The organism is Pantoea sp. X-Soil-YNGN-775 (assembly GCF_059730575.1).
This window is the reverse complement of record NZ_AP035947.1, coordinates 1-57336: the sequence shown is the minus strand read 5'-3', so window position 1 is coordinate 57336 and position 57336 is coordinate 1. Positions and strand designations below refer to the sequence as shown.

Annotated in this window: 51 protein-coding genes and 1 pseudogene (1 of these 52 only partly in view); 27 read left to right on the top strand and 25 right to left on the bottom strand. The window is 54.3% G+C overall.

What is annotated here, in order from left to right:
- From AC6I8I_RS23370 to AC6I8I_RS23355, 4 genes are all read right to left on the bottom strand, one after another.
- Positions 1–872, bottom strand: partial view of a GMC family oxidoreductase gene (locus AC6I8I_RS23370; protein ID WP_312056695.1) — the 5' portion only. The gene continues 721 nt to the left of window position 1, outside the view; 872 of the gene's 1593 nt are visible here — the first part of the coding sequence; the start codon lies at positions 870–872; its stop codon lies off the left edge, out of view.
- On the bottom strand, positions 859–1530 hold the full coding sequence (locus AC6I8I_RS23365; protein ID WP_312056694.1) for a sugar dehydrogenase complex small subunit: 672 nt from the start codon (positions 1528–1530) through the stop codon (positions 859–861). Before AC6I8I_RS23365 ends, AC6I8I_RS23370 begins: the two co-directional genes overlap by 14 nt.
- Before the next feature lie 39 nt (positions 1531–1569).
- Positions 1570–1980, bottom strand: a complete 411-nt coding sequence (locus AC6I8I_RS23360) for a DoxX family protein (RefSeq protein WP_312056693.1) — start codon at positions 1978–1980, stop codon at positions 1570–1572.
- Between the two features lie 117 nt (positions 1981–2097).
- Positions 2098–2985 carry a LysR family transcriptional regulator gene (locus AC6I8I_RS23355; RefSeq protein WP_312056692.1) on the bottom strand — a complete coding sequence of 296 codons (888 nt, stop codon included), beginning with the start codon at positions 2983–2985 and terminating at the stop codon, positions 2098–2100.
- Between the two features lie 94 nt (positions 2986–3079).
- Here AC6I8I_RS23355 and AC6I8I_RS23350 point away from each other — a divergent pair, with 94 nt between their 5' ends.
- The 4 genes from AC6I8I_RS23350 to AC6I8I_RS23335 all read left to right on the top strand — a co-directional run bounded on the left by AC6I8I_RS23350 (position 3080) and on the right by AC6I8I_RS23335 (position 7483).
- Positions 3080–4060: a hydroxyacid dehydrogenase gene (locus tag AC6I8I_RS23350; protein WP_312759956.1), complete on the top strand. Its 981-nt coding sequence runs from the start codon at positions 3080–3082 to the stop codon at positions 4058–4060.
- A complete protein-coding gene (locus AC6I8I_RS23345; protein WP_497828956.1) occupies positions 4057–4749 on the top strand; it encodes an RraA family protein in 693 nt (230 codons plus the stop codon). The genes AC6I8I_RS23350 and AC6I8I_RS23345 overlap by 4 nt, the downstream gene beginning before the upstream one ends.
- Positions 4746–5891, top strand: coding sequence for an L-dopachrome tautomerase-related protein (locus AC6I8I_RS23340; RefSeq protein WP_312056689.1), 1146 nt, complete (start codon positions 4746–4748; stop codon positions 5889–5891). Before AC6I8I_RS23345 ends, AC6I8I_RS23340 begins: the two co-directional genes overlap by 4 nt.
- A 299-nt stretch (positions 5892–6190) precedes the next feature.
- Complete coding sequence (locus tag AC6I8I_RS23335) at positions 6191–7483, top strand: CitMHS family transporter (protein WP_497821085.1); 1293 nt, start codon at positions 6191–6193, stop codon at positions 7481–7483.
- A gap of 2 nt (positions 7484–7485) precedes the next feature.
- On the opposite strand, the gene AC6I8I_RS23330 is transcribed toward AC6I8I_RS23335, so the two are convergent.
- Positions 7486–7674 (bottom strand): hypothetical protein, encoded by a 189-nt coding sequence (locus tag AC6I8I_RS23330; RefSeq protein WP_497828955.1) that lies wholly within the window; start codon positions 7672–7674, stop codon positions 7486–7488.
- Positions 7675–8165: 491 nt separating this feature from the next.
- Between AC6I8I_RS23330 and AC6I8I_RS23325 the strand changes: the two genes are divergently transcribed.
- Positions 8166–9188 (top strand): tyrosine-type recombinase/integrase, encoded by a 1023-nt coding sequence (locus AC6I8I_RS23325; RefSeq protein WP_497828954.1) that lies wholly within the window; start codon positions 8166–8168, stop codon positions 9186–9188.
- A 338-nt stretch (positions 9189–9526) separates the two neighbouring features.
- Here AC6I8I_RS23325 and feoB read toward each other — a convergent pair whose 3' ends face one another.
- From feoB to AC6I8I_RS23310, 3 genes are all read right to left on the bottom strand, one after another.
- Entirely contained in the window at positions 9527–11860 is a 2334-nt protein-coding gene (gene feoB / locus AC6I8I_RS23320) for a Fe(2+) transporter permease subunit FeoB (protein WP_497828953.1), read from the bottom strand.
- The gene (gene feoA / locus AC6I8I_RS23315; RefSeq protein ID WP_046289418.1) at positions 11857–12084 is read right to left on the bottom strand and encodes a ferrous iron transporter A; all 228 of its coding nucleotides are present in this window, start codon (positions 12082–12084) and stop codon (positions 11857–11859) included. Before feoA ends, feoB begins: the two co-directional genes overlap by 4 nt.
- Positions 12085–12791: 707 nt before the next feature.
- Positions 12792–12995 (bottom strand): hypothetical protein, encoded by a 204-nt coding sequence (locus AC6I8I_RS23310; protein ID WP_312056683.1) that lies wholly within the window; start codon positions 12993–12995, stop codon positions 12792–12794.
- 897 nt (positions 12996–13892) lie between these two features.
- Between AC6I8I_RS23310 and AC6I8I_RS23305 the strand changes: the two genes are divergently transcribed.
- The 3 genes from AC6I8I_RS23305 (at position 13893) to AC6I8I_RS23295 (ending at position 15131) form a co-directional block, all read left to right on the top strand.
- Positions 13893–14129 (top strand): YgdI/YgdR family lipoprotein, encoded by a 237-nt coding sequence (locus AC6I8I_RS23305; protein ID WP_312056681.1) that lies wholly within the window; start codon positions 13893–13895, stop codon positions 14127–14129.
- A 60-nt stretch (positions 14130–14189) separates the two neighbouring features.
- A complete protein-coding gene (locus tag AC6I8I_RS23300; RefSeq protein ID WP_312056680.1) occupies positions 14190–14732 on the top strand; it encodes a YfaZ family outer membrane protein in 543 nt (180 codons plus the stop codon).
- A 93-nt stretch (positions 14733–14825) separates the two neighbouring features.
- Entirely contained in the window at positions 14826–15131 is a 306-nt protein-coding gene (locus AC6I8I_RS23295) for a hypothetical protein (protein WP_409456009.1), read from the top strand.
- Between the two features lie 81 nt (positions 15132–15212).
- On the opposite strand, the gene AC6I8I_RS23290 is transcribed toward AC6I8I_RS23295, so the two are convergent.
- Positions 15213–15395, bottom strand: coding sequence for a DUF2256 domain-containing protein (locus AC6I8I_RS23290; protein ID WP_312056715.1), 183 nt, complete (start codon positions 15393–15395; stop codon positions 15213–15215).
- Between the two features lie 1239 nt (positions 15396–16634).
- Here AC6I8I_RS23290 and AC6I8I_RS23285 point away from each other — a divergent pair.
- Positions 16635–17036 (top strand): H-NS family histone-like protein, encoded by a 402-nt coding sequence (locus tag AC6I8I_RS23285; RefSeq protein ID WP_312056552.1) that lies wholly within the window; start codon positions 16635–16637, stop codon positions 17034–17036.
- A 253-nt stretch (positions 17037–17289) separates the two neighbouring features.
- Here the strand turns inward: AC6I8I_RS23285 and AC6I8I_RS23280 are convergent, their stop codons facing one another.
- Positions 17290–17739: a VOC family protein gene (locus tag AC6I8I_RS23280; protein ID WP_497821082.1), complete on the bottom strand. Its 450-nt coding sequence runs from the start codon at positions 17737–17739 to the stop codon at positions 17290–17292.
- 68 nt (positions 17740–17807) lie between these two features.
- Complete coding sequence (locus AC6I8I_RS23275; protein WP_497821081.1) at positions 17808–19370, bottom strand: GGDEF domain-containing protein; 1563 nt, start codon at positions 19368–19370, stop codon at positions 17808–17810.
- A 271-nt stretch (positions 19371–19641) separates the two neighbouring features.
- Between AC6I8I_RS23275 and AC6I8I_RS23270 the strand changes: the two genes are divergently transcribed.
- Positions 19642–20043 carry an H-NS family histone-like protein gene (locus AC6I8I_RS23270; RefSeq protein ID WP_312056556.1) on the top strand — a complete coding sequence of 134 codons (402 nt, stop codon included), beginning with the start codon at positions 19642–19644 and terminating at the stop codon, positions 20041–20043.
- 69 nt (positions 20044–20112) lie between these two features.
- On the opposite strand, the gene AC6I8I_RS23265 is transcribed toward AC6I8I_RS23270, so the two are convergent.
- Both AC6I8I_RS23265 and AC6I8I_RS23260 read right to left on the bottom strand, forming a co-directional pair.
- Complete coding sequence (locus AC6I8I_RS23265; protein WP_312056557.1) at positions 20113–21126, bottom strand: GlxA family transcriptional regulator; 1014 nt, start codon at positions 21124–21126, stop codon at positions 20113–20115.
- A gap of 66 nt (positions 21127–21192) precedes the next feature.
- Complete coding sequence (locus tag AC6I8I_RS23260) at positions 21193–21972, bottom strand: MBL fold metallo-hydrolase (RefSeq protein ID WP_312056559.1); 780 nt, start codon at positions 21970–21972, stop codon at positions 21193–21195.
- 378 nt (positions 21973–22350) lie between these two features.
- Here AC6I8I_RS23260 and AC6I8I_RS23255 point away from each other — a divergent pair, with 378 nt between their 5' ends.
- Entirely contained in the window at positions 22351–23019 is a 669-nt protein-coding gene (locus AC6I8I_RS23255) for a DUF2268 domain-containing putative Zn-dependent protease (protein WP_312056561.1), read from the top strand.
- Positions 23020–23072: 53 nt separating this feature from the next.
- On the opposite strand, the gene ahr is transcribed toward AC6I8I_RS23255, so the two are convergent.
- The 3 genes from ahr to AC6I8I_RS23240 form a co-directional block, all read right to left on the bottom strand.
- Positions 23073–24089, bottom strand: coding sequence for an NADPH-dependent aldehyde reductase Ahr (gene ahr, locus AC6I8I_RS23250; RefSeq protein ID WP_031378088.1), 1017 nt, complete (start codon positions 24087–24089; stop codon positions 23073–23075).
- Positions 24090–24193: 104 nt separating this feature from the next.
- Complete coding sequence (locus tag AC6I8I_RS23245) at positions 24194–26167, bottom strand: methyl-accepting chemotaxis protein (protein WP_497828952.1); 1974 nt, start codon at positions 26165–26167, stop codon at positions 24194–24196.
- A gap of 267 nt (positions 26168–26434) precedes the next feature.
- On the bottom strand, positions 26435–26731 hold the full coding sequence (locus AC6I8I_RS23240; RefSeq protein WP_312056565.1) for a hypothetical protein: 297 nt from the start codon (positions 26729–26731) through the stop codon (positions 26435–26437).
- A gap of 207 nt (positions 26732–26938) precedes the next feature.
- Between AC6I8I_RS23240 and AC6I8I_RS23235 the strand changes: the two genes are divergently transcribed.
- A complete protein-coding gene (locus tag AC6I8I_RS23235) occupies positions 26939–27124 on the top strand; it encodes a con-10 family general stress protein (RefSeq protein WP_072051034.1) in 186 nt (61 codons plus the stop codon).
- Positions 27125–27295: 171 nt separating this feature from the next.
- On the opposite strand, the gene AC6I8I_RS23230 is transcribed toward AC6I8I_RS23235, so the two are convergent.
- The 3 genes from AC6I8I_RS23230 to AC6I8I_RS23220 form a co-directional block, all read right to left on the bottom strand.
- Positions 27296–30400, bottom strand: coding sequence for an efflux RND transporter permease subunit (locus AC6I8I_RS23230; RefSeq protein WP_312056567.1), 3105 nt, complete (start codon positions 30398–30400; stop codon positions 27296–27298).
- A 609-nt stretch (positions 30401–31009) separates the two neighbouring features.
- Positions 31010–31834: an SGNH/GDSL hydrolase family protein gene (locus AC6I8I_RS23225; RefSeq protein WP_312056569.1), complete on the bottom strand. Its 825-nt coding sequence runs from the start codon at positions 31832–31834 to the stop codon at positions 31010–31012.
- Between the two features lie 37 nt (positions 31835–31871).
- On the bottom strand, positions 31872–32183 hold the full coding sequence (locus AC6I8I_RS23220; protein WP_312056571.1) for a hypothetical protein: 312 nt from the start codon (positions 32181–32183) through the stop codon (positions 31872–31874).
- Between the two features lie 195 nt (positions 32184–32378).
- Here AC6I8I_RS23220 and AC6I8I_RS23215 point away from each other — a divergent pair, with 195 nt between their 5' ends.
- From AC6I8I_RS23215 to AC6I8I_RS23200, 4 genes are all read left to right on the top strand, one after another.
- Positions 32379–33497 (top strand): acyltransferase family protein, encoded by a 1119-nt coding sequence (locus tag AC6I8I_RS23215; protein ID WP_312056573.1) that lies wholly within the window; start codon positions 32379–32381, stop codon positions 33495–33497.
- A gap of 258 nt (positions 33498–33755) precedes the next feature.
- Positions 33756–36083 (top strand): FdhF/YdeP family oxidoreductase, encoded by a 2328-nt coding sequence (locus tag AC6I8I_RS23210; RefSeq protein WP_497821074.1) that lies wholly within the window; start codon positions 33756–33758, stop codon positions 36081–36083.
- A 450-nt stretch (positions 36084–36533) separates the two neighbouring features.
- Positions 36534–37757, top strand: coding sequence for a cupin domain-containing protein (locus AC6I8I_RS23205; protein ID WP_312056577.1), 1224 nt, complete (start codon positions 36534–36536; stop codon positions 37755–37757).
- A 290-nt stretch (positions 37758–38047) separates the two neighbouring features.
- Complete coding sequence (locus tag AC6I8I_RS23200) at positions 38048–39163, top strand: metallophosphoesterase (protein WP_312056579.1); 1116 nt, start codon at positions 38048–38050, stop codon at positions 39161–39163.
- A gap of 55 nt (positions 39164–39218) precedes the next feature.
- Here AC6I8I_RS23200 and AC6I8I_RS23195 read toward each other — a convergent pair whose 3' ends face one another.
- A complete protein-coding gene (locus AC6I8I_RS23195; RefSeq protein ID WP_312056580.1) occupies positions 39219–39674 on the bottom strand; it encodes a winged helix-turn-helix transcriptional regulator in 456 nt (151 codons plus the stop codon).
- 131 nt (positions 39675–39805) lie between these two features.
- Here AC6I8I_RS23195 and AC6I8I_RS23190 point away from each other — a divergent pair, with 131 nt between their 5' ends.
- From AC6I8I_RS23190 to AC6I8I_RS23180, 3 genes are read left to right on the top strand one after another with little or no spacing between them, the layout of a single operon-like run.
- On the top strand, positions 39806–41068 hold the full coding sequence (locus AC6I8I_RS23190; RefSeq protein ID WP_312056581.1) for an MFS transporter: 1263 nt from the start codon (positions 39806–39808) through the stop codon (positions 41066–41068).
- Positions 41065–41952 carry an EamA family transporter gene (locus tag AC6I8I_RS23185; RefSeq protein WP_312056582.1) on the top strand — a complete coding sequence of 296 codons (888 nt, stop codon included), beginning with the start codon at positions 41065–41067 and terminating at the stop codon, positions 41950–41952. The genes AC6I8I_RS23190 and AC6I8I_RS23185 overlap by 4 nt, the downstream gene beginning before the upstream one ends.
- Positions 41953–41989: 37 nt before the next feature.
- The gene (locus tag AC6I8I_RS23180) at positions 41990–42793 is read left to right on the top strand and encodes an MBL fold metallo-hydrolase (RefSeq protein ID WP_312056583.1); all 804 of its coding nucleotides are present in this window, start codon (positions 41990–41992) and stop codon (positions 42791–42793) included.
- Positions 42794–42845: 52 nt separating this feature from the next.
- Here AC6I8I_RS23180 and AC6I8I_RS23175 read toward each other — a convergent pair.
- Positions 42846–43251: pseudogene (locus AC6I8I_RS23175) on the bottom strand (methyl-accepting chemotaxis protein); the annotation flags it as partial.
- Positions 43252–44218: 967 nt separating this feature from the next.
- Between AC6I8I_RS23175 and AC6I8I_RS23170 the strand changes: the two are divergent.
- The gene (locus AC6I8I_RS23170) at positions 44219–44539 is read left to right on the top strand and encodes a hypothetical protein (protein ID WP_312056584.1); all 321 of its coding nucleotides are present in this window, start codon (positions 44219–44221) and stop codon (positions 44537–44539) included.
- A 31-nt stretch (positions 44540–44570) separates the two neighbouring features.
- On the opposite strand, the gene AC6I8I_RS23165 is transcribed toward AC6I8I_RS23170, so the two are convergent.
- Positions 44571–44855: a DNA polymerase V subunit gene (locus AC6I8I_RS23165; protein WP_312056586.1), complete on the bottom strand. Its 285-nt coding sequence runs from the start codon at positions 44853–44855 to the stop codon at positions 44571–44573.
- A gap of 1050 nt (positions 44856–45905) precedes the next feature.
- Here AC6I8I_RS23165 and AC6I8I_RS23160 point away from each other — a divergent pair.
- The 3 genes from AC6I8I_RS23160 to AC6I8I_RS23150 all read left to right on the top strand — a co-directional run bounded on the left by AC6I8I_RS23160 (position 45906) and on the right by AC6I8I_RS23150 (position 48465).
- On the top strand, positions 45906–47126 hold the full coding sequence (locus AC6I8I_RS23160) for a diguanylate phosphodiesterase (RefSeq protein WP_312056588.1): 1221 nt from the start codon (positions 45906–45908) through the stop codon (positions 47124–47126).
- 148 nt (positions 47127–47274) lie between these two features.
- Positions 47275–47484, top strand: a complete 210-nt coding sequence (locus AC6I8I_RS23155; protein ID WP_312056589.1) for a CsbD family protein — start codon at positions 47275–47277, stop codon at positions 47482–47484.
- A gap of 210 nt (positions 47485–47694) precedes the next feature.
- A complete protein-coding gene (locus tag AC6I8I_RS23150) occupies positions 47695–48465 on the top strand; it encodes a MerR family transcriptional regulator (RefSeq protein ID WP_312056591.1) in 771 nt (256 codons plus the stop codon).
- Between the two features lie 109 nt (positions 48466–48574).
- Here AC6I8I_RS23150 and AC6I8I_RS23145 read toward each other — a convergent pair whose 3' ends face one another.
- A complete protein-coding gene (locus tag AC6I8I_RS23145; protein WP_312056592.1) occupies positions 48575–49069 on the bottom strand; it encodes an Hsp20 family protein in 495 nt (164 codons plus the stop codon).
- A gap of 168 nt (positions 49070–49237) precedes the next feature.
- A complete protein-coding gene (locus AC6I8I_RS23140) occupies positions 49238–49477 on the bottom strand; it encodes a transcriptional regulator (protein ID WP_312056594.1) in 240 nt (79 codons plus the stop codon).
- Positions 49478–49856: 379 nt separating this feature from the next.
- On the opposite strand from AC6I8I_RS23140, the gene AC6I8I_RS23135 reads away from it, so the two are divergent.
- From AC6I8I_RS23135 to AC6I8I_RS23120, 4 genes are all read left to right on the top strand, one after another.
- The gene (locus AC6I8I_RS23135) at positions 49857–50081 is read left to right on the top strand and encodes a DUF3606 domain-containing protein (RefSeq protein WP_312056595.1); all 225 of its coding nucleotides are present in this window, start codon (positions 49857–49859) and stop codon (positions 50079–50081) included.
- A 513-nt stretch (positions 50082–50594) separates the two neighbouring features.
- Positions 50595–52379 (top strand): EAL domain-containing protein, encoded by a 1785-nt coding sequence (locus tag AC6I8I_RS23130; RefSeq protein ID WP_312056596.1) that lies wholly within the window; start codon positions 50595–50597, stop codon positions 52377–52379.
- A 225-nt stretch (positions 52380–52604) separates the two neighbouring features.
- Positions 52605–52814 (top strand): DUF1471 domain-containing protein, encoded by a 210-nt coding sequence (locus AC6I8I_RS23125; RefSeq protein WP_312056597.1) that lies wholly within the window; start codon positions 52605–52607, stop codon positions 52812–52814.
- 305 nt (positions 52815–53119) lie between these two features.
- Positions 53120–54313 carry a diguanylate phosphodiesterase gene (locus AC6I8I_RS23120; RefSeq protein ID WP_312056598.1) on the top strand — a complete coding sequence of 398 codons (1194 nt, stop codon included), beginning with the start codon at positions 53120–53122 and terminating at the stop codon, positions 54311–54313.
- 1749 nt (positions 54314–56062) lie between these two features.
- Here AC6I8I_RS23120 and AC6I8I_RS23115 read toward each other — a convergent pair.
- On the bottom strand, positions 56063–57136 hold the full coding sequence (locus AC6I8I_RS23115; RefSeq protein ID WP_312056599.1) for a RepB family plasmid replication initiator protein: 1074 nt from the start codon (positions 57134–57136) through the stop codon (positions 56063–56065).
- Between the last annotated feature and the right edge of the window lie 200 nt (positions 57137–57336).

Here is a 57336-nt window from a genome sequence, read left to right as displayed (position 1 = left end):
GCTGTTTCCAGGCCATGGGCAGCCACGATGAATTTTTTCGCGCTGAGTCGCACATTACGTCCGTCAGGTTTGCGATAGTGCACCGCAACGATCTGATTATCTGCACCCTTTTCCAGCTGCCACGCCACCGATTCAGTGCGCAGATCAACGCCCAGCGCCACCGCTTTATCCACATGCATATCGCCGGAATACATGGCGCCAATAGGACAAACCGGTTCGCAGTTATTGTTGCCGGCACAGGCTGGACGACCATCGTAAGGCTGTGAAATCCGCGCATGGGGTTCATGGATCACCTGATAACCGAGCGGGCCCAGCTTTGCCTGCATCCGCTGCACCATGTAGGGTTTGGCTTCCGGCGGCAGAGGATAAGGCGCGGAACGCGGCGGCCATGCCGCCCGGCTCTGACCGCTTTGATCCTCATCAGCGCTGCCCACTACGCCAATCTCACGCTCGGCGAGCAGATACCAGGGTTCGAGATCGTCATAATCTATCGGCCAGTCGCGGCCAACGCCATAAACGCTTTTTAGTTTGAAATCATTCGGCAACAGCCGCCAGCAGGCCGATGCCCAGTGGCGGGTACTGCCGCCAGCCACTTTCAGAAAGCTGGTGACATACTGAAAATCTGCATCGCCGTGCGCCTCAATGTAGCCATCGGTATAACTGTTGGGCGCCCAGGGTAAATTCGGATAAGGCGCGCACCAGTTACGCTTGCTGGCGCTGTTGCGGTAATTTTCAACCACTTTCCAGCGTGGAATATAAGGCCCCGCCTCCAGCATGATCACCGACTTGCCGGCTTTGGCCAGTTGACAGGCTGCGTTGGCGCCCAGTGCGCCAGAGCCAATAATCACTACGTCGGCATCATACTGCGTCATGATTTAGATCCTCTGCGCGATTCAGCAGACGCCTCGCCTCAGCATGGGTTCTGGCTCGCCCTTCCACCATTGCCAGCCATTCAGGCTGCGGCTCGGTGATAACGCCAGCTGCACGCGGAGAATCGCTGCCCCAGGCGGTGATATTTTCCGGCATCGGGGGTGCAGTTACGCCCTCTGGCACTGCCTGCCAGTAATCAGGTCCGCGCTGTGAATAGGAGGGGCGAGGCGTAACACCGGCCGTCGGCTCATACATCAATGCCGAGAGGAACGAAACAAACTGTGCATCGTCAGTAGCGCGGGTCGTGGCAGGGTCTCCGGTATAGCCCAGATACCACGGCGTGATGATGGCCAGCGCGGTTGTGACCTCCGCTTCGGTAAGCTGCGCGAGACGCTCTTCCGCTGGCAGGTGGATATAGCGGCGTAAGCGTTCAGCCAGCCGCGGAAGCTGCTGGTCGAAATCGCGCGCCTGGCCGGATAACAACCGATAAAGACGCTGACTGATGGCCGGATCAAGCCCCTGTCGACCGGTTAAGGTCTGGCTGACAAAGAGTAATGTCTCTTCACTGCCGGACCCAGCCAGCGCAGCAGGCATAATGGCGGGCACACTGATAATCACGCTTGATGAAATCATCATGCGCAGGAATGTACGCCTGTTCATTTTTCCTCCAGGTGTAGGTTGGGTAACAAAGAAAGCGGATTAAACGGCGTATTTTTTATTTTGAATCCGCTGGTTCAGCCATGTATCGAGGCTCCAGGGTCCGGCACCGTGAATTATTAGCATCAGGAATCCGGCACAGCAGGATATATTTTTCAACCACACCATCAGATGGGCGTGCGAATAACCGGGGTAAAAAAGGAATGCGGAAAGCAGTGAAAACGAAACCATAAAGATACATACAAAACGGGTTAAAAATCCGATTGTTATGGCGATGCTGCCTGCGACTTCCAGCAAAATCACCCACGGAAGAAAATAATCAGATACGCCGTTTTGATGCATTAACATTACGTTCTCATCGTAATGAATTATTTTATCGATGCCAGAGGTGAAAAAGAGTGCGACAGCGAGCAGGCGCGATAACGCCCAGATAAACATTTTATAATTTTTCATTTTTTATTAGCTTGAGGTAAGCGTTGTTATTTTAAAATAGGCCTCAAACAATAAAATATTTTTGACTTTTTGTGCGGTGATTCATTTCACCGCATCGGCATTGCGTTTAAGTCTGCTTCACCACTGCCAGCGTTTTTCAGCCAGCTCAACCAGCAATCGCGCGGCCGGAGTCAGTTCGCTCAGTGACCGGTATTGCCAGCCAAAAGTCCGCGGCATAATCACCAGCGGCAGGGTAATTTCAACCAGCGACGGCTGGGACATCTCCTCCTGCAACAGACGGCGAGAAACAAAACTCAGCAGCTGAGTCTGCGCCAGTACCTGGCGAAGCGGCGACAGGGTATTACTCTCCATCTGCACCCTTGGCGCGGCATATCCGCCGCTCAGCAGACGTTGTTCAAGCCACTGCCGGGTCGCAACCTGCGGCGCGGGTAATAACCACTGAAAGCGGTCCAGCTGTTCAGGGGTCGGGTGCAGACCCGCCAGCGGATGAAAGCAGCTGGCAGCCACCACCACAGGATCTTCCATCAACGGGCGGGTGATGAATTCATCGCTCTTATCCGGTAAAAATCCCAGAATTAAATCCAGTTTGTTTTCCCGCAGCCGTGACTGCAGCAGATCGTTCAGTCCAACCTGCACTTCAAGCACCACGGTAGGCGCCTGCTGCAGTAATTCGCGGGTTAAATGCGGCAGCATAAACTCGGCTGCGGTAGCCGCAACGCCGAGGCGGATCACGCCGGCGGTTCCCGCGCCGAGGGCATTTAAATCCTGCTGCGTCACCTGCATCAGGTGCAGCACTTTTTGAGCGCGTTCACAAAGTAGCAACCCAGCTTCCGTCAATTGTATCCCGCGCCCCACCTTCAGAATCAGCCGCGTTGAGCACGATTTTTCCATCCGCTGAATGCACTTTGTCAGCGCCGGCTGGGTGATACCAAGGGCTTGCGCCGCTTTGCCAAGATGGGCCGTTTCACGCACTACCGCCAGGTAACGCAGATCTTTGAGCTCCATTCATTCCTCGCAGGAATCGAATCATAAAGAACAGAGAATATTATTTATCAATTCAACCTGCCAGGCTAAATGAAAATTAACACTGGAGTAACACATGAGCTGGAGAATCCTGATGACCGCCCCGACCTTAGGGGCTGGAGGACAACACGCACTGGCCGAGGCAGGATGCGAAGTACATTACCTGCGTGACAGCCAGGAGGCTGCCGAGGTTGAAAAAATCATGGCGCGCATCCCGTTTGATGCGGTTATTTCCCGCACCGTTGCCCTTTCCCGGCGTGCCATCACCGCCTGCCCGACCCTGAAAGTGATTTGTAAACATGGCGTTGGCGTCACCAACATTGATATTGACGCGGCTACCGAACACAACATCCCGGTGTTGACCACGCCCGGTACCAATGCGCAGTCGGTCGCGGAGCTGACTGTCGGCTTAATGCTGAACGCGGCACGCCGCATAAGCTGGTATCAACAGGAAATTGAGGCGGGCCGCTGGACCCGCAACGGCGGCGGGATTGAACTCAGCGGTAAGACGCTGGGTCTGGTGGGCTTCGGTGAAATTGGCCAGCGGGTCGCACGTATTGCAGGCGCAATCGGGATGCGCGTCTGCTTTTACGATCCGGCGGTTGAAGAACCTCAGACCATGCTGCCTGGCGAACAGGTCAGCTCACTGGACAGCCTGCTGACCCAAAGCCACGTCATCAGCCTGCACTGCCCGGTCAATGCGGCAACACGTCAGATGCTGAACAGCCGCACCCTGGCGCTGTTACCGGCTGGCGCATTGATCATCAACACCGCGCGCGGTGAGCTGGTCGATGAAGCCGCGCTGGATGCGGCCCTGCGTGACGGTCAGCTGTTCGCCGCCGGGCTGGATACCGTCGCCTCGGAGCCTCTCCCCGCCGATCACCCTTTTCGCTCGCTGAATAATCTGCTGCTGACGCCGCACATTGGCGGCTCGACGCCTGAAGCGCTGGACGCTGTAGCGCGGATGGCAGCGCGTCAGTGTCTCGATTTTCTGGAAGGTCATGCGGTAAATCCAGTGACCTGTGTTAACCGAACTGTCCTTAAGGAACGCTCATGACAACCGATAACCGCTGGCCTGCTGGCTATTTTATTGGACAACGTGGATCCCTGCCCGATGCTGAAACCATCGATGCCTTTCGCCGTTTACCGGTGCCGAATATTGGTGACTGCATGGGACGCAGCTGCGGCGCATCCGGATTACAGGCTTATCATAATGACCCGCAGCAGGTACTCTGCGGCCCGGCGCTGACGGTCAAGGTCCGTCCCGGCGATAACCTGATGATCCACAAAGCGATAGAGATGGCCCAGCCGGGGGATGTTCTGGTGATAGATGGATCGGGCGATCTCACCCAGGCATTGATTGGTGGCCTGATGCGCACCTCCGCGCTGGCGAAAGGTATCGCGGGTTTTGTCATTGATGGCGCGATTCGGGATATCAACGAATGGGCAGAAGGCGGCGTCGCTCTCTGGGCGCGGGGAAATACGCTGCGCGGGCCTTCGAAGGAAGGCCCTGGCGAAATCAACGTCACCATACAGTGCGCGGGGCTGGTGGTGGCACCAGGCGATTTAATTGTTGCCGATGCGGATGGCGTAATTGCGATTCCGCAGCAGCAGCTCGCGTCTTTACTGCCGCGGGTACGTGAGCATGAGCAACGCGAAGTGCGCATTCGCGAAAATAACCGCCAGGGCACCGCCGATCCGGAACGTTTTAACGCCATTTTACGTGCTAAGGGGTGCCCGCTGTGATCAATAAAAAACATACCCGCTCATTCAGCATGCTTACCCTGCTGACGACAATGATAACAGCTCCCTACGTCGCGGCTCAGGATCAGCTGCCGGTTCAGCTGCCGGTTCAGCAGGACAGTCGTTTACAGCAGGTTGAAACCTCACCGCGCGTCTGGAATGGTGTCACGGTCAGCGCGGATGGGCGCATTTTTGCTTCACTGACCCAGTCAGAAGGCACCGGTTTGCAACTGGCTGAAGTCAAAAACGGGCAACTGGAAGCCTGGCCAGACCAGGCGTGGAATCAATGGGACAGCAAGGATCCGTCGCATCACTTTTTACATGTTAATGCACTGCGATTTGGCCCTGATGGCGATCTTTGGGTCATGGATGCCGGCAATACAGGGATCGGGACCGGCGACAAAGCGGTGGAAGGCGGTGCTAAACTGGTGCGTATCAATATTCAGACGCGCAAAGTTGTGGCGACCTATATCTTTAAGGCACCCACACTCAAGCCCGCCAGCTATCTGGATGATGTCCGTTTCAATGGTGATTTCGCCTATATTACCGATCCCGGCGCGGTCGGGCTGGTAGTGCTTAACCTGAAAAATGGCCAAAGCTGGCGCGTGCTGGATAATCACCCGCTCTCTATCGATCATCAGCCAATCTATGCCGATGGGAAAAAACTATTCTTACGCGACGGGCGGGAAAAGCGGGTAGGCCTGGATCAGCTTGAAGTCTCTCCCGACGGCAAATGGCTCTATTATCAGGCTATCCCCGGCCCGATGGCGCGAATAGAAACCCGCTATCTTAATGATGCGACGTTAACGGCTGACGAGGTTGCCCGGCATACGCAGAAGTTTGTTGAAACCTGGAGCACCGGTGGCACCGCTATTGATGCTGACGGCAATCTCTATGCATCGGATATCAACACGCGCGCCGTGAAACGTATCACTCCGCAGGGGGAGGTGAGCACCGTGATTCAGGATCCCCGGCTGGTCTGGATCGATGCGATGTGGATATCTGAGGGACAGCTCTGGATGCCATCGGCACAGATTAACCGGACGCCGGCAACCACCGGCGGTAAGCCTTCTGTGGTTGAGTACCCGGTTAAGCTCTATCGTCTGAGTCTGCCTGTCGCGCCATCGCCGCGCGATCATCAATAATTCAACGGCCCGTTTATTCGGGCCAAATAAACGGGCATTAGCCAGAAAATCATTAACAGTTCGCAGGCGTAAGTATCGCCTTTTATCACCATCACCCTGCGTGATTTTAAATTTTCAAAAAATATGAGTCAGCGCACATGAATAATATTTTTATTGATTGTTAATGGCTGTCTTTTTTTCTGATAATGGCTGGCTCATTAATAATAACGTTAGTGCATATCGCATTGAATGAATTAACATCCGATACGTTTTCTGTTTGTCGCTGACGGACGGGCGGTCTCCCTGCAACAGGATAAAATATGTTACTGATTATCAGTCTGCTCATGATAACCGTGTTTATTGCTCTGTTAATGACCAAAAAACTCTCTGCCCTGACGGCATTAATAATGGTGCCCACCCTGTTTGCATTATTAGCAGGGAACGGCTTAGAGACGGGCGATATGGTAATTAAAGGATTGCGCACCGTTGCGCCAACCGGCGTCATGCTGATTTTCGCTATGCTCTATTTTATGAGCGTAACGGACGCCGGCATGTTTGATCCGATCATTAAGAAAATTGTTTCAGCAGTAGACGGCGACCCGGTAAAAATATTTTTCGGGACGGTGCTGCTGGGTTTTATCGTCGCGCTGGACGGTGATGGCGCAACTGTATATATGATTGTGCTTTCCGCGTTTCTGCCAATCTATGAACGCGTTGGGTTATCAAAATTAAAAGCAGCGTGTTTGCTATTACAGTGTACCGGCCTGGGCAATATGTTTCCCTGGGGAGGCCCAACGGCACGGGCTGCAACGGCGGTACATGCAGAGATCAGCACGCTGTTTGTTCCCTTAATGCTGCCCCTGCTGGCGTGCGTCATCTGGACTTTTGTCATGGCGCTTATACTGGGACGGCATGAACGTAAACGCATAGCCTGGAACGGCGATTCCACAGAAAAACCCCCGCTGGTGTTCGAAGCGAAAGCCTGTGCAAGCTGGCGCTTCTGGACAAACTGGGTATTAACCATTGCACTGATTACACTGCTGGTGCTGGATTGGGTGCCAATGGCCTATCTGTTTATGCTGGCCACCGCAATAATGTTTCTGGTTAATTTTCCACGTCTCGATCAGCAACAGGAGCAGCTTGGCCGGCATGCACCGGCGATTCTGTCTGTCGCCAGCTTAATTTTTGCCGCGGCAGTATTTACCGGAATTTTTTCAGAAACAGGGATGGCAGATGCGCTGGCGCAGGCGATTGTAAATGTTATTCCAGCCGCAGCAGGTCCTTATTTAGCGGTGATTACCGCATTAATCAGCGTTCCGGTGACCTGGCTGGTTTCAAATGATGTTTTTTATTTTGGTATGTTGCCGGTTCTGGTCCAGGCTGCCAGTCATTATGGCATTGCGCCGGTAGAGATGGCTCGTGCTGCGCTGGTAGGGCAGCCGGTACATATATTAAGCCCGCTGGTGGCGTCGACCTATCTGCTGGTGGGCATGCTGAAACTGGATTACGCGCAAACACAGCGATTCACCTTGCGCTGGTCATTTATTACCAGTGTCGTATTCTTTTTAACCTGCCTGCTGCTGGGTGCCTTTCCTTTGTACCAGAGTGTTTAATATTAAAAAATAACAGGGTGATCGTTGTAAATATTACCTTCACGGTCTGGCTGATAAGCCTCAATGACTTCAGAGATAATTATTTCAGGAATGAAGATAATATCGTTCATGAGATAGTCTGGCCGAATTGCCTTGTTGATCGGCTTAATACGCTGCTGAAGCTGCGCGTTCCAGGTTGTGGTGTAATACACAACTTCAATATGCAGATTTCCAGGGCTGTTAAAGTCATTTTAATCTGACCGGATGCGCCACTTTTTTAGAAAAAATCATGTGTTGATAATTAACGCGTCGGTTACGGATGAAAAAATAAAACGGCTGGCCAACGCCTGAAAGATTATCGGTATCATCGTCTGAAATTAATGGGCCTCCAGTGGCAAAGTAAACTCAGGTAAGACGTCACCATAAAATCACCTGAACGGGCTACCAGCGGGCATCAGCAGCCCTCACCTTTTTGGTTCTCGCCGCATGAATGAATGATTGCTGTTCATTTTTATACTGACTTCGTATAATTGTACTTATACGAAGCCAGATCTGAGAAGTGATGGCAGAACAGGCCAGCGCGGCGCAAATCACGGCCGAAAAATGACAACGCTACGCGAATTCTGGCCGGTTATCCCCCTGCCTGAATCTCAGAATTGGCGTAGCGCGTTCACCGGAAAAAACGGTCAATAAAAGAGCTACGATGACAAAGTTAAGCCAGCTGGCGAATCTGACTATTCCACAGCATGCGGATATCACGGAACAGCTTAAACAGTTCGTTCAGGATAAAGAGGCCTTTTCGCCTAATACCTGGCGACAGTTGCTAAGCGTAATGCGCATCTGTAGCCGGTGGGCAGAGGATAATCAACGCAGTTTTCTGCCTATGACCGCCGAAGATCTGCGGGATTACCTGTCGTTTTTATCAGAAAGCGGAAGGGCATCTTCGACCGTGACGTCGCACGCCGCGCTGATCTCGATGTTACACCGTAACGCCGGACTGCCTGCCCCTAACCATTCTCCGCTGGTTTTTCGTGCCATGAAGAAGATAAATCGGGTTGCGGTGATGAAAGGCGAGCGAGCCGGACAAGCCGTGCCGTTCAGACTGAGCGATCTGCTGGCGCTGGACAAACAATGGTGCAGTTCGGACCATTTGCAGGCGCTGCGTGATTTAGCCTTTTTACACGTGGCATATTCAACCTTACTGCGCATCAGTGAGCTGGCACGGCTACGGGTGCGGGATGTCACGCACGCCGCGGACGGCAGAGTGATCCTCGACGTCGGCTGGACCAAAACCGTTGTTCAGACCGGTGGTCTGGTTAAGGCGCTGAGTTCCCGCTCAACACAACGGCTTGAGGCATGGATTGATGCGGCGGGACTGGCCAGCCAGCCTGATGCTTATCTGTTTAGCGCGCTGCACCGCTCGGGTCGGGTGATCACCAGCGGGACGCCGATGAGTACCCGAGCGCTGGAACAGATTTTCTCCCGCGCCTGGTCCGCCGCCGCAAATAACGGTCCCGTAAACGCCAATAAAAAACGCTACACCGGCTGGAGTGGACACAGTGCCCGTGTCGGCGCTGCGCAGGATATGGCAGCCAAAGGTTACTCTATCGCCCAGATTATGCAGGAAGGCACCTGGAAAAAACCGGAAACCCTGATGCGCTATATCCGTCATGTTGATGCCCATAAAGGCGCGATGGTCGATTTTATGGAACAGCACACTGACTGATCGCCGCTAACGGATGAGCCGTTCTCATTTTGCCGTGAGAAGTTATCCACAGAAAAAGTGGACAGCCTGTGTGTAAGCCGGTACTCACTGGCCGGATGTGCCTGACAGATCAGCAAGATAGCCTGTTTACAGGCAACTGCCGCGGGTGCCAGCGGATGAGCAGGAATAACCGCCTGTCACGGCAGGCTAATGGCCTGTCAGGCGTTGAAAATCAGTTCGGATGAGATCTGCATCAGGTCTGCCGCGCGCGCATTGTTAATAAGCCGGCGGAAGGCTCGGAAGGCTGAATCCACATCCACCAGCGGCCTTTACAGCGCCGCCGGCGGGAGGAGCCAGCGTTACTGTGCGAAGCTATCCTGTTTACCACAACTGCTTTTGCAGCCACCGCAGCCCGAGCCGCTGGTGACCACCGGCAGCGTAAGCGGATGCTGTTTTATCCGGTTGCCCGATTTGCGCATGGCCAGCAGGATCAGCGCATTCACCGCGATCACGCCGATCAGGCAGCTGGCGCTGAAGGTGGGATGTTCGGCAAACGTCACGCTCTGATAAAACAGCGTGGCGGTGGTATAGGCGATATTGAGTCCCCAGAAGAAGGAAAACAGCATCCAGTTACGGCCCGCTTCGCGTGAGATCGCGCCCATCACCGAGACGCAGGGAACGTACAGCAGGACAAAAATCAGGTAGCTGTAGGCGGCAATGCCGTTGCCAAATTTGGCCGACATCACGCTCATCTGGCCGGCCGCCATTTCGCCATCCCCTTTGCTGGCATCGATAGGGTGAGCCAGCGCATCGATACTGAACGCGGCTGTCAGGCCAGCCCAGGTCTCGGTCAGCGAATCCTTCAGTTCATCAATCAGACTGAACGCCTGCGGGTCAAACGTGCCACTCTGTACGGCTTCGCTGGTATAAAGGCTGTTTAGCGTACCCACCACCACTTCTTTCGCCATGATGCCGCTCACTAATCCGACCGTTGCCTGCCAGTTATCCGGCATCACGCCGATAGGCAGCAAAACCGGTGTGATCTGCTTACTGGTGGTGGCCAGCGCAGAGTGATTGATGTCGTCGACCGGCTGTCCGTTAAACGAAAAGCTGGTCAGCACGCCGATTAACATACTGACCAGGATAATCACCCGACCGGCCCGCACCACAAACATTTTCAGACGCTGCCAGGTCTGGATCAGCAGGCTTTTGAGATGCGGTCGGTGATAAACCGGCAGCTCCATGATAAACGGTGAGGCTTCGCCACCCAGTAAGGTGTGCTTGAGTATTAAGCCGGTTACGATCGCCACCACAATACCCAGCAGATAGAGTGAAAAGACCAGGCTGGAGCCATGGGAACTGAAGAACGTAGCAGCAAACACCGCGAAGATGGCCAGCCGAGCCCCACAGGACATAAAGGGTGCAATCAGTACCGTCAGCAGGCGTTCACGCGGCGTATCCAGCGTGCGGGCGCCCATCACTGAAGGCACATTGCAGCCAAATCCGACGATTAACGGCACAAAGGATTTACCGGGTAAACCCAGCGATTGCATCAGGCGATCCATGACAAAAGCGGCTCGCGCCATGTAACCGGAATCCTCCAGAAACGCGAGGAAAAGGAACATCAGCCCAATCTGGGGGATAATCGGCAGCACGGTATTGATGCCCGACCCTATCCCCTGCGCCAGGAAGACGGTCAGCCAGGCCGGAAAATGACAGACGTAGCCCAGCCATTGTGCACCATGGATGAATATCGCCACCGAACTGCTGTCAAACAGCGGCTGTAACGCGGCACCGATATTAATCGACAATACAAACATCACGTACATCACCGCCAGAAATATCGGAATACCCAGCCAGCGGTTCAGCACGATGTTATCGATCCGGCTGGTCAGACTGCCAGGCGCAGCGTGGTGAATATTACTGACGGCGGCGCACAGTGCGTGGATAGCACGATAGCGGTAATCGGCAATCAGCACCCCGGTATCACCACCGGCCTGTTGAACGATCTCCGGCAGTTGAGGTACCAGCGTTGGGCAGAGCTGCTGGCTGTTGATATCGCCTTCCAGTAACTGTAATGCCAGCCAGTAGCGTTTTTGCGGCGTTATAGACGCGGGCATCAGCGTGCAGAGCTGAGTAATCGCGGCTTCCACATTTTCCGGATAGCGCACCCGCTCTGGCGCGGTATAACGGTGCGGCTGGTCAATCAGTGTCTTGAGTTGTGCAATGCCTTCGCCGCGGGTTGAGGTCAGAGAGACGACCGGACAGCCCAGGCGTGCTGACAGAGCTTCAACATCAATAGCGATATTCTGGCTGGCAGCAATATCCTGCATGTTGAGGGCTACAATGCAGGGCACTCCGAGTTCGAGTAGCTGAAACGTCAGGAACAAATTGCTTTCAAGGTTCGACGCATCGACCACGTTAATCACTAAATCGGCGTGATCGTTATACAGATACTGACAGGCGATACTCTCATCGATTGAGCTTTCCGCTGAGAGCGTGGTAAGAGAACGGGTGCCAGGCAAATCGATTAACCGCACATCGGACTGAGCGGTAAAAAATTGTCCTTCTTTGCGCTCGACGGTTACGCCAGCCCAGTTTCCTACCCGCTGGCGGGCACCCGTCAGCTGATTAAATAAGGTGGTTTTACCGGTATTAGGATTACCGATCAGCCCAATGGTTATGTTTTTCATGAGACCATTTCCTCAAGAACAATGGCGTCAAGGTCACGCTGACGTACCGCCAGACTGACCCGGCGGGTACGGATTTGCACCGGATCGCCCATTGGCGCGACGCGGATGATCTCAATCACCGCACCCGGCAGCATTCCCATGGTGAGCAATTTCTGACGCCATGCGGGGTTCACCGCGGGCTGATAGCCGAGGATTCGATAGGTACTGTGCATGTTCATCGACATATAACCATCTGGTTGTGGTAAGAAGCAGTGATTATATAAATGATAAGCATTCCGGAATTTGATCTAAGATCAGGCGAAGCGGATTAATGTCAGGAAACGTCAACGCTGGTTCAGAAAACGGCAGATTCACCTCGCAATCTCAGCATTTTACTGGCAGGCAGTGAAACGGAGGCCGGCGACGGGTGCTGGCTGACAGGCAAAACTATCTCCTGCCAGACATAACGGACTGACCGCTACACTCTACGTACCCTAAGCCCGACGCCCCGGTGAGCTGATTTTATGGCGCGTGCGACATGAAATCGGTGATTTCCGGGGGCTTGCGGTTGGCTGCCGGTCAGGCAGATAACCGTTAGCGGCTTAGTTACATCATTCAATACAGCGAATAAGCATATCGGGCCTGCGGCCCGGCGGGGCGCCTCGTCAGGAGGTTATTCCGCGCGCATGTTTGAAGTTTGCACTCTACAACGATCAGAACGACGTCATACTCTCACATCGCAGCGGACTCTGTATGGAGGGGCTCCGCGATAAAATCGGGCTGTGCCAATAAACAGGCGATTACAGGATGATGTAACTAATTGCAGTAAAAGCTTCATCTGTCACTGGTCTCTTTTGGCAAAATACCCGGCAAACGCACCCTCGCTCTTCAGCAGGCCCCTCACCGCCAGGCCTGCTTCTGCTATGCCGCATAACTTATTAAATTCAGCGGCTTATTTCTGCGTCAGCCAGAAACCATCTTCCTCTCTTTCAATCGACATCTCGCTGCCCTGCTTAACCAGATTAACCAGGCGAAAAAACTCATCGCCTGAAATATTCCAGCTAAGCCGGATGCGCGCCCGACTGCCCTGCTCCAGCAACGTTGCGGCTTGCGTAAATGAAGTGGCGCTGATGACTGCCTGATCCGAACTGTTCATACCTGTCCTTAACCGTTAGCAGCAGATAAACGCTGTCCCGGGTGCTAAAGGGCGATTTCCCGATGCTGACCGGCCCGATGAACACTCTCAGTCGGGCCCCTGACGCTATACCGCAGCTGACGAGTTACCTCTGCCAGCCAGCATAGTCGGCTACATCGCCGGTTAAATTTATCGCCGAGCGATTTCGGGGATTAACCGAAGCGTTAGACCCGCGCTATTTTATGCAGCCGGACCTCGGATTGATGCTGGCAGAAATCTTAAAACCCGGTTTTTAATGTAACCGGTTCGGTTATTTAGCGTGATGGCCCCGATAGCCGATCCGCACAAAGCTAAGCTGTGATGGCGTAATAGTCTGAACCTTCGAAAAGAAAATGCCTGCTCTGCTGAACTGCTCCAGAAAAAAATGGCCGTAATATATTTATCTGCCGGACGGATTTAACCGCACCCGCGCAGCCACACTTACACCGCCATTACCGGCTGGACGAATCGTTCACGCTGCGCTATTTCGCTGTGGCGCTGTTTAAAACCTGGCCTGTTTATGCTGATGCGCTTGCCCGCGCCGGGATTATTCCGATGACGCTTTATCCCGGATTAACGCTTTCCCGAACCGCAGCGAATAGCCTGCGCTATTCACGGTTGCTCTGACAACGTCAGCCGTCAACACGCCTTTTTCCGGCAGCTTATTTACCAACGGATGCGCCAGCATAAATATGAGGGTGAACGTGGATTTTTGCCGGCAAGTAAAGGGCGACATCGATCAACCATGATCTGAATCATGACAGATTATTTAAAACTCACTCAGGTCATGGTGTTAACCATCGGTTTAATAAACGAGGGTGAAAATGCAGCGTCCCGACAATACCGCGTGTCATTAACAGACTGTATCAGGAAGTAAAAATGAAACTCTCAGCAACAGCTAAAAAAACGTTATTTCCCCTTGCCCTGCTCACTACGGTGATGCTGGTTGCAGGATGTTCAGGCAATTACGTCATCTCGACCCGCGACGGGCATATGATTTCCACCCACGGCAAGCCTGCCAAAGATAAAGAAACCGGCCTGATCTCATACAAAGATACCGACGGTAATACGCATCAACTGCAGCAGCAGGATGTAAAAGAGATTGTTGAAAAATAGAGATTTATTGACTTAAAACGAGACTGCGAAGCAGCCATTGTTACACCAGGGATTACTGAAATGAAAACAACTGTGATTGGCATCAGCCTGCTGCTGTGTGCTTCGTCATCGGCTATGGCCATCGGCCTGAGCGCAGAGCAGGGTAAAAACTTTACTGCCCTCGACGCAGAAATCGGGCGTTCTTCAGGCGGACTTTATCTGGATAGCCAGTGGGTTAAAAACACCGACGACGGCGTGCAGATTGGGCAAGCGGGCACCGGCTATAGCCTGGAAGCAGGCCCGGTGATGCTGTCAGCGGGCGTCAAAGCCACCTATATCGGCGGTAAAAAAGGCGATAACGGCGTCGCCTTCCCGGTCGGTGCCGGTGTAAGGCTGAATCTGCCGGCTAATTTTGCCCTCTACGGTGAGGGATATTCGGCTCCCGAATCCTTCGCTAACAGCGTTAAAAATTTCGTTGAGGCCGATGGCGGAATCAGCTGGACACCGATGATGCCACTGACGCTGAAAGCGGGTTATCGCTATGCGGGTGTGGATGGCAAAGATGGACGTCCCGGTCATACGCTGATTGACGGTCCCTTCATTGGGGGTGGCCTGACCTTCTGATCGGTAAATGTTGTTCCCTCTATCCCTTGTCTGCTGGCCGGTAAGCTGAGCGTGCTGCCGGCCTGATTGCAGATCGAATTCGCTGAGAAAACGATGATGAAACCGTTATTACTGCTGATTTTTACGTTCTCTTTGAGCGGGTGCGTAGAGTATAAATGGGTCAAACCCGAGGCTTCAGAACAGCAGGAAATCAGGGCGGAGACCGCCTGTCAGGCTCAGGCATTACGCGATTTACCGCCTGATAATGTGGTCAGCGGTAAATACACCTCTAAAGACAGCAAGTACAAAACCACCGACACCGATTACTCAACCAGCGACGCAAATGAAGCGCAGCGGGAGATCCTGGTGAAGGACTGTATGTTCAAAAAAGGCTGGCAGCAGATTAAAGTTCAGCAGTAAAAAACCGGCGCGGTTTGATTCAGATAGTCAAACCGCGCCTGATGATGTTCTTCTCCCACCCTCGCTTTGAAACTGAATAATTTAGCGGTCATCACTGTCTGGACGTCCGACGGCGTGCTGACGCCGCGCTCGCCGGCAGCGTTCGGAGCAATATTTCACCTCATCCCAGCACTTTTCCCATTTCTTACGCCACGTCATCGGCTTATTGCAGGTTTCGCAATAACGGACCGGCAGTGATTTCTTATTGCCTTTGAATGTCATCAGGGGTGCCTCATCAGAGAGTGCTGAAGAAAAGCCTGTATCAGAGTATCCGCCTGTGCAGATGCGGGCAGGACAGATCAGGCTCTGCTGCTCCGCCGGCGCATTCTGCTTCCGTACTAACGCGGCCTTTTCGCTGGTGACACGCGCAGTGTTGCGCTTTATAACATGCTCTGCGCGAAGCCGATCCTTAAAAGCCGCATCTTCGCCTGACAGGCCCCTGAGCGGCGGGGCTAATTTTTTCGGCTTGAGATTTTAATAACCTGTGACAACACCCTGTCGCGCCATAATGGCAAGGCCACTTTGCACCACGAAAAGCATTATGCTGCCTGTTTTTATCCCTCTCAGCTTGTTTATCACCTCCCGGGCCGGGTTAACTTCGGATAAAGTCCGGCGAATTAGCCGCATTGCTGGCGGCTTATCAGCTTTAACGGCTGACAGGTCAAACCGGTTTAGTGCCTGTAACGCAATAATGTTAGCGCAGACTGTCAATAATCACCTTATAGCGGCTTATCACACCTATATAAAGCATGCTTAAAAACCGACCCGGGAGTTATTATTACACTGATTAACCAGTTTCAGGTGCGCCGCAACCTGCCTGTGTTTTTCTTAAGCCGGAATAACCGATTTTCATCGCCACGCTGCTTCTCCGCCATCTATCAGGCTAACAGCACCCGTAACAGAGTATGGCAGTAGCACCGGTTGTTTTTATCCGATGCACATCCTTAAAAAAATAGTTGAATCATAAAGATAAGTTAATTTTTATCCCTGAGAAGTCAGGTTAAGATAAATTTAACCGTTACCCGATGCGATACTTCAGCACGTCATAATCACACTTAACAACGCCGCGTAACGTGTTTTCACCTGACTTAATATGCCGCTGATTTTAACTGCCTGCAGAGAGATATCCGGCACGGCGCCAGTGGATAAAATGCTAAAAAATGGTGCCCTGAGCAGGAATAATCGCCGAGGCGGCTGATTTATCTCATGGATAGAACAGGCGATGTTTTTGTCATTTTGAGCGACCTTAACGCCAGGTTTAAGTTCTTTTACCTTTGCGGTGTTATTGCACGTTAATTACAGTTTCAACTGCCTTAAAAAACGATTAATATGTCAGAGTTGAACTATTGGTTCAGTATTGAGATTCTTCGAAGGCAAGCATTTTTAAAAAAGCAGGTCTGACGAAAAGCATCAGCGTGAACCCGCTCTGTATTTTATTATCTGAACATGACTATGGTGACTTTGATGAGTGACACTCTCAGCAGCTTGAATAATATCCGTACGCTTCGCGCAAACGCTCGCGAACTTGATCTTGCTGCCCTGGAAGAAATGCTGGAAAAACTTTCTGTTGTTGTTAGTGAGCGTCGTGAAGAAGCGCAGGCTTCTGAAGCCGCTAATCGTGAGAAAGCGGAGAAACTGGCTAAATATCGCGAATTACTGCTGCAGGAAGGTATCGATCCTAACGAACTGTTAAATGGTATGCAGTCAGCGCCGGTTGAGAAGAAAAAGCGTGCGCCTCGCCCTGCCAAATATCAGTACACTGACGAAAACGGTGAAGTTAAGCAGTGGACCGGTCAGGGACGTACACCTTCAGCAATTAAATCTGCGATTGAAAATGGTAAATCACTGGATGATTTTCTGATCTGATTGCAGTGCATCACTTGCAGTAAATCCGCCCGATATCTGCCGGGCGGATTTATCGTCACTCGCCAGTGACGCGGTAACATCCAGCAGCCATTATTCTGCCGGGCGTAAGACCAGGATGGTAGCTCCACACAAGTCTGATTACGCTGTAAGGCAAACCGTCATCCCTCGCCGAATTCACACCCTCTTTCCCGACTACGCCTTGCCTTTCACTGTCAGCCAACAGGCCACAGCGGCGAGCGAACGTGCACGCCGGTTAATCGACCCGTTGCAAGGAAGCGTTACGCGCCATGATAATTTCAAGGCCGATTTGCTGACCATACGATAGTTCAAGCGTATTGCCGTCTGGATCGGCGAAGAAAGCCCAGTAACCCACCGGCTCGCCAGACTGCTGCGCGGGCCGACGTAGTACGCCTTCGCGCTGCGCCAGCGCAACTTTGGCATCAATTTCCTCGCGACAGGCACAGGCGACGCCAATATGACCAAAAGGCCCCAGCGGCGTATCCTCGGGATGCGCGGACTGAACCAATACCAGCGCAAATGGCCGGGTTAAATCAGACAGCCATGCTACTTTTTGCGCTTCTGCAATGCCCGGCTCGCGATGATGAATAACCTGCATTCCGGCATAACGCTGGTAAAAATCCACGCTTTTTTCCAGATCGCGGACCTGCAGAGCGAGATGGCTGAATCCCGTATCGTTTGACATAGTCACTCCCTGAAGTGGTTGAGAAACTACCCTGCCACAGCGGGGGGAGCGCAAGTGATCAACAGTGCTTAACCGCCCGGATTTTCACCTTCTGCACGATTGCGCCCTTCCCGCTTGGCCCGGTACAGGGCTTCATCTGCCCGTTCAATCAGATCTGACACTCCCTGCTGCCCGCCGTTGCCGTGCTGAATTGCGCAGCCAGCGCTGAGCGTAACCCGTTTTGCCGCAAGTCCGCTGGTGAGATGCGGAATATTCAGCCGGTAAACTGCCTCAACAATCTCGCTGGCAAGTTTTAATGTCTCTTCTGGGGTGTAGCGCGGCAGAATAAGCGCAAACTCTTCGCCGCCATAACGGGCCGGCAGATCATTTTTACGCAGCGCAACGTTTTTCAGGATCGACGCCACCGCTTTCAGGCATTCATCACCCGCCACGTGGCCATAGGTATCGTTGTAATGTTTGAAATAGTCGATATCGATCAGAATCAGAGAGACCGGCCAGCCCTGTACTCTGGCCTGTTGCAGATTTTCATACAGCCTGCGATCAAAGTAGCGGCGGTTGGCTACCCCGGTTAAGCCATCGCTATTTGCCAGACTCTGCAGAGAGAGGTTCGCCGCCGTCAGCTCATCACGCAGTCGGGTCAGTTCCCGCTGATAGCGCAGCGTATGTCGCGCCTGGCGCAGCAGAAAAACGCTGAGCGAAAGAATCACCGCAAGCAGTGCGAGGCTCAGCATGACATCCTGCACCCGGCCTTTAATCCAGCGGGTAAACAGCGCGGATTTGTCGTAACCGGCGGCCACTATCAGCGGATAGCGTTCCGAGCGCGCAAAGCCGAAGATCCGTGTTTCACCATCAAGCGCCGCCTTCCACTGCCCGCTGCCCCGATCGGCATCGGCCAGCATTTTGCGGAACAGATGGCTTGAGGAGAGGTTTTTGCCAATATACCGCTCCGGCAGCGGCCGGGCATAAAGCACCGTGCTGTCTGCCAGCATCAGGACCAGCACATCGCGCGCGCCCAGCTCATAATAGCTGTAGAAGCGGCGAAAGTAGTCCACCTTAATGGTGGCGAGCAGGACGCCATTAAAACCGTTGGCCCCATCATTGACGCGCAGTGACACCGGTATCACTAACTCCCCGGTGGTGCGGCTGCGGACCACCGGGCCGACATGCACGCTGTTACGCAGGCTGGCGCGGTGATAACTGAAGTACTCCCGATCGGAATTGTTGATTCCGATCGGCGTCCTGCTCATCGAGGTAGCGATCCAGCGACCCTGAGCGTCGTAATAGAACAATCCGTGCAGCTGCGGCAGGCGATTCTGCAACATCCGCATAGTCTGACTCAGCGCCTCCCCGTCAACACGATCGGTCGCTATCTGCGTTTGCAGTTCGCGCTGTACCTCGCGCAGCGACAGTTCCGTCTGCAGAAAGGTGTCTTCTGCCTGACGCGCCTGCGACAATGACAGATTGACCGCCATCTCTTCAGCCTGGTTAACGGCTTCGCGCCAGTCCTCACGCAGGGTCCACAGATTGATACCGATGACCGCCACGGTGAGTAGCAAGCCTGACAACGTGATGCTTTTAAGTAGCGGCGATATCTTTGGTGCGGCTGCCGCATTTTTCCTGCGAAACGTCATGCCCATCCCTATTCAAACTCTTTCACTGAGTTAAGCACAGTTAACGGAGGGCAAAAGTACAAATATCGCTGTTGCGTTGTTTTTCATCCTTCATTGTTACGCGCGCATTCTGAACCGTTGTGTATTAAGTCGCCTGCCCTTGTTCCGCCCGCCCTGAATTCAGACCCGAATCGGCTACAACCCTTCAAAAATCAGCGGGATGAATGTTATCCTTACCGCTTACAGTGAATGTGCGCTGTAAATTAATGTGAGTACTGAAGGACCTTTTTTTATGAGTGAAAACCTGAGCAGCCTGAATAATATCCGCACCCTGCGCGCCCAGGCGCGCAATGTCACGTTAGACGTGCTGGACGAGATGGTGCAGAAATTAGAGACCGTGGTCAGAGAGTGCCGTGAAGCAGAGGAAGCCCGTGCGGCTGAAGCGCGCGAGAAAGCGGAGAAACTGGCGATGTACCGTGAACTGCTAAAGGAAGACGGTATCGACCCGACTGAACTGTTAGCGGGTCTCTCCCCGGCCACCCGCAGCGGTAAAAAGCGCACAAAGCGCCCGGCAAAATATCAGTATCGTGATGAAAATGGCGAGCTGAAATACTGGACCGGTCAGGGTCGCACGCCAACACCGATTAAAACTGCCCTCGAAAACGGCCAGTCAATGGATGATTTTTTGCTTTAATCCTGGCTGATTCCGTTCCGGAAAATTTAGCCGCACCGGCACGCTGAATTTTCCGGCACGCGTTGATTATCAGCCGCTGATTTTGTGGCGCGCATCTGGCAATGACTGCTGGCTCTCTGCGGGGGTTACCGACACCGGCCCACGGAAAGTTCGTCGCCATTCGCTGGGGGCGACGCCAAATCGATGTTTGAACCGCTGACGAAAAGAGATCGGCGAGCTGAACCCCACTTTTTCGGCCACGCTCTCAATACTGATGTCGGTGGTTTCCAGCAGCTCCTGACTGCGTTGCAGTCGCTCCGCCGTCAGCCAGTCCCCCAGCGTCATCCCGGTCGCCTTAAAAAAATGGCGCGTCAGCGTTCGCCGGCTCATGCCCGCTGAACGCGCCAGTGAATCCAGATCGTGTGGCTGATGCAGGTTGCGCCGCAGCGACTCCAGCAGCATATTAATTTTGCCATCCCGGGTATTTTCCGGCACCGGCCGCTCAATAAACTGCGCCTGTCCCCCTTCACGGTACGGCGGCACCACCATTCTTCTGGCCACCCGATTGGCCACGGCGCTACCGTAGTGCTGACGGATGATATCCAGGCAACAGTCGATGCCCGCAGCGGTTCCGGCCGAGGTAATCAGGCGATCGTCGCGGGTATAGAGCGCATTACTGTCGAGATGAACCTGCGGAAAGCGCTGGCTGAAGTCACGTTCGAATTCCCAGTGAGTCGCGGCGCGGTGCTGATCGAGCAGGCCAGCATAGGCCAGCACGTAGGTACCCAGACAAAGGCCGACCACTTCCGCGCCGCGCTGCCAGGCAGCGGCCAGCTTATCCAGCAGCCGCTGATCGGGCTTTTCAGCCGGATTATGCCAGTACGGCAGAATGATAATATCCGCCGTATCCAGCTGTTCGAGTCCCTGTTCCACATTAATCGACAGGCCGATCTCCGACAGAACCGTACCGGGCTTTTCAGCGCAGATCGTGACGCAGAAAAGATCCGGCTGCGGCATCGCTGATCCAAACAGGATGCAGGGAACCGAAAAGTGGAACGGACTGAATCCGGTCGTCGCTATCACTGCAACATTCAACGCAGCCATCTCGCCCCCTTAGTCATCAGCCCCCTGCTGGCGAGCAGGGGTCAGTGCTCTGTCCCGGCGTACCGGTCAGAACGTTATGGTTTCACCGTCCTGCGGGATAAGCACTTTATCGGTTATCCCCTGCTGATCGGTGTAAGCCCGCAGTTCGGCACGGGTCAGCAGGCAATGGTTGATCGCTTCCATGTGCGACGCAACCAGCGTTGCTTCAGGCACGATCTCCAGCGTGTGTAGTGTATCCTCTTTACCCATAATTATCGGGCCATAGAGATCGTTGGTTGCATTACCCATATTCAGCACCACCACGTCCGGCTGAAAACGTTGCAGACTCCTCACATAGGGTTTAACCCAGACGGTATCGCCGGCAACGTAGAGCGTTTTTTCCGACGGATGGGTAAACACCAGCCCACAGGCATCGCCCAGCAGATCGGCCATCACTTTGTCAGCATACAGCGCATTGCTGCCATGCTGGCCGTCAGTTTTATAGATCGTCAGGCCTTCGACAAACGCATTTGCTTCCTGCAGCACCTGAACATTAAGGAAACCCTGAGAGCGGATCAGGTCAGCATCGCTGTGATTCTGGGTATAAATCATCATCGTTTTGGGCACCTGCTGCTGTGCGGCCTCATCCCAGTGATCGGTATGGGTGTGGGTAAGAATCACCGCATCGACATCCAGCAGCTGCGAAACCGGCATCGGCAGTTCCACCATCGGATTTCTCAGGTGCGGACGGGCGTTGCCGACAAAGCCCGGCCAGGCTTCTTTTTCAGCCAGCATCGGGTCAATCAGGAATTTCTTGCCGGCATAGTGCAGCACCAGCGTGGCGTTACGGACTTGGGTCAGTTGCATAATCAGGCTCCGGTCAGTTTTCAGTCGGATGCAGCCAGCGTCGGCGACGTCGTTGCTGCGATAGTGTGACTTTACCCGGTTGCGAACGCTGGCGTGACAGGATCAATGGACAGTGATCGATGAAATCAGGCCAACCTGTCAGCTCAGGCAAATCCCCTGTCGCGTTCGGCAACATTCGCGCGCGTTGGGGGATGACAATCTCGTCCTGTCGCGGCTAAGCTGGATGGCGCGAAGATAAACTGATCGGCTGAGGCATTGTGATTCTCCGTGCCGGTCAGAGTGTTGACATGCGTGCTGATGAGAGTGCCGGCGAGCTGAAGCCGGACAGCAAAACCTGACCGCTTTAGCGGCTCAATCTGATCCTTGCAGGAGCAGGCGATGGCTGAACGATGGAAACTGCACTGGCTTGAAGCGTCAGGCGACTTACAGGATTATCAAACGGAAATTACCCGCCAGACAGATGCTGCCTGGCGGATCCTGTCAGCGGTTATGCCGCCACCGCGCCTTGATATTCTGGTTCAGTGCGCGCCGGCGGCGGTGATCCCGGAAACCGGCACCGGCGGCTACGCCTATAGTGCAACGCTCTTTGGTCTGACACTCGATCCGACTCATCCCGATCTGGCGCAGACACTCAGCAGCGGTTCGCTGATGCGCACCATCCTGCACGAAGTGCATCACTGTTTGCGCATGGCTGGCCCGGGATATGGCTGGACACCAGGGGACGCGCTGGTGAGTGAAGGGCTGGCAGGACAGTTTGTCTGCTGGCTGCTGGATTCGCCGCCCGAACGGTGGGAGCGGGCAGTTGAACGTCAGTGGCTGCTGGATAATCCGGTCAGGCTGGCGGCGCTGAATAGCCGTCCTTACGATCACACTGCCTGGTTCTTTGGCAGCGGAACCTGTCCCCGCTGGTACGGTTACACCCTGGGTTATCAACTGGTCGCCGCGTGGCGCGATCTGCTTCCGGCCTTAACGCCGGAAAAATGGCTTAACGTGACGGCGGAAGAAGTGATCGCCGCCGGGCTGAGCTGCGGGCTGATCACCCGCTGAAAGCAAAAAAAATGCCGCAGAAATCTGCGGCATCGGTTTTCATCACACGATCATCAGAAATCGGCTTTCAGCACCACGCGGTAATTGGCTTTACCGGCGCGCACGTGTTCCAGCGCTTTATTGATGTCTGACATCGGGAAGAACTCAACCTGCGGCGCAATATCAGCACGCGAAGCCAGCTTCAGTAACGAACGCAGCTGACCTGGCGATCCGGTCGAAGAGCCGGTTACCGCTTTGTCACCCATAATCAGGTCAAACGCACCGACCTGGAACGGTTTCATCACGGCACCGACGGTATGGAATTTGCCTTTAGGCGCCAGCGCCGCGAAATACGGTTTCCAGTCCAGATCGACCGCTACGGTGCTGAGGATCAGATCGAAACGACCCGCCTGCTGTTTCAGCGCTTCAGCGTCACGGCTGTTAACCACTTCATCGGCGCCCATATCCAGAATCGATTGCTTCTTATCTGGCGTTGAGCTGAAGGCCACCACTTCCGCACCCATTGCATGCAGAATTTTAATAGCGATGTGGCCGAGGCCTCCGATACCGATCACGCCAACCCGGCTGGTGGCGGTGATGTTGCTCATCAGCAGCGGTTTGAAGACGGTGATGCCGCCACACAGCAGCGGACCGGCGGTAGTAACATCCAGTTTCTCCGGCAGCGGGATTACCCATTGCCAGTCGGCACGCAGTTTCTCAGCAAAACCCCCCTTGTTCATGATGGTCGGGATGCTGCCCTGCTGGCAGTTAACCTGCTCACCATTAATACAGGCGTCACAGTGCTGACAGCTTTTCGCGGTCCAGCCAATGCCTACCCGCTGACCAATCGACAGGCCTTTGTTTTTAGCCGCGTCGCCCAGCGCAGAAACCCGTCCAATGACTTCATGTCCGGCAATAACGGGAAACTGTGAAATGCCCCACTCGTTGTCGATCATCGACAGGTCAGAGTGGCAGACGCCACAATACTCAACCTCTACTTCAACCTCTTCTGCTGCAAGTTCAGCAACATCATATTCATAAAGTTCAAGCGCCTGACCAGCCTGCATGGCTGCATAACTTTTAATTTTCATTGGTACCTCTGCGTGGTTAATCATCGTCAAGTGTAACAACTGCAGGCGCGGCTTGCCTGGCCGATGCGCCTGCACCGCACTTTGTTGTCTTTTATGCTGAAAAATCAGCCGTTAACCTGCCCGCCAGACAGAATCTGTAACACTTTTAGCTGCGCCACCGCCTCCTGCATCGCATCCATACCCTGGGTTAATTCACGCAGACTGCCAAGGTGTTTAGCGATATCGGCACGCTCATGGCGGGTCTGCTGATTCATGGTCGCCAGAGTGTCAGCGGCACTGATGCTGCGTGCGGCCATCTGTGTCGCAGTCTGCGCGCTGTCACTGGCCACCAGTCGGATGCGAGCGATGGTGCTTACCGCCTCGCTGATGTTACTGGCGGTAGCCTCAGCCTGCTCTTTGGAGGAGTGGGCCAGTCGCCGCACTTCGCCGGCCACCACCGCAAAACCCCGGCCTGCTTCACCGGCACGGGCGGCCTCCACTGCCGCGTTCAGTGCCAGAATATTGGTCTGGAAAGCGATGTTACTGATGCCGTGGGTGATCTCGTTAATCCCGTGCGAGATTTTCTCCAAATCGTCCAACCCGTCATCCAGCCGACCCTGCGCCTGCTGGCTCTGGGTGGCGATGTCGCTGATGGCACGAATACTGTTTTCTGCCAGGCTCAGGGTTTCGCCCTGACTTTGGGTGGCGCTCTCTAATACCGGCAGCGCCTCCATCAGCGGCGTCAGTGCCTGCTGATAGCCGATCACCCGATTCAGCACGCCCGTCTGCACGCTGTTCAGCGCTTCCCAGCGACGTAATGCCCGCTGCGCATAGTGTGCCGCGTAGCCGGCGTACTCCACCGGAAACTGACTCATCGCTTTCACATCATGATTAAAGAACACCAGCGCTGATAGCGTCTGGTTAATCGGCACGCCAAGGATCTCGCCAAAGCTGGAGAAGCCCGCCGCCGGAATGCCTTTGAAAAAGTGGGCGTTGTGTAACTGACCGGCATTTCCGACGCGACGCAGGATACAGTCGTTCATCAGTATTGCCGCCGGTTTGCCGTGCTGACGGGCAAACGCCTGCCACTCCTGCTGCGTCGCCTGTTTGAAGTCCTTTTCCTGCATCAGGAACAGCCGGTCGCCAAATTCCAGATCGCAGAAAAACTGCACGTTATCAGCCTCAATTTTGGCCACCGAACGAATAAAGTATTCTTCTCCGACTTTGACGCCAAAGGTCAGCCCCTGCAGCCGTTCAGTCAGCCGGGTCGGTTCGCAATTCAGGTGGGTGCAGAGCGCGGAGACCAGCGATTGCTGCTGGCCCTGACGGTTAAATACCGTACTGACGGTGCGCGCGATCGGATCGGCCTCGGCGATCAGCCAGCTGCTGTCCAGCGGGGTAAAGTTCTGGCTTTTGAACGGGGCAAACGATTTTCCCGCCGCCATCTGGCAAAAAATAATCACCGCTTTGCCCTGGAGTATCTGGCCGCCAATCCCAATCCAGGTGCCGTCAAAGCTGATTTTACCGCCGGCCGATCCGCCGATCGCCAGGCAGGGGAAACGTCCGCTGTTATACCAGGCCTGCATCAGGAAACCTTCCGAGGCAGAAAGACCGTCGCAGTAGATCATCGCGAAAGTCCGATCGGCAGAGAGCGGCATCCGCAGCTGCAACCGCTCCAGCTCCTGCTGTATCGCGGTGATCCGCTGGCTGGCGCTGTGGGTATCCTGCACGTGCAGGTCAATAACGTGCGTTTCATGCCGCGCAATCAGGCTGTCCGGTAACCAGAGCCAGCTCCCTTCCTGACCGGCCCCGTCGCAATAGGTGCTCTGCCGGCCGCTGCTGCTCAGCGCGCCATGAGAGGAGAGCGTCAGCACCGTCAGGTCAGCGGAGGTAAAGCGCTGCCAGGCCTGACTGGCCCGTTGAAAATCCGCCTCGGGCGGCACAAAGGTCATCAGCAGGCCGCCGGCGCGCTGGCTTAACCCGGCGGCACTGAGTGACGCTGGCAGCGCACGACAATCAAAAGTGCCATGCGCAGGCTGGCTGCTACGCCCAAAGCGGGCAGCAGGCAGGCGTTGTATCATCGCCTTAATAATCGACATATTATTGTTTTCGCTTTAATTAGAATGATTTTGCGCTAAAAAAGCGCTTTCTGGTGTGTCAAAAAGGAGGGCTAAAAGCAGGTCCGTACGCGTTCAGAACTCACGCCTGAGGGCCGGAATCATCATTGATCGGCACGCTCAGCGCCTGTTCGTTATCGCCAATAGCGGGAAAAGCTTTAACGATTAATGTAACTGGTGAAAACGATGAAAACAGCGCACTTAAGCAGCATAAAATAAGCCGGGAAGCGATCCCGGCAACGTTACTGATTACTCATCGCGGCTCTGCTGCCAGTGCTGCTCACAGCGCTCGCGGGCTTCAGCCGGTAAGTCACGCAGGTCCGGCAGACTATCGCCGGCGCCATATCCCATTGAGCCGGTCACCTCTTCCTGCTCATCCTGGGCAGCAAAGCTCAGCTTATCGTCCAGCGGCTGCCATTCGCCGTCGTGCTGACGATAAATCACCGCATAAGTCGGCGTCTGCGCATCATCACCATAGATCTCATATTTTTGCTTTTGTGGGTCAGAACCAAACTCAAGCGTATCGATTAAGGTTGCATCAGTCATCGCGTTCTCCTTTTTCGTTGAGCCTTTAAGGGTAGCCTGGCGAACACAGGCTCGCTGCCGTTTCCGGTCGGTCACCTGCGGATAATCAGCCTGATACCAACATTTTCTCAGGGGGGGGTATTTGCATAAACGAAGCGGTCATCTATGCTTCGTGGTGTGACTAGCTAGTCCTTTTTATCTAATGGAACATTGATAGGAGGTCTCTCTATGACACAACAGAAATACCGAGGTGGTGCTGGCAATTTTGCCAACGATCCGGGCCGTGCGAGCGAAGCTGGCAGTGCAGGAGGCAAGGTCAGTGGGGGCAATTTCAAAAACGATCATGAAAAAGCCAGGGAAGCCGGTCGGAAAGGCGGCAGGATCAGTCGGCGTCCTGCAAGTAATTCTGAATAAGGCGCCTTAGGACGTTTTACGCCATGGAATGGCATCTCACCTTTAAGCAGCAAACTGCCTGCTGCCACACTCCTTCCCCATTTTTGTGAAAATCCCCATGACAGCCGTTGAAGCTGCCGCTGCGGGCAGAAATCAGCACGTCTGCAGGCAAGCCGGCAGACGTGCCAGGGGTTATTTCGCTGCGCGATGTCGGGTGAGGTAGTGTTTCACCAGCACGAAGAACAGCGGTACAAAGAACAGCGCCAGTACCGTACCCGCCAGCGTCCCGCCAATAATGCCGGTGCCAATCGCGATACGGCTGTTGGCGCCCGCGCCAGTCGCCACCGCCAGCGGGATCACCCCGGCGATAAACGCCAGTGAGGTCATCATGATCGGCCGTAAACGGGTACGCGCCGCCTGCAGTGCCGCTGCGCTCAGCGAACTGCCCTGACGCACCGCGTCCTCTGCGAACTCAATAATCAGGATGGCGTTTTTCGAGGTCAGGCCAACGGTGGTAAGCAGCGCGACCTGGAAATAGATGTCGTTGCTCAATCCGCGTAACGCCACCGCTATCACCGTGCCCAGCACGCCGAGCGGCACCGCCAGCAGCACCGAAAACGGCACCGACCAGCTTTCGTACAGCGCTGCCAGACAGAGAAACACCACCAGAATGGAGATCGCATACAGCGTGGTGGACTGCCCACCCGCCTGCTTCTCCTGCAGTGAAAGTCCGCTCCATGCGCCGGTCGTCCCAGCCGGAAGCTGATCGGCCAGCCGTTCAATGGTGTTCATCGCATCGCCGGAGCTGTAACCTTCCGCGTTCTGTCCCTGGATTTCGTAAGCAGCGGAACCGTTGTAGCGGTTAAGGCTTTCCGGTCCCATCGTCCAGCGGGTTGAGGCGAAGGCAGAGAACGGCGTCATGCTGCCTTCACTGTTGCGAATGAACCATTTATCCAGATCGGACGGTGCCGACCGGTACTGACCATCACCCTGCACATAGACCCGTTTGACGCGGCCGCGATCGATAAAGTCATTGATATAGGCTCCGCCCCAGGCGCTGGTCAGGGTATCGGTAACGTCATCCAGCTGCAGCCCGAGCGCAACCGCCTTATTGGTATCAATGTCGACCTGCAACTGCGGCGTCTGCGGCAGGATGTTGGCCCGCACCCCGATCAGTTCCGGGCTCTGCGCCGCGCGTTGCAACAGCCGATCGCGCAGTTTGCCCAGCTCATCGCGGGTGGTGCCACCACTGGCCAGCAGTTCATAGGTAAAACCATTATTCTGCCCGAGGCCCGGCACCGACGGCGGCGTCAGGGCAAATATCTGGGCATCACGAATAGCGGAGAGCGCATAGGTCGCCCGTCCGGCAATCGCCTCGGCCGAGTTTTCCTTACCGGGCCGCTGATCCCAGTTTTTCAGCTTGATAAACGCCATGCCGGCATTCTGGGCTGCACCACTGAAGTTAAAGCCGTTGATAGTAAACACCACATCGATGTTCTCTTTCTCTTCAGTAAGAAACCAGTCGACGATCTGCTTATTGACCGCTTCCGTCCGGCTGGCAGTGGCGCCCGCTGGCAGCGTCGCCTGCAGCATAATGCTGCCCTGATCCTCGGTTGGCAGAAAGCTGCCCGGCAAGCGGGTAAACATCACAAACAGCGCCACGCCCATCGCGGCATACAGTGACACCATAATCAGCGGACGACGCAGGGTGCTGACCACCTTGTGACGATACTGGCGCTCGGTGGCGGCGTAGAAGCGATTAAATCCGCCAAAGAATCCTTTGCGATGCGGCGTGCCGGGGCGGAGTAACATGCCGCACAGCGCCGGGGTCAGGGTCAGCGCCACCAGCACTGAGAACGTCATCGCCGCGATGATGGTGACCGAGAATTGCCGGTAGATCACCCCGGTCGAGCCGGCGAAAAAGGCCATCGGCAGAAACACCGCCGACAACACCAGCGCAATGGCGATCAGCGCACCGGAAATCTCTTTCATCGATTTTTCCGTGGCCTCGCGGGCCGGCAAGCCTTCGTCATGCATGATGCGTTCGACGTTTTCGACCACCACAATCGCGTCATCCACCAGCAGCCCGATCGCCAGCACCATGGCAAACAGAGTCAGGGTATTGATGGTATAACCGCAAAGCGCCAGTACGCCAAAGGTCCCAAGCAGCACCACCGGCACCGCCAGCGCCGGGATCAACGTGGCGCGCAGATTTTGCAGGAACAGGTACATCACCACCACCACCAGCGCTATCGCTTCGATCAGGGTGATCACCACATCTTCCACCGAAATTTTGATAAAGTCGGTGCTGTCCAGCGCGTACGCCACCTCGTAGCCTTGCGGCATTGAGTGTCGATACTCTGCCACTTTGTTCTTCACCAGAATGGCGGTATCCAGCGCGTTGGCGCCCGGGGCGAGCATCACCCCGATACCGGCCGCCGGATGACCATTAAGCCGGGTGGTCATGTCATAAGATTCACCGCCCAGCTCGACCCGCGCCACATCCCCGACCCGAACAATGGCACCGCGGGTATCGCTTTTGACGATGATGTTGCGAAACTGTTCAGGCGTTTGCAGTCGCGACTGCGCCCTGACCGTGGCGGTGAGCTGCTGATTATCTGGCGAGGGCAGCCCGCCAATTTTACCGGCGGAGACCTGAATGTTCTGCGAGCGAATCGCTGCCGTTACGTCGGAAGGCTGCAGTGCGTAGGCGTTGAGCTTAAACGGGTCGAGCCAGATACGCATCGCGTATTGCCCGCCGAACACCTGGATATCCCCTACGCCTTCGATCCTGGCCAGCGGCTCCTGCATGTTACTCACCAGCCAGTCACCGATGTCGGTGCTGTTGCTCTTGCCGGTAGTGTCATACAGCCCCATCACCAGCAAAAAGTTGGACTGCGACTTGGTGACGGTGACCCCGAGCTGCTGTACCTCACTCGGCAGGCGGGTCAGCGCCTGCTGCACCTTATTCTGCACCTGCACCTGGGCCGTGTCGGGATCGGTTCCCTGACTGAAGGTCACCGTGACCGTCACATTGCCCTGCGAACTGCTGCTGGAGGTGAAGTAGAGCAGATGGTCCAGCCCGGTCAGCTGCTGCTCAATCACCTGGGTGACGCTGTTTTCCAGCGTCTCAGCGGACGCGCCGGTATAGGTGGCACTGATATTCACCGACGGCGGTGCCACATCAGGATATTGCTCAACCGGCAGTAGGGTGATGGAGAGCGCGCCAAGCAGCATGATTAAAATGGCAACGACCCATGCGAAGACGGGGCGATAAATAAAAAAACGAGAAAACATCAGCGGGGTCTCTTCCTTTTAGGGCGGGCGCAAAGCCTGCATTCCTGCAGGTTGTGTAACAACGTTGCAGCGCTGATTATAGTTTGTAACCTTCCCGCTAAACATCCCGACGGTATCATTTGTTAATCCCGCGCAGATCCGGTGACGGCTACAGCCTGACGCAATCCTCACAGAACCGCTTAAGTCTGAATACCTGAGCAACGCGTTAAGCAAAATAGCGAGGCCTGGCTATGCTGAAAATAAAGGAAATTAAACAGGAGAGAATGATGAAATTTTTCTACTTCGTTTCGCTTATTGCTTCAGCGCTCTATTTATTAGCGTTCCTGCCTAAACTCCGAACCAAACGCGAACCTATTGCCTACTGGGGATGTTGGGCTTACCTCGGGGCGAATGCCATATTCTGGGCGATTTATGGCGTCCGGCATTACATCTGACGCAACGAGCGAAGCAAAGCGGCAAACAGGCGAATCAGGTAGCCTATCTGATTGATCAGGCTGGAAAAGGAATCCGGCTTTTTTCAATTTCCAGCGGCTGACCGTTTCAGGTTTTTTCCGGTCTGCCGCTCCAGGCTATTCCGCTAACCTGTCTCGCTAAAATTTCCTCGCTACACTATCCCGCCTGATTGCCGGTCCGGTTGAGGGAGGCTGCCTGCGAACGTGGCGGAACAGCGGCAGGCGAGCCATTAATCGCGGCCTTAATCTGCCGGTCATAATGACTCTCTAATACTCTGAAGGTCTCCTGCGCTTTAATCTGGTAAAGCGCGTCGGAGGGATGAATGCAATCCGGTGACATCAGCGTCTGCCAGTTTTTAATTTTCTGAATGCGCTGATACTGCGCGACCAGCGGCACATTCTCGTCCCGCGTCAGGCTGTCGATCTGCGCAACATAGGGCGCAACGTTCCATTTTTCCGCCCGGCCGCATAACGGATGAGGCTCCTGAACAATCACCGCTTTGCCATACTGCTGCGCCACACGAATCAGTTCAGACATGATCGCCCGATATTGCAGCGGGCTGACGATGTAGTCAGGCTCTATGTCTTTGAAGTGATAGTGGCGGGCGTCATTGGTGGCGAAGTTGAGCAGGATAAGATCTGCCGGCGAGGCGGCCATCTCTTCACGCCAGGTTTTGTTATTGCGGTAAAAATTGCGACCCTGCAGCAGATCCTTCGACTGCGCCGACAGCGCGCCTTTATTGATGATCTCTACCTCAGCGCCATATCTGGCCTTCAGCATCTGGTTTAACTGTGCAATTTCATTATTGGGAGTGAGGGTCGCCCGCAATTTACCGTCTTTTCTGACTGCCATCGCGCCTTTGGTGCTGGAACCGCCATAGGCTTCAATAATAAATTTATCATCCTGCTGACTGGCAAGCGCAACGCCCGAAGATAAACAGAACGCGATAAAAACAAGCAGATGACAAAACAGGTTTTTCATTGGGCATAACTCTGGCAAGGCGAAGAGGAAAAGCTTATCAGCCAGAATTGATTTGCTGCAAAATTATTTTGCCGCGCCGCCGCGCTGTCAGGCCGCTGAAACCGGTACTACGCGGAAAAAATCGCCAATAAGCGAAGCCCGTGGCGATGATTGATAATCTCTTTCTCGATCCGGCAGCGAAAAAAAAGCCGCGTCGGCGGCGAATAAACATCAATAAAATGCTTACGCACCGCTCAATTTTTAATCTTCTGTTAAGCGAAGCTTCACCCGGTTTGCGGTTTATCAGGTGACCGATTGCCCGCCCCACAAGGTTTCCGCCAGAAAGGGCGATGACAATCAGCAGCAGCACACTTTTTTCTGATAAAAAAGTGGCGCTAAAAAATGGCCAGGCCGGTTTACCATAATTTATCGATTACCTGAAAGGACATGCTGGCGGAATTCTGAAAAGCGTGGCGCAATATGTTAATTAAACTTCAGAGTGATATTCTGCCGCTGTTACGTCACTTCGCACACTACAACTTCGTCATTTATTAAGGTAATAAAAATGACCACACCCGCTTTTTTATCGAGCCGAAACATCGGTCTCGATTTTCTGCGCGCCATCCTTATCCTTGAAGGTGTTTTATATCATGCCGCCCGTAGCCTGCCAGGCGGTAATAGCTGGTATTACGTTGCTGATAAAAATCCGTCGCTGATTTTTAGTTCACTGATTGAATTCATCCATACCTTCCGGATGGAGGCTTTTTTCTTTCTCTCCGGCATGTTCTCCGCCATGGTTTTTTTACGCAAAGGTCAGGCTTTTTTCTTTGAGAATCGCCGCAAACGCGTGCTGGTTCCGCTGATTGCCGCCTTTGCCTTTATCCCCGGCATCATGTACTGGCTGAGCACGACGATAAAAGGGGTCGATACCTCAACCAGTGGGTTACTGGCGGCCTACACCCAGCTGCACCACCTGTGGTTCCTGGTCTCGCTGTCGGCTATCTCCTTTTTTGTGCCTGCCCGCCTTTACCAGACGCTGGCGATATTTGCCCGCCGCCTGCCCTTTACCCTGTGGCTGGCAGCCCTGATAATCGCTGCTAACAGTCTGTTTGTGGTGAAATTCGCGGTTAAAGACCTGGGTGAGCTGATTACCTTAATTCCGGTGACGGCGCGTTTCTGCGTTTATTATGCAGCTGGCTATGCACTTTATCTTAATCGTGATGCGATTCCGCAATTAGCGAAACATCCGCTGCTGAATACGGCTGTTGTGACGCTGCTGGCGATAATCTGTTATATCGCTTTCTTCCTGACGATGAAATTTAACCTGCAGGGCGTAGCGAAATACATTCCGGTTCTGCTTAGCAGCGTCTTCTCGGTGATCTTTTCCTATTGGGTAATCTTCTTTTTTGAGAAGCTGCGCATGAAAGAGAGCCGCATCGTGAACACGGTAGTCGATTCCGCGCTGGTGGTTTACATCCTTCACTACCCTATCGCGATTGGCTTTGCCTGGCTGCTGGATGATTACCTGCCGGACAATTATCCCGTCAGCTATGTTCTGATAGTAACGGCTATTGCTTCAGGACTAAGCGCCCTCTGCTATATGGTCATTAAGCGTAATAGTTTCCTGTCGACACTTTTTGGCCTGAAAGCGAAGCCGGCAAAAGCGCTGGCGTCGGTCAGCTAACAGACTGCTGTTGCTGCGTGCCGATATAGCGCAGCGATAATACCGTTAATATGCAGTACGTCCTCGCTCCGTTTATTCCTCTGCTGGCGCAATCCTGCGCCAGCATTATGCCTGCCAATAAAAAACACCTGCCAATGACGTCGCTTTCCGGAAACATTTTGAGAAAAATTTTCAGTAAATAATGCGTTGAATCCACCCTGATAAGGTTATTTGTGTACCAGACTTACAAAAATAACAATACAGAACCTGTGGAGCATTATGAAAGAGCAAAATCGCACAACCGGGATCGCCCCTTACGGCGGCGCAGCAGGCGGCTGGGGCGCACTGAAAGCGGTTGCCGATGCCATACGCGGTCAGATGTCAGTCAAGCAGGATGTGATCGCCCTGTTCAAAGTTAACCAGCCGCAGGGCTTTGATTGTCCGGGATGCGCCTGGCCCGATCCTCAGCATGCCTCTTCGTTTGAATTTTGTGAAAATGGTGCGAAAGCGGTGTCGTGGGAAGCGACCAGCAAGCGTACTACGCCGGAATTCTTTGCCGCGCATACGGTCACAGAATTGTGGCAGCGCAGCGCCTTGCACCTTGAAGGCGAAGGGCGACTCACGCACCCGATGAAGTACGATGCGGCCAGCGACACCTATCAGCCAATCGAGTGGGAGACCGCGTTTAAAGAGATCGGCGAACATCTTCGCGGTTATGACCACCCTGACAGCGTGGAGTTTTACACCTCGGGTCGCGCCTCCAACGAAGCGGCTTTCCTGTGGCAGCTGTTTGCCCGCGAATATGGCACCAATAATTTTCCTGACTGTTCCAACATGTGCCACGAACCGACCAGTGTCGGATTACCGGAATCGATTGGCGTCGGCAAAGGTACGGTTGAACTGGAGGATTTTGACCATTGCGATCTGGTGTTATGCATTGGTCATAACCCTGGCACCAACCATCCCCGCATGCTCGGCACCTTACGTGAAGTCTCTAAACGCGGCGCGACCATCGTAGCGATCAACCCGCTGCGGGAGCGTGGGCTTGAGCGCTTTACCTCGCCCCAGAGCCCGATTGAAATGCTCTCCCTCAGCTCGACCGAACTGGCATCGACCTATTACAAAGTGCGGGTCGGCGGCGATGCAGCGATGCTGAAAGGCGTGATGAAGATCCTGCTGTCAATGCATCAGGAGGCGCTGAGCAACGGCGAGCCCGGCGTGATTGATGAAGCCTTTATTAATGAACACACCGAAGGATTCGAGGCGCTGAAGGCCGATCTGGAGAGCACCGACTGGCAGCACATCCTGAAGGTGTCGGGCATGGCGCGTGAAGAGATCCAGCACATCGCCCGGCTCTATGCCAGCGCTGAGCGCACCATCATCTGTTATGGCATGGGCATTACCCAGCATCAGTATGGCACCCAGAATGTGCAGCAGATTGCCAACCTGCTGCTGTTACGCGGCAACATCGGTAAACCCGGTGCCGGCATCTGTCCGCTGCGGGGTCACTCCAATGTGCAGGGCGACCGCACCGTGGGTATCACCGAAATACCGCCACAGTCGCTGCTGGACAGTCTGGAACGCGTTTTTGGCTTCCGCCCGCCGCAGAAACACGGCCACGGCGCTATTCAGGCGATACAGGCGATGCGTGACGGTAAAGCTAAAGCGCTGCTTTGTCTGGGCGGTAACCTGGCGGAGGCCATTTCCGATCCTCAGGTGACCTTCCCGGCGATGCGTAAGCTGGATCTGGTGGTGCATATGGCCACCAAGCTCAACCGCTCACACCTGCTGCTGGGCAAACATAACTACCTGCTGCCGGTTCTTGGCCGCACCGAAACCGATGTGCAGGCTAGCGGCGCGCAAAGCGTGACGGTAGAAGATTCCATGTCGATGGTGCACGCCTCGCGTGGCTCGCTGGAACCGGCTTCACCGCACCTGAAATCTGAACCGGCGCTGGTGGCCGCGCTGGCTCAGGCCACGCTGCCAGACAGCGTGGTGGACTGGAGTGCTATGGCGGCCGATTACAACCGCATCCGTGATGCGATTGAAGCCGTGTTCCCGGCATTTGAAAACTTCAATCAGCGGGTGAAAAAACCGGGCGGCTTCCGGCTCTATAATGCCGCGTCGGAACGGGTGTGGAATACGCCATCCGGCCGGGCGCAATTTAAGGTGATGCAGGGGATTAATGAAGATCCGCGTTCGCTGAAGTGCCATGATTTGGTGCTGACCACGCTGCGCAGCCACGACCAGTACAACACCACGTTATACGGCCTCAACGACCGCTATCGTGGCGTGACCGGCCGCCGTGACGTGCTGTTTATCAATGCCGAAGAGGCGGAGAAACGTCAGCTGCGCGTCGGCGATCGGGTCGATTTAATGGCGCTCGATCCGGACGGTAATCCGACCTCACGTCAGATGAAAAACCTGACGATTGTGATCATCGACATGGCTCCCGGTTCGGTCGGCGCTTACTATCCTGAGGCTAACGTGATGGTGCCGCTCGACAGCCATGATACGCACAGCGGTATTCCTGCCTATAAAAGTATCCCGGTGACGATGACCAGGGTGACCGACGAGACAACGACTACGTCGGGCGTACTGCGCTAAATCTTCGATGACGTCGCGTAGTCACCACAGAGGTTGCCTGAGAGCTAGGCAACCTTTTTTATGCGCGCTGCTTCGCCGTGAGCCTGCCGGTTGAAAACACCGTCGTTAAAAACAATAGCCAGCAGGCTAAGATATAAATTTTATTTACCTTATACGTAACTTTTTATTTCGTCAGCAATGCTGACCACTTCTTCAACCGCCGTTAAACACACGCCGACTTTTTAGCCATTGCGTGCTTTTCTTAAGCCCATTTACCGGCTGAAATTATACCTTCGCTCAACCTGCATCATTCTTCCAGACCTCCAGCAACGTATCATCAGGGCTTATCTGTTTATTGCCACCGCTATAACGTTACAAGTTTGTTAAACGCCAGCTTTCTTCTCTGTTTATAACGGATATGCAGCACTTATAACCCTCTCTACTTATTTTACAGCTGAAGGAAGATTGCCAATGACAACGTTAAGCAGACGACGCTTTATGGCCTTTGCCGCCGGTGGCACGGTGGCGCTGGCCGCGGGTCAGGTTCATGCCCATGATAATCAGGTCAGGACCTATCCGGCCGGTGCCAAACCCGGCGGGCGCGATCCCGGCCCACATGACCCGATGCGCGAAGCAGAAAATCCCGACCTGGTTGATCCGCCCGCAACCGACAGCGGTACCTTGCCTAATCTGCGTTACAGTTTCAGCGATGCGCACGTGCGCAAAGGCAGCGGCGGCTGGACGCGACAGGTGACACAACGCGAGCTGGGCATCTCCACCACCATTGCCGGGGTCGACATGCGCCTCAACACCGGCGGGATCCGCGAGCTGCACTGGCACAAACAAGCGGAATGGGCCTACATGACCTACGGAACGGCGCGGGTGACCGCCTTTGATACTCACGGCGGCTGGTTTGTTGATGATATTGGCGTCGGCGATTTGTGGTACTTCCCGCCCGGCGTACCGCACTCCATTCAGGGACTGGGACCGGATGGCTGTGAATTTCTGCTGGCCTTTGACGACGGTGGTTTTGATGAGGACAGCACCTTTCTGCTCTCTGACTGGTTTAAGCACATTCCGCCCGAGATCCTCGCCAAAAACTTTCAGGTCCCGGTTTCTGTCTTCTCTCAGCTGCCGTCGCCGTCAGATGAATATATTTTCGCCGCTACGCCGCCTGACCGCGCCGCCTCCGACAGCGTTCAGGGCGGCACCCGATCCTCGCTGCGTTTTACCCACCGGATGCTGGCTCAGGATCCGTTAAAGGCGCCTGGCGGAACGGTGCGGATTACGGACACCTCAAACTTTCCGATAGCCAGACAGGTGGCTGCGGCACTGGTCGAAATTGAACCCGGCGGACTGCGCGAACTGCACTGGCATCCGAATAATGACGAATGGCAATACTATCTGGAAGGCGAAGGCCGGATGGGCGTTTTCGCCTCGTCGGGTCAGGCCCGCACCTTTGATTATCGCGCCGGTGACGTCGGCTACGTGCCGTTCGCCATGGGTCATTACATCGAAAATACCGGCAAGGGTCCATTACGCTTTCTCGAACTGTTTAAGAGCGACTATTACGCCGATATTTCGCTCAACCAGTGGCTGGCCAGCACGCCGCCGGAGCTGGTTAAGCAGCATCTGCATCTGGACGATACCTTTATGGCGGCGCTGTCGCAGAGTAAACGCCCGGTCGTCGGGTAACCGCAGTGGCCGGATTGCCGGCCACTTTCACCGCATCTGCACGGCCGTTGGCTGTTGCATCCCGCACCCGCGTCTCTTTTCACTGGTCTCTTCCCTCCCGCCGCTGCCTGCGGTTATCACGGTATAAAGCATTTGTCGCCAGGTCAACACCGCGGCAGCGTCGTCTACACTACATGCCTGACTTCACGCCTGACTGTACGCCTGCACATCCCGTGAAAGTTCGCGGTTTATCACGCACGCTCTGGTTTTATTTCTTGCGCTGACCTTCAGCGCTCAAAGGGAAGATTGCTATGTTTCACCTGATTTTCAGCTTACCCAGCTGGTACGTTATTGCGCGCGTCATTGTTCCCTTATCCCTGCCGCTGGTGGTCAAAATTCTGTTATCCCTGCTGGTGCTGCTGGCCTCACAGTATCTGCTGGTCAGCCGCTTTACCTCGGGCGGCATTTTCTCGGCTGAGATGCCGCGGATGATTATCATTCTGTTTAACTGGGCTTTCAGCACCGTGCTGTTTCTGGCGCTGACCCAGATGCTGATTGACGCGGTGACGCTGGTGGCCCTGCTGCTGCGCCATCCGCTGGAACTGGTGCCCGGCGTGCGCTATCTGGCGGTGCTGTTCGCCATGGGACTGGCCACCGTCGGCGTTCACCAGGCCATACGGGTGCCGCCAGTTAAAGACCTGACGCTGGTGATCCCTGATCTGCCGGCGGAATTCGACGGCTATCAGCTGTTACAGCTGACAGATTTACATATCACCCGCCTGTTTAATGCGGCGTGGAGTGCAGCCACGGTGGCGAAAGCGATGACGCTGGGGGTTGACCTTATCGTGGTGACCGGGGATGTGATTGATGGCAGTCTTGAACACCGGCGCGACGACGTCGCCCCGCTGCGTGGCCTGCAGGCGCCTGATGGGGTATGGGCAATCACCGGTAATCATGAGTACTTCTTTCATCAGGCGATCTGGACTGAACATCTGGCTTCACTGGGGCTTCAGCCGCTGCTCAACAGCCATACGGTGATCCAGCGCGGCGCGGCGAAGCTGGTGGTGGCCGGTTTACCCGACGCATCCGCCCCGGCCAGACAGGCGCAGGGACCCGATCTGGCCAAAGCGCTGGCGCATGCGCCAGCCAATGCGCCGGTGATCCTGCTGGATCACCAGCCACGTAATGCCCGCCTTAATGCCGCGATGGGCGTGGCCCTGCAGCTGTCGGGGCATACCCACGGCGGCCTGATCGCCGGGCTGGACCGGTTGTTTGCTAAACCCAACGGCGGCTTTGTTTCCGGGCTCTATCAGGTGGACGGAATGCAGCTCTATGTCAATAACGGCACCGCGCTCTGGCCGGGCATGGCGGTTCGGCTGGGCCGCCCGTCAGAGCTGACCCGCATCACGCTCAGACGGCAACCCTGATTCACCCGGCCGGGCCTGCTGCGGGACACAGCCGCAGCAGGCCCGGCAAGAGTGATTAGCCGCCCTTCACCACCCGCACACGGTGGCAGTCTTCCGGCCCCAGCGGCTCTCCGCTGGCGGATACCACGGCCAGCGGCTGCAACGGCTGTTGGTCCCTGTTATCTCTCAGTACCGAATGGGTCTCGCCTGGGGTGAACATATTCTGCTCGCCCCACTGACGCATCGCCACGATAATCGGGAACAGCGCGCGGCCGCGTTCTGTCAGTACATATTCGCTGTAGGCGCTGCCGTCAGAGGCGGGCCGCAGATCAAACACCTCCAGCTCCACCAGCAATTTCAGGCGTGCAGCCAGGATATTTTTCGCCAGCCCGAGGTTTTTCTGAAACTCACTGAAGCGGCGGACGTCGTCGAAAGCTTCGCGAACGATCAGCAAACACCAGCGCTCACCCACGGCTTCCAGGGTGCGGGCTACCGGGCATTCACTGTTTAACAATGCGGTTTGCTTCGCCATCTTCTCTCCTGCTCTGTTCTGCTTTCGCCTGAGTATATCTTAGTGTCGTAATCTGGTTGCTAAAAAAAACCAAAGCCGTTAATAATGGCCAACCTGGTTTTAATTTGAAACCAAATCCGCAGGAGGTAAAAATGGCTCAGCCCGACAGCACACCCCGTTCGCTGGTATCAGACGGTGACCGTCTGGTCTCATCAACCCGCAGCAAACCGGTGCCGCTGAAACTGGTGATGCTGCTGGGCGTAACCTGCGCGCTGGCGGTGGGCAACGTCTATTTTGCGCAACCGCTGCTGACCGCCATGGCGCAAACCTTTGCCGTCTCCGCCGGTTCGACAGGCGTGGTGGTAACCGCCACCCAGGTCGGCTATGGGCTGGGGCTGCTGTTTGTCGTGCCGCTGGGCGACCTTTTTAATGGCAGGCTGCTGATTGTCTGCCAGCTGCTGATGCTTGCGCTGGCCGTACTGCTGGTCAGCCTTGCCCCGGACTTTTATGCTTTGCTGATCGCCATGAGCCTGGTCGGCCTGATGGCGGTGGTGGTTCAGGTGGTGGTGGCTTACGCCGCCTCACTCTCTTCTGCGGCGCAACGCGGTCAGGTGGTCGGTATGGTTACCGGCGGAGTGGTGCTGGGAATACTTTTAGCCCGACTGACCGCTGGCGCAATCGCCGATCTCGTTGGCTGGCGGGCGGTTTATCTCTCCTCTGCCGCGCTGCTGGTACTGCTGGCCGCGGTCCTCTGGCGAACCGCGCCCGGCCAGAGCGTGCCGATGAAAAGGCCCGCCTGGCGAGCGCTGATGCGTGCCTTCTTCCGGCTATTTTTGGATGAGCCGCTATTACGGGTGCGCGGCATCCTCGCCTTGCTGATTTTTGCGGCTTTCAGCGTATTCTGGACCGCCATGGTGCTGCCGTTAAGCCAGCTTAACTTTAGCCATACCGAAACCGGATTGTTTGGCCTCGCCGGTATCGCAGGGGCGCTGGCCGCCATCCGGGCCGGACGCTGGGCGGATCAGGGATATGGCCAACGTACCACCGGCATCGGCCTGCTGCTGCTGACGCTCTCATGGCTGCCGCTTGCGTGGCTACATCACTCAATCTGGCTGTTTATCGCCGGGGTGATCCTGCTCGATTTTGCGGTGCAGGCGGTACACGTCAGCAGTCAGAGCCTGCTGCTTCATGGCCGGCCCGACGCAAATCACCGGCTGATCGCTGCCTATATGTGTTTCTACTCTGTCGGTAGCGCCCTCGGGGCCAGCGCCGCCACCCGGGTCTATGCCGGCTGGCAGTGGCCGGGAGTCTGTCTGCTCGGCAGCGCCATCAGCCTGGCGGCACTGCTGTTCTGGTGGGCCACTTCAGGTCCCACCTCCACTGACGCTCACTCTGCTGCAGGATCGATAAAATGAAAACCCACCATTTGCTGCTGGCGCTACTGATCACCGCTATCTGGGGAATTAACTTTTCAGTGATTAAACTGGGGCTGAAAGAGGTTGACCCGTTTGTCCTTGCCGGCATCCGCTTTCTGCTGTGCGCCCTGCCCGCGCTGTTTTTTATCGCTAAGCCCGCGGTGAAATGGCGCTGGCTGATCGGCTATGGGCTGGTATTCGGCGTCGGCTTATGGGGCATGGTCAATCTGGGCATCCGGCTCGGATTGTCTGCCGGCGTCGCCTCGCTGGTGCTGCAATTCAGCGCGCTGTTTACCCTGTTACTGGGAAGTTGGGCGTTTCGCGAACCGCTGTCGCGCTTTCAGTCGGCAGGTATCGCCATTGCGCTCACCGGTTTGTCGTGCATCATTTTTCTGACCGATGGCTCTGTTTCAGTGCTCGGGCTGGGTTGCGTGTTGTTCGGCGCTATCGCCTGGAGCGTGGCCAATATCCTGTATAAGAAAGCGAATAGTCATCAGGTATTCGCTTTTTTAATCTGGTCGAGCCTGTTCGCCCCGATCCCGTTATTCATTCTGTCTTATGCTGTTAATGGGCTGAGTGGCTTTCACGGTTTACTGACTCACGCCCATGGGATAACGCTGCTGTCGATCCTTTTCCAGGTCTATCCCAACACCCTGTTCGGCTATTGGGTATGGAATGTCTTACTAAAACGCTATCCGGTTTCGACCGTCGCGCCGCTTTCGTTGCTGGTGCCGGTGTTTGGTTTACTGGGATCGTTCTGGATTTTCGACGAGCAGCTCCCCGCACTGAAACTGGCTGCGCTGCTGATCGTTGTCAGCGGACTGACCATCGGCCTGTATGGCGCACGACTGATGCAGGCGTGGCGCGACAGGCTGGCATCATAATTCACCCCATTCCCTGCCGGGAGAGAAGGAGGACAGTATGATCAGGTTATGTACCGCCTGTGGCACCGCGTATCAGCCCCCTTACAGCCTGTCAGATCGCTGTAAAATCTGCGATGACCCGCGTCAATATGTGCCTGCAGGCGGCCAGAGCTGGATCGATTTCGAGCAGCTGACCGCCCGCCACGCCAACAAATGGACGGCACACGGCGATGCGCTGCTAAGCATCAAAACCGTGCCGAAATTTGCTATCGATCAACGGGCCTTTCTGCTGCGCACGCCGCACGGTAACGTATTGTGGGACTGCATTGCCAATCTTGATCAGGCAACCCTGACGCTGGTGAACGCGCTGGGTGGGCTGCAGGCCATCGCTATTTCCCATCCGCATTACTACACCACGATGCAGGAGTGGGCCGCCGCGTTTAACGCACCGATTTATCTGCACGCCCGCGATCGCGAATGGATTGTGCGAGACAGCCCGCATCTTAAACTGTGGCAGGGTGACGCATTCTCGCTGCTGCCTTCACTGACGCTGTTGCGGCTGGGCGGCCATTTTCCCGGCGGCTGTGTGCTGCACTGGGCTGAAGGTGACGGCGTGATCCTCGCGGGCGACATTTTGCAGGTCACGCCCGGCGCGCATGGTGTTTCATTTATGTGGAGTTACCCGAATATGCTGCCGCTCCCGGCTGCCGCGGTGCAGCGTATAATGCAACGGCTGTCGGGCGTGACGTTCGGCCAGGTTTACGGCGCATTCGAAGGTCAGGATATTCGCCAGCAGGCGAAAGAGGAGGTGATGCGATCGGGGCAAATCTATCTGCACTGTCTGCAGGACCGCGACGAGTAACCGCAGAACCGGGATAAACAGCGGCCCGCAGGCCGCCGTCCGGGAATGATAATCAGGCAGTCTGGAACCGCGCGACCCTATTCCGCAGCTTTCCGGCACGATCGGCCAGCTCATCCGCCGAGGAAGCGGACTGTTCAACCCGAACCGCATTTTACTGGGTGACCTGATCCATCTGGTTAGCCGCAATGTTGATTTGCGCAATGCCACTGCTCTGCTGAAGATGCAGAGATATCACGCATCAGCTGAGAGGTCTGTTCAATGGCGCTGACGCTTTGTTTTACCTTGTCGACGGCATTTTGCGCCATGGAGATCCCTTCCTGCGCGTGACCCACTGACTGCTCAATCAGCTCTTTGATCTCTTTCGCCGCGCTGGCCAATCGCTGCGCCAGTGCCCGGACTTCCGATGCCACCACCGCAAATCCTTTACCCTGCTCCCCGGCGCGGGCGGCTTTGGCTGCCTGCCTGAAAGCTACCAGCGCCGACAGGGTTTCGGCCTGCTCTTCAGTGCGGGAAGAGAGATCGTCGATGCTGACAGCAATCCGGGTCGAACCGGTGCTCGGCGGCCGGCTGTTTAGCGTTATCCATCAAGCTTTGATGACCATATAACGCAATACCGAGCTGATTGGAGCACTGATCGATTTGTTTAAATCACCAATGCTGGGAATCGCGTTCACCTGCACATATTTAAAACGAGACTGGAAGCCCGATATCACTGTGCAATCACGGACATTGCAAGCAGTGAAAATACCAATAACAGTCGCCGTGTAATGGTTATAGGTGCTCTGTGTAATAGATTAAAAAAAGAACAAGGTGATTAGCTGAATCGATCTTATCGGCGCTGTTTAACCTGACTTTAATTAATTACCGCTACTGTATTTTTTATTCTGGCTTGCACGCTGCGTATTCTGAACTAAGGGCCATTCTTGATGACGTCGCTATTAAGACCGGATGAGAAACATTATTTTTCATCGCGGTTTATTGATTTTTTGCTTAACGCCACAATTAACCTGCCGGGCGGCTGGAGCTCTCCGGCGGTCACTTTTTGATCCCTGATGATTAGTCCGCTTATTGTGCAAATTTAATTTTGATTAACGGCAGCGGGAATTATTCCAGGCGGGGCGTCGTCGGCTAAAAGAGTGGACCGCAGCCCCGACTCTTAAGGTTTATTCGCGGGTCAGGCGCTGTGGAGCCGGTCACCGCGCAGACAACAGGGTTGCCACATATCATCAGAATATCTGATCAAAAAGTGGGACATTCTTTTAGCCTGCCTGAACAACTGTGACCAGAATCTGACTGAATCTGTCAGGACCAATTTAAAACTGTGATCGGACTGGCAGAAACAGAATAGTGGTCTATGCTCACTGGCCCGACCAGGCTTCGGCCAGGTCCACAGCAATAGCGCTTACAATAAAAAAAGGAGTGATTATGGATTTAGCAACTTTTGAAGCCAGAACCGGCCTTTGGCCACATATGCACTTTACCGATGTAGAATATGAAGTCTGCGGCGACCGTGTCGAGATTTATGCCATTGATGTCAGCCGTCAGACCAAGAGTAAGCTGTTCATCTGCCGCGTAGTGAATGAACAGCAGGCAAAATCGCTGACCGTCCAGTTCAAAGAGTGGTTGCCTAAACTGCGGCTTAAAAAACGCAAAGTGGCGGTTAACCTTGCACGTCTCAGCTGCGAAAAGAATTTCCCAGCCAGCCTGAATCGCCCCACCGGGCATTCAGCCAGTCGCCTGCTCTGATAGCCGCGACGGCTCTTCTTCAGCCTGATCGTTACCGATCAGGCTGGTCAGATAGCTGAATCGCGGTGGTGGCTAATGCGGGTATTAACGCGCTGTCCGGCAGTTCAAATAACCGATAGTCACCCGCCTCAATCGAGATGTCACGAAACAGCGTAATGTGGATCTCGATCCACTGATTAGCAGCCCGCAGGCTATGTGGCCAGTTGCGCCGTTTCAGTTCAGCAACAAAATCACGGGTACTTACCGTCCATCCGCCCTTACCGCTCCGGCGCATGACCTGACAAAACGCACTATAAATCTCATCCGGCTGTGGCATTCATCTTTTCTCACACAGACTGTATAGATAAACAGTATTACCGATTAACAGGATGATCAAGCGGCTTCTGTTTTCTGCTGCGTCATTGCTGGATGCGCAAGGCTTGCCTGTGGGTTGTGTCGGCCAGCTTCTGGTGGACTGGCAGCTGCCATCCTGACGATCTCGTTCTGTTCACCTTTCAGCTGCGATGACTTTAAGCCAAATCTTAGAAAACGTTTTCATATAAGCGTAACGCGTTGATAAGCAAGAACATAACTCACCCTTCGCTTATTAATCATTTGATATCTAATTAAAAAATCAGAAAAGCGTAACGGCAAAGCTGACGGTTTTGCCCTATCTTTAAATGGCTCTGTAACGAAATCCACTCCAGTTACAGAGTGATCTAACTCCTACCCTTGCCCCCTTTTACAGGGGGCTCTTTTTTTGGTCCCGGTTATTTCCTGCGGAGCGGATGTTTATTCAACATACAGTCTTTATCTCCCGCTTCGCTATCCGCTGAAAGTGGCTGAATCGTCGCGTGATAACGCGGATCAGCACGTGTCAGAATTCAGAAAAATTGCGCATTTATCGATCGAAACAGTTAAGAACGGTTATTTATTTGTAACGTGATAATTCAACATTCTGGGTTATTACCAAAATCACTGTTGTTATTCCGTTGAAAGTAATCATTTTTTCTCTTTATACTGCTCTGGCGCTTTTTTTACGGCTAATAATTAGCCAGCTGAGATATGGCAACTGTCGAAAAAAACGCGTAATAATCAATCAGCCCTTATTATCCGGCGCCTCACCAGGGAAGCCGTTAGCCTATAAAAATATGTTCTGCCCGTTTTTTGCCCCTGCCTGTCTGGCGGGGCTTTTATTTTGTGCCGCTTCCCATTGACTTTATGGCGCTAAAAGAGTCGTCGCCAGCGAGCAAAACGGGTGACCTGCCCGATGGCTGAAGCGAGCCATGCGCCCAGTAGCAGCATTAAAACGCCGCTGTTATGCCGCTAACCGCGTATCGCGCTGTGCTATGGTTGCAAAGCAACCACCAGCCATGCGAGTCCGCCTATGCTTTCCACCATCATTTACCGCAGCCAGCTTACGTCCTGCGTCTCGTCTGAGAGACTGCAGGTGCTGGTCGATCATGCCGGTTCGAAAAATGCGGCGATTCAGGTTACCGGGATCCTGCTATTTGATGGCCAGCATTTTTTTCAGGTGCTGGAAGGCACTATGGAGGCGGTTCTCACTGTCTACCAGCGTATCAGTCAGGACGATCGGCATTTCAATCTGATTGAATTAATGCGTGATTACGCGCCCGCCCGTCGCTTTGGTCACGCCGGTATGGAATTGTTTGATCTGCGCGATTACCGGGACAGCAACGTGGTTGATGCACTGCTTAATCGTGTCACGCTCAATGCCGAGCGGGTGAAAGGCGACCGGGTAGTGAAATTTTTACGCTCGTTTGTTGAAGGGCGTGACAAAGAGACGTTTATTGCGATTGACCCTGCAGAAGAGTGGCAACTGATTACCCCGCCGTTAGCGGATGCACCGTTAGCCTATCGCCCTGCCCCCGGCCAGCAATGTGAATTTGCATTACAGCCGATTGTCGATGTCGCCAACCGCAGGATTGTCTCCTGTGAAGCACTGATCCGCGGCCCGCAGGGCAGGTCGCCAGCGGACTATTTTGCCGCGCTGCCTGAAGAGCAAATCTACCAGGCCGATCTCGCTTCAAAGGACTATGCGTTTCTGCTGGCCCGTCATGTGGGTATGCAACATCAGACCCTGTCGGTCAATCTGCTGCCGATGTCGCTGGTGGTGATTGAACACGCGGTTGACCGGCTTATCCGGCAGATCACCCGCCAGGGGTTACGTCCGGAGCAGGTGGTGGTCGAAGTCACTGAAGATGAAGTTATTTCGCGCTTCGATGAGTTTCAGTTTGCCGTTCGGCAACTGAAAGCCGCCGGGATCAGTCTGGCGCTCGACGATTTTGGCGCGGGCTTTGCCGGCCTGTCGCTGTTAGCGGACTTTCAGCCGGATAAAGTTAAAATCGATCGAAAACTGATTATGGATATCCACCGCAGTGGTCCCCGTCAGGCCATCGTGCAGGCGATTCTTAAGTGCTGCAGCGCGCTGGAAATCACCGTCATTGCGGAAGGCGTAGAGAAGATTGAAGAATGGCTGTGGCTGGAAAGCGCCGGCGTCCGCTATTATCAGGGCTTCCTGTTTGCCCGGCCAGCGCTTAATGCCATTCCGCCGGTAAGCTGGCCTGCGCGGCGTCTTCTGCGTTGATCGACTCTTTTAGCTGAATTTTGACCTTGCTCACACCGCTTCGCTGCAAACAGCAAAAGCTGTGCCAGGCTTAATCCATCCGCAGGCATAACGCCTGACCGGTAATGATTGAGTCCCCTGGATAACAGCCTTAAAGTGGAGGTTCACCATGAATGAAGATCGCATTGGCGGTAACTGGAAGCAGTTTAAAGGTAAAGTTAAGGAAAAATGGGGCGATCTGACGGACGACGATATGACCGTTGTTGAAGGGAAGCGCGATCAGCTGGTCGGTAAAATTCAGGAACGCTACGGTTACGAGAAAGATCGGGCCGAAAAAGAAGTGAAAGAGTGGGAAGATACTAATAAATACCGCTGGTAATACGCTGTTCACGCCGGGCCTCGTCGCGCCCGGCTCGTTATCTGCTCCCGCCTGCGGAGCGCTTTTTTCTCTCTGTCCCGACTTTCTACCTTCATCACATCTCCTGACCGCAATTATTATGGAAATGATTGTTTCTTTATCATGGCGTGGCGCGCATACTGCCGGCATTGTCCCTGTCAACGGGATCTGAATCGCCTGCGGAAATCTTACATGCCCCAACACTCTACCGACACGGTCTGTGGCCTCGTCGGTGTTCTGCCTGAGACGCTGCGCCGCTGGCGACGTGCCGGACTCATGACGTCTCCGGGCCCGGCCGGTTATTCCGACAGCCAGCTAACGCGTGCGCTGTGTGTGCGCGACCTGACTTCGGGTGGGCATACTCTTTTTGATATTCATGCTTCGCTTCGCTGGCCTGCGCTTACGCTGCAGGGCGGCTGGATCTGTCGGGAAGAAGAGTTGTTGCAGCTATTGCGGCATGACGATGATGACGATATCGCGCGTGAATTACGCATAATGGGCGCGAACTACAGTGGCGATGATTATGTTAATCGTTATCTGCGACCGCTGAATCTCTGGTTACGTAGCGACCCCAGTGAAGGAGCAACAGGGCGCCAGCAGCGCTTTCATTCTGCTATTGTCAACCAGTGGGAACGACTGGCGCTGGCTGCCCAGCGTCGCAGTACCGTGCCGCTTTTTCTGGAAGCGGTGAGCGTCACTGATGAAACAGAAATCTGGATGGAGGCCATTCGACTGAATGGACAGGGATTCCGGGTTGAGGTGGCTGCAGTTGCGTCTGGTGAACCCGCCGTGGCGCATCGCCGGTTTGAGCACCATCTGATGTGGTGCGGTGATGGGATCACTCCGCTGATGAAAGCGGCGTATCAATCGATGCTGGAGGCGGGCAAACCGGTAATGCTGACCGGAACCGACACCCGGCTCAAAGCTGAAACTGAAACCAGCCTGCTGGCTGCCAGCGCCTGATGCTGGCCTGCCGCAGCATCACGAGCGGATAAAACCCGGCCGAATCTGACGATAAAAAAGGCGGAAGGCCACCTGAGTCACCTTCCGCCATTGTGTTTACCCCAACAGCTTATTTCTGATGTTCCAGCGTCCGGGGTGCCCCGCCAACCTCAATCGGAATACGGCGAGGTTTCTCGCTTTCCGGGATCTCCTGCAGTAAGCCTACGTTCAGCAGGCCATCCGCCAGGCTGGCACCGGTAACTTTCATGTGCTCAGGGATCGAGAAGCTCAGCCGGAAATCGTGACGCGCGATGCCGCGGTAGATCCAGCCGCTTTTCTCCTCTTTCGCTTCCTCAGACGCGTCGGATGCCGTGGTTTCTTTCTTACCGGCGACCGAAAGGCGTCCGCCGCTCAGTTCAATTTCGAGCTCGTGCTCTTTCCAGCCGGGCACGCTCACCGTCAGTGCATAGCGGACATCGTCAACCCGCTGTAGATCGTAAGCCGGTACCGAGGCGATCTGACTGTCGCCGGTTAGCTGGCTGAACAGTTTATCGATACGGCTAAAGCGGTCTGACAAAACGGAATCGGCCAGCGATGGGAAGACAGAAAACTGATGTAAAGACATGGTGACAACCTCCTGAATAATGTTCATCCAAAAGCTCATCTGACCGGTTTTCAATCGCCGGTCACTACTCCAGATAAGGTCTTTTACTGCGCTTTCAAGCCCGGCAAATAAATTTTTTATTCCAGTAAAACCAAAGTTTTATAAAGATAATATCGTGCCTGTAATCCGCTATTTTTTTGCATGGGGAGCGAGGCAAAAATGCGGGTGTTGGCCGGCCAGTAGCAGCAGTAATTCATATTCACCCTGACTTAGCGGTGTCGGATTTACTGCGGCTTCTTTGGTTTGCCAGACACGCAGGCTGAGGTCGAAGCGCTCGGCGGCACTTTGCTGAGAGAGTCCAGCAGCAAGACGAAGTTCACGCACATTATTCTGAACCACTACAGGCTGCCGGGGAGGACGATTAACCAAAAAAAACTCCTTTGAATGAGGGGGCCCGCGCAAAAATATTTCACGCCACTTTTTATCGAAAGCGAAGCGTGAAGAACGCGGTCCGGACGTTTTGACATGAGAATAATTGACCATTTTAATTAAATGTCAAATGTCGGGCTTATCTTTTAAGTACAGTCAGTGAATAAGCGAAGCGGCTAAATCTGTCGGTAAATCGTCATTTTTCAGATTTTTAGAATGCCTTATTTCCAACACCAGGAATTTTCCTGATATTTTCTCGCGCGTTAATTCAGGGATTATTCCGCTACCCTGCCTCTCCATCCTTCACCAGGATAGTCGGTTTAGCCTGGGAAAATTTTTTCAGGACAGATAACCGAAAAAAACAGAGGAGAATAAATAGATGAAAAACCCTATTCAGCGCCGTATGCCTGAAGACCTGTCGCGGGTGGAGATACGAGAGCAGTGGCAGATCACTTACTGGACTCAGGAGCTTAAAACTACCCAGGATCGACTGACACGCGCCATCCGTGAGACCGGGCCGCAGGCAGACCACGTGCGCGACTGGCTGGAAAAAAACCCGCCGCCACGGCATCCAGAGCAGTCCAAAACAGAACACAAGCGTTAAACGGACTGCCGCTGGAGCATCAGCGCCAGCGTTGCTCCTCCTGTTGACTGCGGTGAGGGTAACTCAGATCGCGGATCTATCCCGGTCTGGGTGCCCTGCTGAATTTTCATCATATAATTTAGAAAGTTACCCACACCTGTCGTCCAACACAGTGACGGTTTTATCGCTGACTTCAATTTTAACAATTAAAATAATCCCAACTTAATTCTCTGCAGAATGAATGATAATTGATTACCAATCGGGTAATAAACGATTAGCCGCTTTGGAGAGTATTGCGGCCTGACGGTGAAAATAAAAACGACTGTCGATAAAATTATCGAATCGTAAACAGGCATCAAATGCGTTAAAGAAAATAATAAGAGACACCCGCCGTCGAGTCACATATCATCGCAGTGAAAACTATAATTACGCATTATTTCCTTTCGCCCGACCCGCACATCGTTCCGGTCAGTTACCGTACAATTTCTCTTTTTATTTCGTGCCGTCACCAGACAGTACGAAGGACACACACAGATGCTAAAAAATTTAAACGGCGACGACGAACGCCGTACCCGTGCTTTGCAGGCGCTCAGCCGCCCTGACGAAAGCCGCGACGATGTCCTCAGGAAATTTGTCAGGTTAGCCAGCCAGGCACTGAGTATTCCGGGCAGCTTTATTTCCGTGCTGGATGATGAATATCAGACGGTACGCGCAGCACACAACTTTGCTCTTGAGCGTTCATCGCGCCAGGACTCCTTATGCCGTCATGTAGTCGACAGTGATAGCGCCGTTATCGTGCCTGATACCTATCTCGATGCGCGCTTTGTTACCCATCCGTTAATTACCGGCGCGCCCTTTATTCGCTTTTATGCCGGCGTGCCGTTAAAAAACCGCGAAGGTATTATTCTGGGTACCCTGTGTGTTACCGATACGCAGCCCCACCCTTTTAGTGCCGATCAGGTCACGACGCTGAAATTACTTTCTACGCTGGTGATGTCGTTTCTGGAGGCGTGGCATTCCGCTGGCTTTGCCGATCCGGTCACGGGCCTGCCAAATCGTCAGCGGCTGATCCGCGATCTGCAATATCTGGCCGTGGCGGGCGATACCACGCCGCGCCGTCTGGTGCTGATTGATTGCATCGATATGTCACGCGCTTACGAGCTGGCTCGCACCATGGGTATGGGACCGGTTGAAAGTCTGCTCAAAGATATGGCGACCCTGTTGCCGCTGCGTCTGCGTCCGGCGGTCGGTGAAATGCTCTATACGGTTGCAACCGGTCGGTTCGCTATTCTGACCCGCGCAGACAGCCGTCTGAGTGCAGCGTGGGTCGCAGGACGTCTGGAAGGGATTAGCGCCGATATGGATGAAGGGCTGTCGGTGGCGCTCACCACGCATACCGGCGAAGCCGACTTTACTGCGGGCAGCGTGCCGGCACCTGAAGTGCTCCGTCGCGCGGTCAGTGCGCTCAACGAAGCCGTGGGCCGGGGAGTGCCATCGCAACGCTTTGACGCCGCCACCGAAATGCAGCGCACCGAAGATTTCGTTCTGATGACCGATCTCAAAATGGCGCTGCGTGACAATATCGGGCTCTATCTGGTCTATCAGCCCAAAATTTGTCTGCACAGCGGTAAGCCGGTCGGTCTGGAAGCGCTGGTCCGCTGGCATCACCCTACGCGCGGTGAACTCTCTCCGGCCAGCTTTATCCCGCTGGCAGAGCAAACCGATCTGCTGTCGACCCTGACGGCCTGGGTGATCGATCAGGCGGTGGATCGTCTGCGGCGACTGCGAAATAACTGTATCCAGCTGCCTTTAACCGTCAACGTCAGCGTGCGTGACTTCTCACGCGAGGGATTTGCCGCCGCGCTAGAGAATAAAATGCTGAAGGCAAAATTGCCAACGTCGCTGCTGGGTATCGAATGTCTGGAGACGGAGCGCATCATTGAAAGTCCGATGGCATTACGCGGTCTGGAAATGCTCAAACAGCGTGGTTTTGGCATTTCGCTTGATGATTTCGGATCGGGCTACAGTAATATCAGCTATCTGCGAAGGCTGCCGCTTGATGTGATTAAGCTGGATCGTTCACTGATCAGTGAGCTTTCCTCAGATACCGCTTCCCGTATCATCGCCCGCAGCATTATCGCCATGCTGAAAGAACTGGATTATGTGGTGCTGGCGGAAGGCGTCGATTGCCCGGATGCCGTGACCTCGCTGACCGAATATGGCTGCGATCAGGCACAGGGTTACTTTTACTCAAAACCGTTAACTGAAGAAGCCCTTAACCACTGGCTGCACTGGAAGCTACGCGGCGAATGCCGTTGAGGCTGCCGCTGGCCTGGCTGAAAATAGCTAAAGCGTTGTCTGTGACAGACAGCGCTTTTTTATTGTCAGCGATCGGGCAGCCCGATCAGGCACCATTCAGTCATTCAAAATAATTGACCTTTAATAGCAAAATAAGGCTATTTTTCTTCTTCCTCATTGCGCCTACTATTCATTCCATCGAGGCAGAACGCCTCTTCCGAATTAAAATGAACTGAGGAAATGACCATGAAAAACATCAAAACTTTCGTTGCTGCTACTGCACTCTCCCTGATTTCTTTCGCTGGTTTTGCCCAGAGCATCACGGCGACCGCCTCTACTCTGGACGCGGCTGAAGCAAAAGTCGCTGCACAGGCGAAAGATGCTGGCGCGTCCTATAAAATCACTGGCGCCCGCGTCGACAACCGCGCCTATGTGTCGGCTGAGCTAATTAAATAAGTGCATTTGTTCTGTATAAAGGCTGCCTGTAAGGCGGCTTTTTTTTTGCCTGCTGCTTTAACGACGCTCCGCCAGCGTCCCTGTTCGCACTCCGCATTATACGTCATTAGTGCCTCCGGTTCAGGCGGACCGGATCGGGTCAGCATTTAGCCGCTACGGTTAAAAACAGGTTAACGGCAAAATTGCCGTTTCGCTTACTCCCACCTGTGATGGTGCAGTGTGTGCGACAGCAAATAAGGTTAGATGCAACATTATTTGAACAATGTTAGCGTGTGCCCGACAATCACATAAAATCGGAGCTGCACATGCTGACCACAATAATATATCGCAGCCATATTTCGGATGACTTTCCGCTTAAAACGGTGCCCGAAATGGTCGAAAACGCCAGCAAAATTAACGCGGCCCACGATGTCACCGGCATTTTACTGTTCAACGGCACCCATTTCTTTCAGCTGCTGGAAGGCCCTGAAGCCGGAATACTCGCCGTTTATCGACGGATCTGCGCCGATAAACGCCATCACAACGTAGTGGAATTGATGCGCGACTATGCACCTTCACGTCGTTTTGGTAATGCCGGCATGGAACTGTTCGATCTGCGCGAGCACGACCGTTCCTCCGTGCTGCAGGCGGTACTCGATAAAGGGACCTCGAAATATCGCCTGACCTATGACGATCGGGCACTGCAATTTCTGCGTACCTTCGTTGAGTCGCGCGAGAAAGAAAATTACTACGAAGTTCTTCCGCCGGGTTACTGGGAATTCATTTCTGAACGCAGTGATGTGCCGGATTCCAGACCGCTCACCGAAGGGGTCAGCTTCCGCCCGGTCGTCGATCCGCTGGCCCGTCAGGTCACCGCTATTGAAGCGACCATTAACCGCCCGGCAGGATCGCTGTCAGAAGATTCAGCCAGCCAACAGCTCTATTTCGACGATCTTGAAACAGTGAAAAAGAGCTTTGCCCATGCCGGTCTGGTTTGCCCGGACGGCATGACGCTCTACGTCAGCCTGCTGCCTATGACGCTGGTGGTGGTGCCGGATGCGGTGAAGCTGATTGTAGCGGCGATTGAGCAGGCGGGTCTGGTGCCTGAGCAGGTAGTTATCGGCGTCAGCGAAACAGCTGTCATCTCCCAGCTTGATGCGTTTTCCAAAGCCGTGCGCGAACTTAAAGCGGTAGGGATCAGCTTATCCGTCGACAACTTTGGTGACGGTTCGGCCGGTTTGTCGTTACTGACCCATATTCAGCCAGATCGTATCCGCATCGATGCCGGTATCACCCGCGATGTTCACCGCAGCGGACCAAAGCAAGCGGTGGTACAGGCGATTATCAAATGCTGCTCGGCGCTGGAAATTACGGTGATCGCAGCCGGTATCGTGCAGGCTGAAGAGTGGATGTGGCTGGAAGCGGCGGGCGTGATTAACTTTCAGGGGACGCTGTTCGCCGCCGCCGGACGTTATGATCCAGAGTCGGTCGCCTGGCCGGAATACCGCGAAGCGATGTAATCACGGCACAGTGGGCTACCCCCTCAGCAGGGCTCGCCGGATGGCGGGCTTTTTTTATCGTGATCCGCTGCGCCTGTTGCGCTATTGATCGCGCACAGCTGACAACCTTGCCGGGAGTGCATACCACAATGAATGTTCACGTCAGAACCGCGGCCGCTACCGATACAGCCGATCTCTTTCACATCCGGACTGCCGTGACTGAAGTTCCCTGGTTTATCCTTCGGGACAGCAGCGCTGGCCTGTGGCTACCTCGCTTAGCCTTCCGCAATCATGGTTATTACATCTAACCACTATAGCGAGTAAAAAGTCAGACTAACCACTGTAGCGAGTGATCGTATCACTTCTGAGATCTGTTTCGCTTTGACATCCCGCAGCACCAGGTGGCAGAGCTATCGACCAGAGCGCGTGAAAAGTCGGCCAGAGACATTAACAACCACTATAGCGAGTGATTCTGCGCAATTATGCTCCTGAGCTCCCGACAGAAGAGTCTTATCCGGCCAAATTTCCACCGGTAACCACTGTAGTGAGTGCCCGCCTACCGGTGCCCCGCCGCCGATAACCACTATGGCGAGAAATTACGTCCTTCCCACCAACGCTGCCCAGCAGAGCGTCAGGCAGCGACTGACACAATAACTCATCGCAGTGGTTAACCCTCTTCGCTGCTTTTCGCACTTAGCTAACCACTGTAGCGAGTAGCCTGAGCGCAGGTAGTCGATAGCATCGCGTTTATAGCCTGTTCTGACAGGTTCGTTCAGTTAGGGAGGCGCCGATTCGACCAGATTTGCGTGGTAATGGCCTGCATTCGTTGTCAGCTAACCGCTATAGCGAGTAAAACACCGCGCGATGCGTGGTTTTTCTCGCCCGTCAGTGTCAGTCAGTGTCATCCTGACAGCTCAACAACCACTATAGCGAGAAGCTCTGCCTATCAGGCAACTAACCACTATAGCGAGTAATAGGCCGCTATTAGCTTAGAAAACAGGCCGGTGACCAGGCAAACAGGAGAGATCAATTCAAATCCACCGTTCTGACTAACCACTATTGCGAGTATTTAACCTGTTTTAGGGTATCCGTTCTCATTTGCTAACCACTGTAGCGAGTACTTAACCTGTATTAGGGTATCTGCTATCAATTGGTAACCACTGTAGCGAGTATTAACTTACTTCACGCTGACCGTTCTCAATTGATAACCACTGTAGCGAGGAAGTAACAGTGTAACTCAACATTTTCTGAACAAAAAATCAGCCGCTATAGGTTAGAAAAACAGCAACCAACCACTGTGAAGCGTAAAGGGGCCAAAGAACATTCATTTCGAGGCGGAGAAAAGAGGAGTCAGACAGGGCTGCCACGGGTAACAACCACTATAGCGAGAATGGTCAAACTGGCGATCGCGATATTATCAGCGTGCCAGAGCAGAGTGTGAACGGAAGGACGTCTCATCAGCGCGCCACCCATAACCACTGTAGCGAGCATCTCTGACGCGCTGACTGCCCAGCAGCAGCTTGATATATGTGCAGCAGAGAGGAAAAGCAATGTCAGTAACCACTAACATCATTCATAGCACGGGCTGACAGGTAAGTGAATACCAGGGGTGGAGGTGAACAACCACTATAGCGAGTGATCTTGCTCACTATAGTGGTTAGTGCTCACTACAGCGGTTGCCCGAAACGGTGCCCTACTCGCTACAGTGGTTAGTTTGCGGCCTTGCTCACATTCTCACTCGCTGCCAGGCGTCGTAGAGCCGCAAGGAGGTTAGCCTTTTTTCTCTTTGCGGATTTTATTCAGTAGCTCTTTCTCTTCACGTGACACCATCACCAACTCACTGCTCTCTTCTTCCGGAATAATATCCGGCAGACTCATATCCATGATCTCTGCATCGCTGTCGATATCATCATAATCATCCATATCATCGTCAATTAAACCTGACTGACTAAGCGGCAGTTCTGCCGGCCGCAGCTTAGGATGTCGATAATGGACCCAGAAGTAGACTGACGAGCCGCGCTTAGTTTCGGTGTAGTCGAGATACCCAATCTCTTTCAACTGCTCCATCGCTTTTCTGACGGTCGCATTTTGCGTGATCACGCGGGAGGTCAGGTTAAGCCTGGCGCGCAGTCGGGCCATGGATATCGGCGCAGGCTTCGGCGGCAGGCTTTCAATGAAGGTATAAAGCGCCTGGGCGGACTCTTTACGCGCCAGCTCATTAATCGCCTTGAGCTGCAACAGCACTTTTCGGTCGAACTGATACAACTCAAAAATCTTCGGATCGGCCTGCAACGTCACAGTATCTTTTTTAATACTGTATTTGGCGGACTGCACCAGGTGAGTCGTGTAGTTTTCGCCGCCTTTGCTGGTAAACGTTAATGTATTAGAGGCAATACGCGTCAGTGATGCGTCCAGACGGTTCCTGAGCTTCGACGAGAGGCGAACAGAGGGAATGCCACACAGTTTGGCGAATTCGACGAAAGAAAGCGTTACCGTGTCTCCCAGACACTCGTGCGTGGCAAAAGCACGAATGATCCCCACCCATGTTTTGAAATCGTTATCCATATCCAGCCGGGCGCCGAGGATCTTGATGTTGTCATACCCTTCCGATCGGACCAGAGATAACTGTTTAAGGTCCTGCGTGACGTCCATCGCATTCATCTGGTTTTTCTGACTGCGCGCCGTGGACTTTAGCGTAGGAACAAACAGACCCAGTCTCATCAGAGCCACCGGCTGCACCGTGTTATTGCTGTTAGGCGTCAGGGTAACAACTTCACCGGTACGTTTGTCTGTTTCGCTAAACGCTTCAGCTATGTTCAGGATATCTGGTTCTTTTCTGGCCATGCGGAAGATCCGTGATGTGAACAAGCGAGAGTCGCCGTTACTCGATACAGTGGATACTAGCACTCACTATAGCGGTTAATCTACTCGCTATAGTGGTTTTTTGTCTCGCCACAGTGGTTGATTTACTCACTACAGTGGTTAGCGATCACCTCCCAGGGCAGAAATACCATGGCCTCAGGCCAGATGGGGATCTCTTAGGA

What these genes read in the sequence shown, in the direction of transcription:
- AC6I8I_RS23365 (WP_312056694.1), bottom strand. Translation starts at nt 1,530, where the DNA reads ATGAACAGGCGTACATTCCTGCGCATGATGATTTCATCAAGCGTGATT.
- AC6I8I_RS23360 (WP_312056693.1), bottom strand. Translation starts at nt 1,980, where the DNA reads ATGAAAAATTATAAAATGTTTATCTGGGCGTTATCGCGCCTGCTCGCT.
- AC6I8I_RS23355 (WP_312056692.1), bottom strand. Translation starts at nt 2,985, where the DNA reads ATGGAGCTCAAAGATCTGCGTTACCTGGCGGTAGTGCGTGAAACGGCC.
- AC6I8I_RS23350 (WP_312759956.1), top strand. Translation starts at nt 3,080, where the DNA reads ATGAGCTGGAGAATCCTGATGACCGCCCCGACCTTAGGGGCTGGAGGA.
- AC6I8I_RS23345 (WP_497828956.1), top strand. Translation starts at nt 4,057, where the DNA reads ATGACAACCGATAACCGCTGGCCTGCTGGCTATTTTATTGGACAACGT.
- AC6I8I_RS23335 (WP_497821085.1), top strand. Translation starts at nt 6,191, where the DNA reads ATGTTACTGATTATCAGTCTGCTCATGATAACCGTGTTTATTGCTCTG.
- AC6I8I_RS23325 (WP_497828954.1), top strand. Translation starts at nt 8,166, where the DNA reads ATGACAAAGTTAAGCCAGCTGGCGAATCTGACTATTCCACAGCATGCG.
- feoB (WP_497828953.1), bottom strand. Translation starts at nt 11,860, where the DNA reads ATGAAAAACATAACCATTGGGCTGATCGGTAATCCTAATACCGGTAAA.
- feoA (WP_046289418.1), bottom strand. Translation starts at nt 12,084, where the DNA reads ATGTCGATGAACATGCACAGTACCTATCGAATCCTCGGCTATCAGCCC.
- AC6I8I_RS23310 (WP_312056683.1), bottom strand. Translation starts at nt 12,995, where the DNA reads ATGAACAGTTCGGATCAGGCAGTCATCAGCGCCACTTCATTTACGCAA.
- AC6I8I_RS23305 (WP_312056681.1), top strand. Translation starts at nt 13,893, where the DNA reads ATGAAACTCTCAGCAACAGCTAAAAAAACGTTATTTCCCCTTGCCCTG.
- AC6I8I_RS23300 (WP_312056680.1), top strand. Translation starts at nt 14,190, where the DNA reads ATGAAAACAACTGTGATTGGCATCAGCCTGCTGCTGTGTGCTTCGTCA.
- AC6I8I_RS23295 (WP_409456009.1), top strand. Translation starts at nt 14,826, where the DNA reads ATGATGAAACCGTTATTACTGCTGATTTTTACGTTCTCTTTGAGCGGG.
- AC6I8I_RS23285 (WP_312056552.1), top strand. Translation starts at nt 16,635, where the DNA reads ATGAGTGACACTCTCAGCAGCTTGAATAATATCCGTACGCTTCGCGCA.
- AC6I8I_RS23280 (WP_497821082.1), bottom strand. Translation starts at nt 17,739, where the DNA reads ATGTCAAACGATACGGGATTCAGCCATCTCGCTCTGCAGGTCCGCGAT.
- AC6I8I_RS23275 (WP_497821081.1), bottom strand. Translation starts at nt 19,370, where the DNA reads ATGACGTTTCGCAGGAAAAATGCGGCAGCCGCACCAAAGATATCGCCG.
- AC6I8I_RS23270 (WP_312056556.1), top strand. Translation starts at nt 19,642, where the DNA reads ATGAGTGAAAACCTGAGCAGCCTGAATAATATCCGCACCCTGCGCGCC.
- AC6I8I_RS23265 (WP_312056557.1), bottom strand. Translation starts at nt 21,126, where the DNA reads ATGGCTGCGTTGAATGTTGCAGTGATAGCGACGACCGGATTCAGTCCG.
- AC6I8I_RS23260 (WP_312056559.1), bottom strand. Translation starts at nt 21,972, where the DNA reads ATGCAACTGACCCAAGTCCGTAACGCCACGCTGGTGCTGCACTATGCC.
- AC6I8I_RS23255 (WP_312056561.1), top strand. Translation starts at nt 22,351, where the DNA reads ATGGCTGAACGATGGAAACTGCACTGGCTTGAAGCGTCAGGCGACTTA.
- ahr (WP_031378088.1), bottom strand. Translation starts at nt 24,089, where the DNA reads ATGAAAATTAAAAGTTATGCAGCCATGCAGGCTGGTCAGGCGCTTGAA.
- AC6I8I_RS23245 (WP_497828952.1), bottom strand. Translation starts at nt 26,167, where the DNA reads ATGTCGATTATTAAGGCGATGATACAACGCCTGCCTGCTGCCCGCTTT.
- AC6I8I_RS23240 (WP_312056565.1), bottom strand. Translation starts at nt 26,731, where the DNA reads ATGACTGATGCAACCTTAATCGATACGCTTGAGTTTGGTTCTGACCCA.
- AC6I8I_RS23235 (WP_072051034.1), top strand. Translation starts at nt 26,939, where the DNA reads ATGACACAACAGAAATACCGAGGTGGTGCTGGCAATTTTGCCAACGAT.
- AC6I8I_RS23230 (WP_312056567.1), bottom strand. Translation starts at nt 30,400, where the DNA reads ATGTTTTCTCGTTTTTTTATTTATCGCCCCGTCTTCGCATGGGTCGTT.
- AC6I8I_RS23225 (WP_312056569.1), bottom strand. Translation starts at nt 31,834, where the DNA reads ATGAAAAACCTGTTTTGTCATCTGCTTGTTTTTATCGCGTTCTGTTTA.
- AC6I8I_RS23215 (WP_312056573.1), top strand. Translation starts at nt 32,379, where the DNA reads ATGACCACACCCGCTTTTTTATCGAGCCGAAACATCGGTCTCGATTTT.
- AC6I8I_RS23210 (WP_497821074.1), top strand. Translation starts at nt 33,756, where the DNA reads ATGAAAGAGCAAAATCGCACAACCGGGATCGCCCCTTACGGCGGCGCA.
- AC6I8I_RS23205 (WP_312056577.1), top strand. Translation starts at nt 36,534, where the DNA reads ATGACAACGTTAAGCAGACGACGCTTTATGGCCTTTGCCGCCGGTGGC.
- AC6I8I_RS23200 (WP_312056579.1), top strand. Translation starts at nt 38,048, where the DNA reads ATGTTTCACCTGATTTTCAGCTTACCCAGCTGGTACGTTATTGCGCGC.
- AC6I8I_RS23195 (WP_312056580.1), bottom strand. Translation starts at nt 39,674, where the DNA reads ATGGCGAAGCAAACCGCATTGTTAAACAGTGAATGCCCGGTAGCCCGC.
- AC6I8I_RS23190 (WP_312056581.1), top strand. Translation starts at nt 39,806, where the DNA reads ATGGCTCAGCCCGACAGCACACCCCGTTCGCTGGTATCAGACGGTGAC.
- AC6I8I_RS23185 (WP_312056582.1), top strand. Translation starts at nt 41,065, where the DNA reads ATGAAAACCCACCATTTGCTGCTGGCGCTACTGATCACCGCTATCTGG.
- AC6I8I_RS23180 (WP_312056583.1), top strand. Translation starts at nt 41,990, where the DNA reads ATGATCAGGTTATGTACCGCCTGTGGCACCGCGTATCAGCCCCCTTAC.
- AC6I8I_RS23170 (WP_312056584.1), top strand. Translation starts at nt 44,219, where the DNA reads ATGGATTTAGCAACTTTTGAAGCCAGAACCGGCCTTTGGCCACATATG.
- AC6I8I_RS23165 (WP_312056586.1), bottom strand. Translation starts at nt 44,855, where the DNA reads ATGCCACAGCCGGATGAGATTTATAGTGCGTTTTGTCAGGTCATGCGC.
- AC6I8I_RS23160 (WP_312056588.1), top strand. Translation starts at nt 45,906, where the DNA reads ATGCTTTCCACCATCATTTACCGCAGCCAGCTTACGTCCTGCGTCTCG.
- AC6I8I_RS23155 (WP_312056589.1), top strand. Translation starts at nt 47,275, where the DNA reads ATGAATGAAGATCGCATTGGCGGTAACTGGAAGCAGTTTAAAGGTAAA.
- AC6I8I_RS23150 (WP_312056591.1), top strand. Translation starts at nt 47,695, where the DNA reads ATGCCCCAACACTCTACCGACACGGTCTGTGGCCTCGTCGGTGTTCTG.
- AC6I8I_RS23145 (WP_312056592.1), bottom strand. Translation starts at nt 49,069, where the DNA reads ATGTCTTTACATCAGTTTTCTGTCTTCCCATCGCTGGCCGATTCCGTT.
- AC6I8I_RS23135 (WP_312056595.1), top strand. Translation starts at nt 49,857, where the DNA reads ATGAAAAACCCTATTCAGCGCCGTATGCCTGAAGACCTGTCGCGGGTG.
- AC6I8I_RS23130 (WP_312056596.1), top strand. Translation starts at nt 50,595, where the DNA reads ATGCTAAAAAATTTAAACGGCGACGACGAACGCCGTACCCGTGCTTTG.
- AC6I8I_RS23125 (WP_312056597.1), top strand. Translation starts at nt 52,605, where the DNA reads ATGAAAAACATCAAAACTTTCGTTGCTGCTACTGCACTCTCCCTGATT.
- AC6I8I_RS23120 (WP_312056598.1), top strand. Translation starts at nt 53,120, where the DNA reads ATGCTGACCACAATAATATATCGCAGCCATATTTCGGATGACTTTCCG.
- AC6I8I_RS23115 (WP_312056599.1), bottom strand. Translation starts at nt 57,136, where the DNA reads ATGGCCAGAAAAGAACCAGATATCCTGAACATAGCTGAAGCGTTTAGC.